The organism is Silvimonas amylolytica, assembly GCF_014645555.1.
Taxonomy (GTDB): Bacteria; Pseudomonadota; Gammaproteobacteria; order Burkholderiales; family Chitinibacteraceae; genus Silvimonas; species Silvimonas amylolytica.
Genome location: NZ_BMLY01000001.1, coordinates 1130197 through 1181416 on the forward strand (window position 1 = coordinate 1130197; position 51220 = coordinate 1181416).

Genomic DNA, 51220 nt, shown 5'->3' on the forward strand with positions numbered 1-51220 from the left:
CCTTCTCCACAAGAGACTGATCTGTAAGGAAATTTGCTTTCATCCCAGTTTTACGACTCGTCTCTCACGCCAGTCCTTACCATCAATCGCCCTCGTTTCCGGCCTTGAGCACCCCTGAAAATCAACAGCTCACTGCATATATAGATAAGGCCGGACGGCGTCCGGCCTTATCTATATATGCATACAAGCCATTCAAACCTCCCCTGAGCGCCTAAGCATCCAGTGTCCAGCGCTTCAGGATGTCATATCGCCCCTCACCCACCTGGCTATGCACCAGTGCAAAGTCTGTGACCAACCAGGAGATGGCATCGACCACACGAGCGGGTGGCCTCTTGCGGTCATACAGCATGGTGACGTGGGGGTTCACTGAGGACGCACTAAATTTGACTCCGACCCGACGCAACTCCATTGCGAGCAAAGTCGACAACCTCGTCGCCCCCGCCCTGCCCGCCCCTGCGATTAACACATAGGGCCACCGACCGCCCCTGCCATTGAAATTGGCCGTGTGATCAAGACTGATCATAAAAGGATTCATCTGGATGCGGTTACCAATGTATATCCCCGCATCCAGATATAAACGCGGCACAACCTCCCCAGGAAAAACCAGCAACGGGGCAATCGACATATGCAAGCGCTCCAGCGCGATGAAGTATCCGGCAAGAGCATGAACATGACTCTCGTGTACAGCCAGTTCATAGATGCGTTGAATCGCTGCCGCACTTGGGAAGATCGCGAAGAAAAGGTTGCCGACGGGGCGGCCACCAAAACCACCACGCTTTGAGGCGTTCTCTGACAACGGAGGATCAGGAGGTCGCATATGACCACCTCCAGACAAGCTCACCAGAAAGGATTCCTGCCCTTCAAACAAATCAGTTGGCCCGCGATCCATATGAGCACCCATCAACTTCAATGTGGAAGTTCGATACTAGTCTCTCGGCATTCCGGAAAAACAAAAACCCTGCCCTCCCAGACAGAGTTTCCGATAAATGGTGAACGATCGTTCTATTTGAGCGAATTCACATGCGCCACAAACTGCGCCATAGCGATCAAGGTTCCTTCCTGCCAACCCGATTCCTTATTCTGTTTGAAGTCGCCCTCATTCCGGTGCAACGCGGTAAACACATAGCGCGTTCCGGTCCCGGAAGCTTGCAAGGTCACGATGGCGGTGATCGGCACGTCATCAAACACAGCCGGCCGGTAACCAGGAAACAGCATGGAGGTCCAGACGAGGCGCTCCATAGGCCTGACTTCAATAAAGCAGCCAAGATTTGGAAACTCCTTACCGTCCCCGGTTGCGATGTCGATACTGAACATGCCACCTGGCCGAACATCCATTTCGCACTTTGAGACCGCTCCCCACGCCTTGGGCATGTACCACTGTTTGAGATGTTCCGGTTTGGTTAGTACTTCCCAGACCAGTTGCACGGGTGCATCGATATGGCGTTCGAGCACGAAATCAGTTGCGGGGTTGATCGCGAAGACCTTGTTCATGAATCTGACTCCTTTGCCTTGAGTTGTAGAACGTAAGCGTCAAATCGATCGAACCTGGACTCCCATACCCGGCGGCGCTCGGTCAGCCAGTCCTCCGCCACCTTCAATTGCTCTGGAGCTATTTCATACGTCCGTACTCGCCCCTGCTTGGTTGAGGTGACAAGGCGACTGCGTTCAAGCACCGACAGGTGTTGCACGAATGAGGGCAACTTCATATCAAAGGGTGCAGCCAGTTCGCTGACTGTGGCGGGCCCGCCGGATAGTTGCTCAAGGATTTGCCGCCGCGTTGAACTGGATAGCGCAAGAAAGACGTCATCAGCGACAGCAGATTGCAACATGTGGGCACCTTTGATTCCGGGATGATCGATAGAAGATCATCCTGGCTGCCACCAATACTTAGGTCAATACCTAAGTATTAAATGATCGACCAACGGCATGGCGGACCTCGGCCAGAAAAGCAAAAAGCCCGTCTTTAAACGGGCTTTTTGCTTTGGCTACTTCTTAATGTCTGGCGGCAAACAAACCTGCTGACAGATCATTCCCACTCAATCGTTGCTGGCGGCTTGCCAGACACATCATAAACAACGCGGTTAATACCACGGACTTCGTTAATGATGCGGTTGGAGACCTTGCCCAGCAGGTCGTACGGCAGTTCAGCCCACTTGGCGGTCATGAAGTCGCTGGTCTGTACGGCGCGCAGTGCTACGACATATTCATAAGTACGGCCATCGCCCATCACACCGACAGACTTCACCGGCAAAAAGACGGCAAAAGCTTGCGAGGTTTTGTCGTACCAATCTGCGGCGCGCAGTTCATCAATAAAGATGGCATCGGCACGGCGCAACAAGTCGCAATAGTCGCGCTTGACTTCACCCAGCACGCGCACACCCAAACCCGGGCCCGGGAACGGATGACGATAGACCATCTCGTGTGGCAAGCCCAGCGCCACGCCCAGTTCGCGGACTTCGTCCTTGAACAGTTCGCGCAGCGGTTCCAGCAGTTTGAGGTTCAGCGTTTCCGGCAGGCCGCCCACGTTGTGGTGGCTCTTGATCGTGTGCGCTTTCTTGGTCTTGGCGCCGGCGGATTCGATGACGTCCGGGTAGATGGTACCTTGGGCCAGCCATTTTGCTTTCGGCAGCTTGGCAGCTTCGGCCTGGAAGACTTCAACGAATTCACGGCCAATGATCTTGCGCTTGGCTTCAGGGTCTGACACGCCGGCCAGATGACCCATGAACTGTTCGGTGGCATCCACGTGAATGACTTTCACGCCAAGATGCTTGTTGAAGATATTCATGACTTGCTCGCCTTCATTCAGGCGCAGCAGACCGTTATCAACAAACACGCAGGTCAGGCGATCACCGATCGCGCGATGGATCAACGCAGCGGCAACAGAGGAGTCCACACCGCCGGACAAGCCCAGGATGACTTCTTCATCGCCAACCTGTTCACGAATCTTTTCAACAGCCTGGTCCACATAGTTGGGCATGGTCCAGGACGGTTTGGCGTTACAGATTTCCAGCACGAAGCGATTGATCATGTCGCGACCCTTGATGGTATGGGTCACTTCCGGGTGGAACTGCACGCCGTAGAAGCCGCGGGTTTCGTCGGCCATGGCGGCGATCGGGCAGGACGGGTTTTCTGCGATAACACTGAACCCTTCCGGCAGTGCGGTGACCTTGTCACCGTGACTCATCCATACATCCAGCAGGCCATGGCCTTGCTCGTTGTCGCGGTCTTGCAGATCACGGAACAGCTTGCTGTGATTGCGGGCACGGATTTCGGCGTAACCGAATTCACGCACGTGGCCGCCATCGACCTTGCCCCCCAGGCTTTGCGCCATCCACTGCATGCCGTAGCAAATGCCCAACACGGGCACGCCCAGTTCGAACAGGGCCGGATCAGCCTGATAGTCGCTTTCGTATACCGAGTTGGGGCCGCCCGACAGGATGATGCCGGTGGGCTTGAAGTCGCGGATAAAGTCGATCGACACGTCGAACGAATGCAGTTCGCTGTAGACGTGCGCTTCACGCACACGGCGGGCGATCAGCTGGGTGACTTGGGAGCCGAAATCGAGAATCAGGATTTTGTCCATGACGCGCCTTTGGTAAGCCCTGGAAAGCCGGGCGGGAAAAAGCCAGCTATTTTAGCGTGTTACCGCGTTTCCCGCGAGTGCCGTTACGCCGCTCGACTGGGCCCACGCCAGGACAGCGTCAAGTACGGGCAAACCACGCTCTGCCAGAGGGTGATTCAGGATTGCCACGACGACCAGCATGCGACCGTCATCTGCGCGCACAAACCCCGCTGCTGCTCGCACATTCTTGAGCGTACCCGTCTTGATGTGCGCCTCGCCGGCAACCCCGCTGTCTTTCAAGCGCTTTTTCATGGTGCCATCCACTGCAGCAATGGGAAGCGACGAGATAAATTCCGGTGCATAAGGGCTTTGCCCTGCCCATTGCAGCAATTGCGCCATGTGACGCGCGGAGATTTGCTCTTCACGTGACAAACCAGAGCCGTTTTCCAGCACCAGCTCGTTCCAGCTGGCTCCTCGGCGTGAGAGCCAGGTCTGGATAGTCCGTGCCGCAGACTGGATATCATCTTCACCTGGTTGGCGATAACGTGCGCCCAGCGTGAGAAACAACTGCCTCGCCATCAAGTTGTTACTGTACTTGTTGATGTCGCGAATATTGCTGGCCAGATCGGAGGACTGAGACTGGGCCAGGCGCACGGCCTGCGTCGGCACTTCACCGGTGCGAATACCTCCGGTGATCTCACCCCCCGTTTGCTGCCAGAGATAACGGGCCAGGCTGCCCGTGTAGGTCACGGCATCCAGATAAGACTGGTATTTATCGATGGCACAATCAGCAGGCAATGCGCCACTGACTTTGACCCGCACCGCACTACCCGCACCACTGGCGACAAACGAGAGATTGCCACTGGCGCAAGGCGCTGTCGGTACGGTCTTGATGGCACTGTCGAGCGTCAACTCTGGCAGCGGCGGATCAACATTGACGCGCGCACCACTCATGTCATTGACGACATGAAAACGGAAAGCATGGAAATTGACGAGCAAGCTGTCCGGCCCGACCAGGTAGGCACGGGCTGGATCATTACCGTCGTCGGCAAAACTGGTTTTGGCAGGAATACTCAGAAAACTGCGATCCAGCACGATGTCGCCATTGATGCGTTTGATGCCCGCAGCACGCACATCCCGCAGCAGCATCCACAAGCGTTCCATGGTCAGTTTGGGATCACCCGAGCCTTTAATATATAGATTGCCACGCAGTACGCCATCACTCACCGTGCCGTCACTATATATATCTGTAGTCCAGGCAAACGCCGGGCCAAGCATGTCGAGCGCGGCAAATGTAGTCACCAACTTCATGGTTGATGCCGGGTTGGCTGGCACATCGGCATTCCAGAAATCGCCAGTCCCTTGCTCCAGTGGCAACACCACCAGAGATAACGCAGATGCGGGTAGGTGCGCCGTATTCATGGCAGCAGCAACAGGCGCAGGGAGCGGCGTGGCCGCGCTGGCGGCCCCCATAGTGAGCGCCAGACACAGTACGCCCAGCAACCGGGCAGGTTTAAAGCGGGAAAGCAGCATGGCGGAGGGTATTCCTGGCAGAAAAACAACGGCCCGATTGTGCCCGTGCATCTGAAGCCTTGCCAGTACCTGCCGCAGGCAAATCTGGCGCTTGCGGATTCACGCAGATTCAGCACAACGGCAGTTAGACGCCGGGATGACGTGCCTGCCAGGCTTTCAGCTCACTGCGGTATTTGTGCAGCGCTTCGTTGTAAATATCAAAAATACAGGGTTCACACCCGTTGCCGCAGCATTCTTCCAGAGCCGGTTCGTACGGCGGTTCCGGCATGGGATCTGTGGGGTCTTTCAATTCGTCTTGCGACATAACCGCTTATCAATCCAATCAACAAAAAAGGGTTCAAAACCAGAAGTGAATCCCCATTATCCATCCGACCGGACGTTGTGTGGGTTTTAAGGCGCCGTCACCGCCAGGCTTGCGGAAGAGACTTGCCGGATTCAAGCCATCGACGGCGCTGTGAGCGTATGTAAAAACGCTATAAAAATCGTGCAAAAACGTCAATGGACGCCAGGGTTTTTCGTATAATCCGACCAAACCGTCAGGCCGCCTTGTTGCCACAAGCCGGGGTGGGCTAAAACGGTTCAGCCATTTCATGTTTTTCCGTACAGGAACCGGTATACCCTCCATGGATATTTCGCAGCTATTGCAACCCGAAGACATCGTGCTGGATCTGAATGTGTCCAGCAAAGCCAGACTGTTTGAAGAGATTGGTCGCCGTTTGCAGCAAACGCACAATCTGTCTGTCGATCTGGTCGTCAAAAGCCTGCATGACAGGGAAAAACTGGGTTCAACAGCATTAGGTCTGGGCATGGCGCTCCCGCATGCACGCATCAAGGGCCTGAACGAAGCCATTGCCGTATTCGTGCGGACCGAACTGGCGTTGCCGTTTGATGCCCCCGACGGCAAGCCGGTATCCAACATCCTGGCGCTGATCGTGCCCGAACGGGCTACCCAGGCACATCTGGAAATTCTGGCCGCCATTGCGCAACTCTTTAGCGATCAGGATTTCCGCAACAAACTGCGCACCTGTGCCACCCCACAGGAAGTGCACCAGTTGTTTGCCGCCAACGCCACCGCCTGAGGAGAGCAGACATGATCAGCTCACTGCTTGGTGCTGGCGACAAAGCCAACATCCTTGCTGAAGCCCTGCCCTACATCCAGAGCTTTCATAACAAGATTTTCGTGATCAAGTATGGCGGCAACGCCATGACTGATGATGCCCTCAAAGCCGGGTTTGCCCGCGATATCGCCCTGCTGCAACTGGTGGGCATGAAGCCCGTCATCGTGCACGGCGGTGGCCCGCAAATCAGTGGGTTGCTTGAGAAAATGGGCGTAAAGAGCGAATTCCGCCGCGGTATGCGCGTGACGGACGCCCAGACGCTGGAAGCCGTGGAAATGGCCACCGGCAAGCTCAACCAGGAAATCGTCGGTTTGATCAACCGCAGTGGCGGCAAGGCCGTAGGCCTGAATGGTCAGGACGGGTATTTTATTCAGGCGCGCAAAATGCTGTTGCCGCCCGAGCCTGGTGATAGTGGCCCGGTTGATATTGGTGCTGTCGGCGAAATCGAGAAAATCGATACCGAACTCATCAGCTTGCTGCAGACCCGAAATTTCGTGCCCGTAATCATGCCCATTGGCGTGGGCGTGGACGGTCAGGCATACAACATCAACGCGGACCTCGTGGCCGGAACACTGGCCCGCGCGCTCAATGCCGAAAAGCTGATCCTGATGACCAACACCTCTGGCGTTCTGGACCGCAACGGCAAGCTGATTGCGGGTGTCACGCTGGCGGATGTCGATGCCTTGATTGCGGATGGCACCATCTCCGGCGGCATGCTGCCCAAGATTGGCTCGGCACTGGATGCCGTGCGAACAGGTGTGAAGTCTGCGCATATCATTGATGGCCGGGTACCCAACGCCTTGTTGCTGGAGCTACTGACCAGCGAAGGCATCGGTACACTGATCCGCGGCAACGAAGGCCCACACTTTTTGACCGATACACAGCGTTATTTCCACACCGAATAAACGCCGCAGTACAACAAATACAAAGGCGTATCCCGCCGGCCTTTTCCTGACGCCGGATGGATACGCCTTTTCCGTTGCAGCCACGCTGTTCTGATAGAATCGCGCCATGACTTATCAAGTACTCGCCCGTAAGTGGCGCCCTCGCACATTTGCCCAACTGGTAGGCCAGGAACACGTCATCAAGGCGTTGTCCAACGCCTTTGCCACTGGCCGTCTGCATCATGCCTGGCTCCTGACCGGCACGCGCGGCGTGGGCAAGACCACGATTGCGCGGATCATGGCCAAATCGCTCAATTGCGAGACTGGCGTGACCGCCGAACCGTGCGGGGTGTGCAGTGCCTGTACACAGATCGATGCGGGTCGCTTTGTCGATCTGCTGGAAATCGATGCCGCATCCAACACTGGTATCGACAACATTCGTGAAGTGCTCGATAACGCCCAATACGCGCCGACCAGTGGCCGTTTCAAGGTCTACATCATCGATGAAGTGCACATGCTCTCCAAGAGTGCCTTCAATGCGATGCTCAAAACCCTGGAAGAACCACCGGGCCACGTCAAATTCATTCTGGCCACAACCGATCCGCAAAAAGTCCCGATCACGGTCTTGAGCCGCTGTCTGCAATTCTCTTTGCGCCAGATGACGCCCCAACAGGTTGCCGGTCATCTGAACAACGTATTGCAGGCCGAACAGATCCGTTTCGAACCCGCCTCGCTCAGTTTGTTGGGCCACGCGGCCAATGGCTCAATGCGCGACGCGCTAAGCTTGCTGGATCAAGCCATTGCCTACGGCTCCGGCGAAGTGCGCGAGGAAGGCGTACGTGCCATGCTGGGCGCGGTGGATCAAGGTTATTTGTTCGATATCTTGCGAGCACTGGTCGCCCACGACGGTGCAGCGATGATGGCAGCGGCAGATTCAATCTCGGCGCGCGGTTTGTCGTATGAATCTGCGTTGCATGAACTGGCACACGTGCTACACCAGATTGCCTTGGCACAAGTCGTGCCGGGCGCCCTGGCCGATGATCTACCGCTGCGCGCGGACATCCTGGCCATGGCTCAAGCCTTGCCGGCTGAAGAAACCCAGTTGTACTACCAGATTGCCATTCATGGTCGTCGTGATCTGGCACTGGCCCCGGATGAATACGCCGGCTTTTCGATGACCCTGATGCGGATGCTGGCCTTTGCGCCCACCACGGCGGCCGACAATCTGCCAGTGTTGAACAGCACGCCCGGCGCACGCCCGGCACCGGCCCTTGCTCCGCCAGCCACCGCATCCGGCGTCGTCGAGGCCCCACGCACGGCCATGCCCTCCGTTGCAGTGCCCGCGCCGGCGGCAGCACCCGCTCCGGCCCCTGCCGTGGTAACCGAACCCGCGCCATGGGAAGCCGCGCCCGTTGTAGCGCAAGAAGCCATCGTGCCGCCAGCGCAAGCGCACAATGTCAGCGATGACATGCCCGAGCCCGATGAGTACCTTGAACCGATTTCAGAACCAGAGTTCGAATCCTCGCCACAGGCGACATTTGAAGCGGAGGCCGCACCGCAGCAGCCACCAGGCACTGACGAGACATCCGCTGATGCGAAAGCGATCAGCCTGGCCAGCTTTAATGGCGACTGGCACGGTCTGGTGGTTGATCTGCGCATGGGCGCCGCCGGCATGCTGGCGGCGCAAGCAGAACTGGTGTCCTGGGATAACGCTCACTTCAAACTGCGAGTCTCGGATAGCAACCGTGCAGTGGCAACACGAGACTTCCAGGACAAACTGCGTGAACTTCTGGGCAAGCACTTTGGTCAGCCCGTGCAGGTTACGGCCGAACTGATTGAAGCCGCTGTAGAACACACGCCCGCCGCCATCATGCAGCGGGCACGCGAAAAACGACAGGATGAGGCCGAACAAGCCATCCAGAACGACCCATTCGTGCAAAGCATGGTGCAGGAATTCGGTGCCATCGTCATGCCAGGAACGATCCACCCGGTGGGTTGATTTGCAACCGGGACAAGATTGATTTGTATTGATGCTGGCGCATTCTGGCCGGCGTTGTAGTTAACAAGGAGCAGAACAATGTTCAACAAAGGTGGCTTGGGCGGCTTGATGAAGCAAGCCCAGCAAATGCAGGAAAACATGCAAAAGGCGCAAGAAGCGCTGGGCCAGGTCGAAGTCGAAGGCCAGGCAGGCGCTGGCATGGTCAAGGTGATCATGACCTGCCATCACGCCGTCAAACGGGTCAGCATTGATGACTCGCTGTTGCAAGACGACAAGGAAATGCTGGAAGACCTGATCGCCGCTGCGCTGAACGACGCTGTGCGCAAGGTAGAAACCACCACGCAGGAAAAGATGTCTGGCTTTACCGCTGGTCTGAACCTGCCGCCAGGCTTCAAGATGCCGTTCTAACTGGACGAAACGGGGTGAACCGGCGCGCGGCCTCAAGGTAGCGTGCCGATTCACCCCTTTTTTCATTCTGGCATGCATTCGTTGACGTCATGAGCACACCCTCCTCTTTACAGCATCTGATCGACTCCTTGCGTGTTCTGCCAGGCGTGGGTCCCAAATCGGCCAGCCGCATGGCCTATCACCTGCTGCAACGCGATCAAGCCGGTGCAGGTGAACTGGCGCACGCCATCATGACCGCGCTGGCGACGCTCAGGCATTGCCAGTTGTGCAATACATTTGCCGAGTCGGACATCTGCGAGATCTGCGCCGACGAAAACCGCACGCACGAACAACTGTGTGTGGTCGAAATGCCGACCGATCTTTTGATGGTGGAACAGACCCTGGCCTACCACGGGCTTTACTTTGTATTGATGGGTCGCCTGAGCCCGCTCGATGGCATCGGCCCCAAAGACATTGCCTTTAGCCGGTTACTGGAACGCGCCAGCGATGGCATCGTCAAAGAAGTGATTCTCTCAACCAATTTCACGGTCGAAGGTGAGGCCACAGCGCACTACCTGGCCGAAATGCTGCGTGCCCGTGGCCTGACGGTTAGCCGTATCGCCCGAGGTCTTCCGGTCGGGGGCGAGCTGGAACACGCTGACCCGAGCACGCTGGCACAGGCGCTGGTCGAACGCCGTACCCTCACTGGCTAACCGGCCACTCCCCTACCCCGTCCGTTTCAGACCCACAAAAGAAAGGCCCCACCATAAAGTGGGGCCAAGTCGCTGCTCCTGCGGAAGAAGCTTGAACCGTCGCGGCCGGATCACCCGGCCGCGTACTGCGTGGATCGATGATTATTCGATACGCAGTTGGGTCTTCGGATCGAAGAACACAACTTTGCTCATGTCCAGCGCCAGGCGCATGACTTCGCCCGGGCCCTTGGCATCACGCGGATGTACGCGAGCAGTCACGTCCTTACCATTGATACGGGTGAAGATCATGGTGTCCGGGCCAGTCGGCTCGGTCAGCATCACCTTGCAACCCAGGGCCATTTCGTCGCCGTGCGCGACATCCAGTTGTTCCGGACGAACACCCATGATGACTTCCTGGCCAACGCGCTTGGCAAACTTGGCGCCATCTTTCAGCGGCACAAAGCGGGCATCGCTTTCGCTGGTCAGGCTCACGCCGACCTGGCCATTTTGCTCAGCCAGATGACATTCAATGAAGTTCATCGACGGCGAACCAATGAAGCTGGCCACAAACATGTTGGATGGGCGCTCGTAGATATCTTGCGGGCTGCCGAACTGTTGAATCACGCCATCTTTCATCACAGCGATGCGATCACCCAGCGTCATGGCCTCGATCTGGTCATGGGTCACGTAGACGATGGTGGTCTTCAGGCGATGATGCAGCTGCTTGATTTCAGTCCGCATTTCAACGCGCAGCTTGGCATCCAGGTTGGACAACGGCTCGTCAAACAGGAACAGGATCGGGTCACGGGCCAGTGCGCGGCCCATGGCCACACGCTGACGCTGACCGCCGGACAGTTGACCCGGCTTGCGATCAAGCAGGTGATCCATCTGCAGCATCTTGGCGACGCGGTTGATCACTTCCTCTTGCTCTTTCTTCGGAACACCACGTGTTTCCAGACCAAACGCAATGTTCTGACGCACGTTCATGGTGGGGTACAGGGCGTAGCTCTGGAACACCATGGCAATGTCGCGGTCTTTCGGTGCCACGTCGTTCACGACGCGACCACCAATGTTCACTTCGCCGGAAGTCGGGCTTTCCAGACCAGCGATGATGTTCATCAGCGTGGACTTGCCGCAACCGGACGGGCCAACCAGGATCAGGAACTGGCCGTCATCGATCTCGATATCGATGCCTTTCAGGATATGCGTGTCGCCAAAGCTTTTGGTTACGTTCTTGATGGCAAGTGCGCCCATCTTTTTCTCCATTTCTGAGTTCGGGTACCGGGCTACTTCACGGCAGCCAGCTTGTTTCGTTCAAGCCGGCCCCGCGTTATGTCAGGTAGCAATACCGGTGTGTGTTTCTGGCCTTGGGATTAGCCCTTGACCGCGCCAGCGGAAAGACCGCGCACAAAATATTTACCTGCAGCCACGTACACAAAGATGGTCGGCAGCGCGGCGATAATCGCAGCAGCCATATCAACGTTGTATTCCTTGACCGTGGTCGACGTGTTGGCCAGGTTGTTCAGACCGACGGTAATCGGTTGCGAACCACCGGCAGAGAACACCAGACCGAACAGGAAGTCGTTCCAGATCTGGGTGAATTGCCAGATCAGCGTCACCATCAAGATAGGAATCGACATCGGCAGTACGATGCGCCAGAAGATACGCCAGAAACCGGCGCCATCCAGACGTGCTGCGTTGATCAGTTCATCCGGGATACCGACGTAGAAGTTACGGAAGAACAGTGTTGTGGAGGCAATACCGCAGACCACGTGTACAAACACCAGACCCGTCGTGGACGAAGCAATGCCCATCCAGCCTTCAGTCATCGCCATCGGCAACAGCAGTACCTGGAACGGGATGTACAAACCATACATCAGCATGGCGAACACCAGTTCAGAACCAGGAAAACGCCACTTGGACAGGATGTAGCCGTTGATCGCGCCCATGCTGGTCGAGATCAACACCGCCGGGACAACCAGGCGAACCGAGTTCCAGAAGAATGGCGCCAGACCGGTACATTCCACACCAGTACACGCACTGCTCCAGGCCTTGGACCAGGCGGCAAACGTGATATGCATCGGGAACGACAGCAGGTTACCGCCACGGATCTCGTCCATGCTCTTCACCGAGGTCGTCAGCATGACGTACAACGGCAAGAGATAGTAGACCGCGAAGTAAATCAGAACCGCGTAAACAATAAAGCGGGACAGGTTATTCTTAGGCATTGCGACCTCTGCGCAGTTCGGAATACAGGTAAGGCACAATCACTGCAGACACGGTCAACAGCATCATCATGGCGCTGGCAGAACCCAGGCCCATTTCACCACGGGTAAACGCCATGGCATACATGTAGGTTGCCGGCAGATCAGACGAGAAGCCAGGGCCACCGCCAGTCAATGCAACCACAAGGTCAAAGCTCTTGATGGCAATGTGCGCCAGAATCATCAGCGTCGAGAAGAACACCGGGCGCATGGCCGGCAGAATGATCTTCCAGTAAATACGCGGCAAGGTTGCACCGTCGATCTGGGCCGCTTTGATGATCGAATCATCAATACCGCGCAAACCCGCCAGGAACAGGGCCATTACGAAACCAGACGACTGCCAGATACCGGCAATCACCACGGTATAAATCGACATATCAGGATTAACCAGCCAGTCAAACTGGAAGCTGGTCCAGCCCCAGTCGTGCATCATCTTTTCCAGACCAAGACCTGGGTTCAACATCCACTTCCAGGCGGTACCAGTCACGATGAACGACAGTGCCATCGGGTACAGATAAATGGTTCGCAACGCGCCTTCGGCACGAATTTTCTGGTCAAGCAAAATGGCCAGCAGAACGCCGACGACCATGCTCACACCAATAAACAGAAAACCGAATTTGAAAAGGTTCTCGACCGCAACCCACCAACGATCATTGCCGCTGTCAAGGAGGCGCGCGTACTGGGAAAAACCAACCCAAGTGTAGTTGGGCAGCAAACGCGATGCGGTAAACGACAGATAACCATTCCAGGCGACGAAACCATAAATGAATATCAGCGAAAGCAAGAACGACGGGGCAAGCACAAGCCGCGGAAGCCAGCGTTCCGCAAAGCCATACTGAGCTGGCCGGGTCGACTGAATCATGACAAATCTCCGATGAACAGATGAGGGTAAAACAGGTGAAGCCCCTCCCTCCCCGGGGCCGGAGAAGGAGGGTTACTACAGATACAACTTAGAACTACCGAATATGCTGATTAACCAGACAAACCGGCTCTTGCGAACCGGCCTTGCCTATTAGTTAACCTTGGCAGCAGCAGCCAGCTTGGCAGCGGCTTGCTGAGCGGTCATGTTGTCGTCGTTCCAGAACTGGGAGATGACGTCATACATGGCGCCTTGGGTAGCGGAGTGCATTGCCATGCCGTGTGCGAAGGACGGAACCAGCGTGCCAGCCTTGTTGTCGGCTTCGAAGTCCTTGGCCGATTGCTTGCCGCAATCGTCAAACTTGGACATGTCGGCACCCAGACGAACCGGGATGGAACCCTTGTTCAGGTTGAACACTTGCTGGAATTCCGGCGAAACGATGGTTTCTGCCAGATCGTCCTGACCCTTGATGGCATCGGCGTTCTTCAGCTTGAAGAAGATGAAGCTGTCGATGTTGAAGGTGTAGGACTTGGCAGTACCCGGAGCGGCTACACACAGGAAGTCTTTGCCCGGGACCTTGCCAGCAGCCAGGAATTCACCCTTGGCCCAGTCACCCATGAACTGCATACCAGCCTTGCCATTGATAACCATGGCAGTAGCCAGGTTCCAGTCGCGGCCAGCGGCGTTCTTGTCGGTGTACGGCTTGATCTTCTTGTAGATTTCAAGCGACTTGATCATGGTCGGGCTCTTCAGGGTAGCCTGGTCCAGATCAACGAAAGCCTTCTTGAAGAACGGTGCGCCACCAGTGCCCAGAACCACGGTTTCGAACACGGTTGCATCTTGCCACGGCTGACCACCGTAAGCGACCGGCTGAATGCCAGCCTTTTGCAGGGCGTCAGCAGTCTTGAAGAACTCGTCCCAAGTTGTCGGAACCTTGGCATTGGCCTTCTTCAGCAGATCCGGGTTGATCCACAGCCAGTTCACGCGGTGAACGTTAACCGGAGCGGCAACATAGTGACCTTGATACTTCATCACGTTTTGCACAACCGGCGGCAGAATCTTGTTCCAGCCGTTCTTGTTGGCAACATCGTCGATGTTAGCCAGAACGCCTTGATCGCCCCACTCTTGAATAGCCGGGCCCTTCACTTGAGCTGCTGCCGGCGGGTTACCCGACACCACACGCGTCTTCAGCGCGGTCATGGCGTTGTCACCTGCACCACCAGCAACTGCAAAATCCTTCCACTTGTCGCCCTTGGCTTCGAGCATCTTCTTCAGCTCGCCAGCGGCCTTTGCTTCACCGCCGGAAGTCCACCAGTGCAGCACTTCCACCTCAGCCGCATTGGCAGCGCATGCAACGGACAGAGCCGCCGCGCAGAGCGTCATACGCAAAGTTTTCATTTTCTTCGGTCTCCTAGGCTACGGGCAGCCCCATGGCAACCCGCGTAGAGGAATTTATTGGGGGGATGGTTTGACCGAAATCAGGTGAACTCCTGACCAGGGCAGATATGTAGGGCAATCACCTTAGTTTTTCGCTTAAAACCGCGTGAATACTGGCTTTTCACGCATTTTGCGATGCGCAAATGAAACAGTTTGCGCAACCTTTCCTGGCAGAAAGCTCAACCCCATTTGGCGAATTTCATCATCCCGGAAAAAAGTGACCGTCGGCGCCGGTTTGTCCGACGACCGCTATCGTGCCAGGAAAATTTGATATATCAAATGGCCTCAATAAAAAAAGGGCGACCGAAGTCGCCCTTTTATCAAACCAGACAAGTCAGACAGGAATTAGAAACCAGTCCAGGTACCGACCAGGACACGCGCGCCATTGTCGGTGCCGCTGGAAGCGACGCCATCAAGCTGCCAGGTTGCTGCAGCAAATGGGCGGACATCCGCATCCTTGAACTTCATGTAGCGAGCCTGCAGGTAGGCAGAAGTGTTCTTGGACATGGTGTATGTGTACTGACCAAAGAACTGGTTTGCGTTCGCATTGTTGAACTTCTGACCGTCGACCTTGCTGTTCACAATATCTTGCCAACCCAGCGCCAGTTGGCTCTTGTCCCAGGCATATGCACCCGCGAGCAGGAACTGATCGTTCTCTACCTTGCCTGCACCAAAGCCGAGCGAGTTATTGGTATCACTCCACTTGTTATGCTTGTAACCACCGCGGACGGTAAAGCCAGTGCGCGCAATATCCCAGTTAGCCTGAACGAAGTAGAACTCTTGCTTTGCGCCCGTATCACCGCCGGAACTGAAAGCGTCATCCTGGTTCAGTGCGGCAAGGCCCTTTTGTTGCTGATAGCCACCAGCCAGATTCAGCCCCTGGTCTTTGTTGTTGTAAGTCGCGATCGCATCCACGGCCCAAGTCTGACCTTGCGAAGTCCTTGTGCCGAGGTCATAAGCCACTTGCGCACCAAAACCATTAAAGTTGGGTGTCGAGTAAGCCAGCGCTTCCTTAAACCACACAGCGTTTGCACCGTAGTCTTCCCACAGATTACCGGCGCCCCACTGGAATTGATCCAGAGCCAGATACGATGGTGCAAACACACGACCGGAACGGAAAGTACCCCAGTCGCCAGTCAGACCGATATACGCCTCACGGGAGCCCCAGGAAGCTGTGGCCGGTGTCGCAACCTTTTGCGACACACGCCAGATCAGCTTGTTGCCGTTATCAAGTTTGTCGGAACCATCAAAATTCAGCATCAGATCGGTTTCGTTACCCAGGGCAGAGCTGCTGCTGCCATCATCTTTCTGAGAAGAGGCCTGGTGGGTACGGGCATAAATATCCATTTCAGCGTAACCACTGATGGACACGTCGGCCATGGCCGGAGCAGCAAATGCGGAAGCAACCGCAGCAGCAATCAGAGCACGATAGAACATTGTTTTCTCCTGTAATCGGCTAATAAAAGGGGAGCAAATCAGCCAGGCGCTTTTTTTGTGCAGCACGTATTTGGCTTGCTGATTGGCCCGCAGATTACGGGCAGCACTTTTGCAGGAACAATGCGAAAAAAAACCGGCCAACGATTCGTTGCCGGTTTTAAAAACAAAAAACAATCAAATAAATTCAATCACTTAAAAATAAATTCTCAAATTAACCCAATCCATCACATCATATGAAGTGCAACTAAAAGGCAATAAAAAAGGGCGACTTGCGTCGCCCTTTTTCAAGCTTTAAATCGGGGGTAGTCCCAGATTAGAAGCCAGTCCAGGTACCGATCAGGAATTCGGTAGCGTTGTCCTTGCTGGAAGCCATACCCAGGTTTTGCCAGGTCAGACCAGCCGGAACCTTGCCTTCGTCGTTCAGCTTCAGATAGCGGATACGAGCGTAGGTTTCAGTTTGCTTGGACAGTTGGTAGTGCAGCGCAACGTTGAACTGGTTAGCCTTGTTGTCGTTGCTGTCTTTGATTTCGGTGTCACCAACATGCAGACCCAGACGATCGTTGAACTGATACTTGATCAGGCCGTGGTACAGATCGGTGTGGACGTTGCCGGTGGTTTGCGAGGTTTCGAAGTTTTGACGAGTGTAGTCAAACGACAAGGTCAGCGGACCGAACGGGTAACGGATACCAGTGAACAGTACGGAGTCAGTACCGTCCGGGTTAGCCGATTGACCCGGGTAGGTGATCACGCCAGTGACCGGATCAGTGGTCTTCACGCCGTCGTCACCACGGATGGCCAGGTAGGACAGGTCGAAGTGACCGCCAGTACCAAAGTCAACACCGCCGCCAACTTCGTAGCTTTGGCTGTGGTTGCCGCTGGAGTAGCCGCTCGGCAGAGCATAGGAAGCAACCAGGGTAGCCGGACCGAAGGTGATGCTACCTTGGATGGCGTTGTCCCAGAAGGCTTGACCGCTGATACCGTAATCTTCACCAACGTTACCCGAACCGTCGGTCAGGTACGGCCAGTCGTGGCGCAGGTATTGGTCCATGAACACACGGCCGCCCTTAACGGACCAGCTGTCACCTGCAACACCGATGAAGGCTTCACGACCGCCCCACTTTTGTTGACCCAGGGAGTAGATACCGCCGCCCGGCTTTTGCGACACGCGCCAGATGGTGGACAGGCCATTGTCCCACTTGTCCTTGCCATCAAACGAAACCATCAAATCGCTTTCAACACCGTAGCGGGCGGTATCGCCGTTGCCACCGGTAGTTGCATTGTTGGTACGAGCGATCAAGTCCATTTCGGCGTAACCGCTGATGGTTACATCCGCAAATGCCACCGGGGCAGCAACAGCAGCAGTAACCGCAGCAGCAATCAGAGCACGCTTAAACATTTATAGGTCTCCTAGTTTGGAAGTTGGTTTTTCACCAGCTTGAGTAACAGCGAGGCACCGGCACGAACGATGACGTGAACCTTGCTTCGGGGAAAGCATAAGTGAATTTATTTATGCGACGCAAACCGTATCCGCCCGCGTTCTAGGAATTGTCTTATAAGTACAACAATTGAGTTTGCAAGCCAGGCATGCATACCAGTCAAGCCCAATACCACCCCTTTTGCATTCCTTGACGAAAGACAAACAAGGCATTGATAAGAAAAGAATTATCAACGTATTTATGACATCAGGAAGCGAGCTTGAACCAGACCACTTGAGACCCCACAAAGGCTTACAACACCTTGTCACCCAGCTCAAAACATGTTGCTGTCATGCTACAAGCGGCCCTGATGGGGCCAGATACAAGCCCGACATAGAGCTGCATCCTCATGCTGCTTCGGCCCTCGGCGGCGTATCGATATGTCTAACTTGCACCGCCACCACATCGGGGACAAAAGTCTTATCAGGAGAAATACAAGCGCGATGAGACGGCAAAAAATGGGTCTGAGTTGCCATCACCGCATCACGACAACAGGAATATCCAGATATCTATATATGTATCTATATGCCGATCGGGCGAGTTCGATACAAAAACAAAAAGGCGACCCGCAGGTCGCCTTTTTCATGATGCCATAATGCCGCTCGTTTACTTGGCAGCGATATGGGCGATCAGGTCCAGTACTTTATGGGAGTAGCCCGTTTCGTTGTCGTACCACGCCACGAGCTTCACAAAGTTGTCGTTCAGCGAGATACCGGCCTTGGCGTCGAACACAGAAGTGCAGGTCTCGCCATTGAAGTCGGTGGAAACCACGTCGTCTTCTGTATAACCCACGATACCCTTCAACTCACCAATCGCCGCAGCCTTCATGACCGCGCAGATTTCCTTGTAGGTTGCCGGTTTGGCCAGACGCGCAGTCAGGTCAACCACGGAAACGTTCGGCGTTGGCACGCGGAAAGACATACCTGTAATCTTGCCGTTCAGCTCCGGAATCACCTTGCCAACAGCCTTGGCAGCGCCAGTGGACGACGGGATGATGTTTTGCGAAGCACCGCGGCCGCCGCGCCAGTCTTTATGAGACGGGCCGTCAACGGTCTTCTGGGTAGCGGTCGTGGCGTGTACGGTGGTCATCAGGGCTTCAACGATACCGAAGTTGTCGTTGATTACCTTGGCCAGCGGAGCCAGACAATTAGTGGTGCAAGAAGCGTTGGAGACGATTTCCTGTCCAGCGTAGGACTTGTGGTTCACACCCATAACGAACATCGGGGTGTCATCTTTGGACGGGCCGGTCATCACGACCTTTTTGGCACCAGCCTGGATGTGCTTGCGGGCGGTTTCATCAGTCAGGAACAGGCCGGTGGCTTCAGCAACGACTTCAACGCCAGCTTCGTCCCACTTCAGATTTGCCGGATCTCTTTCGGCGGTCACGCGGATAGTCTTGCCATTGACGACCAAATGGCCATCCTTGACTTCCACGGTGCCATTAAAGCGGCCGTGGGTGGAATCGTACTTCAGCATGTAAGCCATGTACTCGGCGTCCAGCAGATCGTTAATCGCCACGATCTCGATGTCGGAACGTTCCTGTGCTGCACGGAAAGCGATGCGCCCGATACGGCCAAAGCCGTTGATACCTACTTTGATAGTCATATATTCCACCAACTATTTGATTTGTTAACAAAACAAACAGGCCGGACACCGGTCTTGCCCGGTTTGTCCAACCTGCCCTGCCAGGAATTCTTGCGTCATATGTATAGGCCCGCGTCGCAAATACAACCTCAGGTTGTAAATACGGCCACTATTACCGGCTCAGCCCAATATAGCCGCAAGTGTATGACAGTTACACGCAGACGGCACAGCACCGGATCAAGGACCCGGTGCTGTGCCGTTCATTGCCAGTGTTACTTACTTGCGAAACGCAGCGGCTTCGCGTGCCAGCGCGGTGATCGCATCCCAGTCACCAGCGGCGACCTTGTCTTTCGGCGCCAGCCAGGAACCACCTACGCAACCCACGTTGGGCAGTGCCAGCAGTTTGGGCGCACTTTCCGGTGTCACGCCACCAGTCGGACAGAACAGGGCCTGCGGCAACGGGCTGCCAAGTGCTTTGAGCATGCCGTAAGAACCTGCTTGTTCAGCCGGGAAGAGCTTGAGCGCATCAAAACCCATTTCCAGTGCAGCAATGGCTTCAGACGGGGTCATGACACCCGGCAGCAGCGGCATGTCGGCAGCACGGGCAGCGGCGGCCAGCGTTTCGGTCAGACCCGGGGTCACCGCGAACTTGGCGCCCGCGCCTTTGGCCTGAGCAAACTGCTCCGGACGTACAACCGTACCCACACCGACGATTGCATCGGGCACTGCCTCGGCAATCAGGCGGATGGATTCGAGCGCGGCTTCAGTGCGCAGAGTCACCTCCAGCACACGAATACCACCTGCGACCAACGCTTTTGCCAGCGGCACAGCGTGTTCGGTCTTCTCGATAATCAGCACCGGCATCACCGGGCAGGAACGCATGATTTCACGAATTTGCATGATCCTGACTTTCTTATAAGTGTTGCTTGTTTAAGCACCTTAACGCGCAGCTGCCATTCCCGAAAAACCGGCACGACGGGATGAAGCCCGGCGGTTGCGCCCCCGACTACCCTGACCAGGCGGCTCTTAGTGAGCCAGCCCGAGCGAGAGAGCCCCCTCTTCCGCGCCGGTGGCAGCCTGACGGAAAGAAGCAAACAGTTCACGCCCCATACCATGCTGATGGGCGGACAAATCAGCCTCGGCACGCTCACGCGCAGCCCAGACCTGTGAATCAACTTTGGCCTGCAGGATGCCGGCTTCTGCATCAAGACGAATGATGTCCCCGTCACGCAACTTGGACAGCGGGCCACCCGCCAGCGCTTCCGGGGTGATATGAATCGCAGATGGCACCTTGCCCGATGCGCCAGACATACGACCGTCAGTTACCAACGCCACCTTGAAGCCGCGATCCTGCAAGACACCCAGCACCGGCGTGAGCTTGTGCAGTTCTGGCATGCCCATGGCACGCGGGCCCTGGAAGCGCAGCACAACGATGACGTCCTTTTCCATTTCACCACGCTGGAAAGCCTCCAGCACTTCATCCTGGTCGTGGAATACCATGGCCGGCGCTTCAACCAGACGATGTTCCGGCTTGACGGCAGAAATCTTGATCACGGAGCGCCCCAGATTGCCATCAAGCAAACGCAGACCACCATCAACACTGAACGGCTTTTCGATACGACGCAGCACCGTTTCATCAGCCGATTCGGCATCGGCATCGCGCCAAACCAGTTCACCATCAATCAGGAATGGCTCTTTGGCATAACGGCTCAGGCCAAAGCCCATGATCGTGTGAACATCTTCATGCAGAAAGCCACCCTTGATCAGCTCACGTGTCAGGAATGGCATACCACCGGCAGCATGAAACTGGTTTACATCAGAAGTGCCGTTGGGATAGATCTTGGCAATCAGCGGCACCACAGCGGAGAGATCATCAAAATCGCTCCAGTCGATGATGATGCCGGCGGCGCGCGCGGCAGCAGTCAGGTGCATGGTGTGATTGGTCGAACCACCGGTCGCCAGCAAGCCAACGATGCCGTTGACGATGACTTTTTCGTCAACCAGACGACCCACCGGGATGTATTCATCACCAACGTTGGTAATCTGCGCAGCGCGGCGGCCAGCAGCAGCGGTCAGTGCATCACGCAGCGGGGTGTTGGGGTGCACAAATGCAGCGCCAGGCAGATGCAGACCCATGATTTCCATGAGCATCTGGTTAGAGTTGGCCGTGCCGTAGAAGGTACAAGTGCCGGCACCATGATAAGACTGTTCCTCAGAACTCAGTAGTGCCTCGCGATCACACTTGCCTTCGGCAAACAACTGGCGAACTTTGGCTTTTTCACTGTTGGCGATGCCTGAGGTCATAGGGCCGGCCGGCACAAAGACAGCAGGAAGATGACCGAACTGCAAAACACCAATCAGCAGCCCTGGCACAATCTTGTCACAAACACCCAGCAAAGTGACGGCATCAAACACGTTATGAGACAGCGCCACCGCGGTAGACATGGCGATCACGTCGCGACTGAACAGCGACAGTTCCATCCCCGGCTGGCCTTGCGTCACGCCATCACACATCGCCGGGGTGCCGCCCGCAAACTGTGCAGTAGCACCGACTTCGAGCGCGGCTTTCTTGATGATGGCCGGGTAGGTTTCAAGCGGCTGATGTGCGGACAACATGTCGTTATATGACGACACAATGGCCACATTGGGGCGGCGCATCTCGCGCAGCATGATTTTGTCTTTTTCCGGAGAGGCGGCCCAGGCGTGTGCAAGGTTGGTACAGGCCAGGCCCTTGCGTAGCGGCTCTTTGCTGGCGGCAGCATCCAGACGGGCCAGATAACGCTCGCGGGACTCGCGGCTCCGTTCAACAATACGCCGGGTTACTTCGGCGAGCCGAGGGTGCACTGGACTGACAGCTGGCATTGCAGGACTCCGGAAATGGGGAACGCCATGGACCTGGTATAACAATCCAGGCCGGACTGAAATAGTTGCCGAGGCGTAGTTTTACTACAATCACCCCTCAGCGGCAACCGCCAATATGACACAAATTGGTGCTGCTGCACCGCAGCATAAGCCAGTTCAGGCGCGCCCTTACCCCCTTGACATGGCGAGATTTCAGGGCTTCATCGCGGGTCTTGAGATACCGTTTGCGCGGGCCTTTGGGCGTGTAGTAAGATTACAAAGCATTTCCTATGGCCGCGCTGGTAATTTTCAGCATAGATGAACAGAACGCGCCCCGGAAAGTCGCAATTAACGGCAGCATGAATCAGCTTTGGTGCAACGGTGTGCCGACATCAACTGAGCATGGCTGCCGTGTCTGTTTCGCCGTGCCAGGCGCACACCAAGGATTCTGGTTTCAGAAAACAGCTCTGTCTGTTTACAGCAACGGGAGGCCTTCATGCCTTCCGCATAAAAGGAAAGGAACGCCCGATATGACCCCTAATGATGCTTTCGACATGGTGCTGTTCGGCGGCACCGGCGATCTGGTAATGCGCAAGCTGCTGCCGGCCCTGTACCACCAGCACCGTGATGGCAACCTGCCCAAAGCCGGCCGCATTATCTGTCTGGGCCGCAGCGCCGCAGATACCGCCGCTTACCTCGACAAGGCACATGGCCTCGCCAAGGGTTATCTGGGTAGCGACTACGAAGCCAAGGTCTGGGACGAATTCGCCAGCCGCATCCACTTTCTGCGCGTGGATGCGAACAACGCCGATGACTACAAACTGCTGGCCGACACACTGAATGAAGAACAAGGCCGTTCGCGCGTGTTCTATCTCTCCACAGCGCCTGACTTGTTTGCAGGTATTTCTGAGAACCTCGCCAAGGTTGACCTGAACAAGGGCAATTCCCGCGTTGTGCTGGAAAAGCCGCTCGGCCACGACCTGGATTCCTCTAACGAGATCAATGACGCCGTCGCCCGCTTCTTCACCGAACAACAGATTTACCGTATCGACCATTATCTGGGCAAAGAGCCGGTACTGAACCTGATCGCGCTGCGCTTTGCCAATACGCTGCTGGAACCGTTGTGGCGTCGTGAATGGATTCGTGACGTACAAATCACTGTGACTGAGCAAGTTGGCGTGGAAACCCGTGCTGACTTCTATGACAAGACCGGCGCACTGCGCGACATGATCCAGAACCACCTGGTGCAATTGCTGACCATCGTGGCAATGGAACCGCCGGCCTCCATGGATGGCGACGCCGTTCGTGACGAAAAACTCAAGGTCCTGCGCGCCCTCAAGCCGCTGTCGCCTGAAGATGTTCACACCAAGGTTGTCCGTGGTCAGTACCGTGCGGGTGCCATCAATGGCAAGCCGGTTCCGGGCTACCAGGATGAGCCGGGTGTGCCGGCAGGTTCCAACTGCGAAACCTTCGTGGCGCTGAAGGCTGAAATCCAGACCTGGCGCTGGGCCGGCGTGCCGTTCTTCTTGCGTACCGGCAAACGTCTGCAAGATCGTCTGGCGGAAATCGTGATCAACTTCCGCGAAACCCCGACCTCCATCTTCGGCCGCACGCATACTCCGAACCGCCTGGTGATCCGTCTGCAGCCGGATGAATCCGTGCGCCTGTATCTGCTGGCCAAGGAGCCGGGCAACCAGGTACGTCTGCGCCCGGTTCATCTGGATCTGGACTTCAAAGAGACCTTCAAGACCCGTTCGCCGGAAGCCTACGAGCGCCTGTTGATGGACGTGATCCGTGGCGATCTGTCGCTGTTCGTACGTCGCGACGAACAACGCGCAGCATGGCGCTGGGTTGAGCCGATTCTGGATTCCTGGGAAAACAGCGCTGAGGCACCGAAGCCGTACAACGCTGGTAGCTGGGGTCCGGCCGCTGCATCCGCCCTGCTTTCGCGTGATGGCGTGGCCTGGCACGAAGAGTCTTGATTCGCGGTTGGTTTCATAATAGCCGCACTGCCGGTAACCAGGCCCACGCCCGGTTACCGGTTGCCGTATCTGGCATCTGTATTTTGTGCAGTGCAACGTGCAAACGTTATCTGCCCATCAGCAATAAACAAAGGAACAACAATGTCCCTGCAGTGGCATGAATTCGCCAGCAAAGATGAACTGGATCAAGGTCTCGCAGCAGATATCGCCAAGGCGCTGAATGCCGCAGTCGCAGCGCGTGGCAAGGCATCGCTGGCCGTTTCTGGTGGCCGTACGCCGGCCGGCATGTTCAAGGCGTTGAGCGAATCCGCCGTGGACTTCAGCAAAGTCTGGATTACCCTCGTCGATGAACGCTGGGTGCCGGTTGATCACGCTGACAGCAACGAGCGCACCGTGCGCCAGAATCTGCTGCAAGGCAATGCCGCCGCCGCACACTTTGTTTCGCCTGTTTCTACTGCGGCGACCCCGCATGAAGGCCAGCCGGAAATCGAAGCGCGTTTTGCCGCACTGCCTGCACCGTTTGATGTGTTGATCCTTGGCATGGGCGATGACGGCCATACCGCGTCGTTGTTCCCGAACGCGGTGGAACTGGAAGCTGCATGTGCCTCGACGGATCTCGTCGCGGCAGTGACACCGCCGGTTGCACCCCATAAGCGGATCACACTGACGCTGCCAACCATCGCCAAAGCCCGTGAAGTCATCGTTCATATCACCGGCGAAGGCAAAAAGTCCTTGTTGCAAACCGCTTTGACGGAAGACAAACCCGTCACGGCACAGTATCCGATCCGGCGTGTGCTGGATGCGGTAACCGGCCAGAAACTGGTTTACTGGACGGCCTGACCGGCCACTTTCCGATATGGGGCCTGTAACAGGGCCCCGTATCCATAATCGGCGGTGGTGTTACCCAAAAGGCAACCCATAGCCCTACAAAGAGATGGAGTGAGACGCCTATGCTCGAACGCATCAAAACGATGATCGACAGCTTGTCCCGGTCGGAACGCAAAGTAGCCGAACTGGTGCTGGCCCAACCCAATCTGGTAGCGAATGCGCCTATTGCGCAAATTGCGGACCTCGCGGACGTATCGCAACCAACGGTCATCCGTTTTTGCCGTTCGCTCAACTGCTCGGGCCTGCAGGATTTCAAGCTGCGCCTCACCCGTAGCCTGGTGTCGGGCGTGCCATATGTGCACTCCATGGTGTCGGCAGATGACTCGGCGCACGATCTGGCCAAGAAGCTGTTTGACAACAACATCTCGCACCTTTTGCGCTGCCGTAACGAACTCGATACCGAAGCACTGGAAAAAGCCATCAAGGTGCTTTCCAACACGCACAAGATCGAAGTCTGGGGTCAGGGCCAGTCTGGCGCCGTGGCCATCGACGCACAAAACAAATTTTTCCGCCTCGGTGTACCCACCGTGGCTTATACCGATCCGCACATGCACGGTATGAGCGCCTCCATGCTCAAGCCGGGCGATGCTGTCGTGGCGGTATCCAACTCGGGTCGTACACTGGACATGATCCGCTCGGTCGAGATCGCCCGTGACGCGGGTGCCGATGTCATTGGCATCACGCATTCCAAGTCGCCGCTGGCAAAACGCTGCTCTCTTTGCCTTTATGCCGACACAATGGAAGATCCTGACCTATACACTCCTATGATTACCCGGATCGTGCATCTGGTGATCATCGACGTGCTGGCCGTCGGCGTTGCGCTCAAGCGCGGCCCGGAGCTGATCGACCAGTTGGAAAAGATGAAGCGCAACATGAAAGAAAAACGTGTGCGCGGCCACGATCACTGATGCATGAATACGCTGTCGCAACCGGGGTGCCAACCGGGTGCGACAGCGACAGAATCGACTCTTGCAGTACTAGTCGTACCCACTAGCGCCTAGCGTGTAAAACAGGTCTTCAACACAGAGTCCGCCACCCTCAAGGCAAGCGGACGTGAAGCCACAGGAAGAAAGGAAATACGATGTCCAAGCTGACCAGCTCGCCCGCCTGGCTTGCCCTCGCGGAACACTCCAAGGAAGTCGCGCCGCTGCACATGCGTGACTTGTTCCACAACGATCCTCAGCGTTTTGAGAAATTCTCGCTGGAATCGGGTGGTCTGTTTTTCGATTACTCCAAGAACCGCATCACCGAAAAGACCATGGAGCTCTTGCTGAATCTGGCGCGCGAGTCCGGTCTGCAAAAGCGTATTGAGCGCATGTTCTCGGGCGAGAAGATCAACGTCACCGAAGATCGCGCCGTGCTGCACATTGCCCTGCGCAACCTCGACAAGAACCCGATCATGGTCGATGGCGAAGACGTCATGCCCAAGGTCAATGCGGTCAAGGAGAAGATGTTCAAATTCTCCGACGAGATCCGTTCTGGCGAGCGTGTCGGTTACACCGGCAAGGCCTTCACGGACATCGTGAACATCGGTATCGGTGGTTCGGACCTCGGCCCGGTCATGGTCTGTAATGCGCTCAAGGACTTCGGTCATCAGCGTCTGACCATGCACTTTGTGTCGACTGTTGACGGCGACCAGGTGATGTCCACGCTGAAAAAGCTGAACCCGGAAACCACCCTCTTCATCATTGCTTCCAAGACCTTCACCACCCAGGAAACCATCACTAATGCCCGCACTGCGCGCAAGTGGTTCCTGGATCGCGTCGGCAACGAAGCACATATCGCCAAGCATTTCGTGGCGGTGTCGACCAATGCCAAGTCGGTCGCCGAGTTCGGCATTGATACCGACAATATGTTCGAATTCTGGGACTGGGTCGGCGGCCGTTACAGCTTGTGGTCGGCCATCGGTCTGCCGATTGCCATTTACCTGGGCAAGCACGACTACCAGGATTTGCTCCATGGCGCGTACACCATGGACGAACACTTCAAGAACAAACCATTCGAACAGAACCTGCCTGTCATCATGGGTATGCTGGGCGTGTGGTACATCAACTTCTTTGGCGCTGCCACGCACCTGATCTCGCCGTACAACCAGTCGCTGCACCGCTTCCCGGCGTACCTGCAACAACTGGACATGGAATCGAACGGCAAGACGGTTGATCTGAATGGCCAGCGCGTTGATTACTCGACAGGCCCGGTGGTTTGGGGTGATGCCGGTATCAATGGCCAGCACGCTTACTATCAGATGCTGCATCAGGGTTCACAAATGGTGCCGATCGACTTTATCGCTTCGGTTGAGCACCCGGAAATTCCGGAACCGCATAGCACCATCCTGATGGCTAACTTCTTCGCACAGACAGAAGCGTTCATGCGCGGCAAGAACGAGACCGAAGTCCGTGCGGAACTGACCAAGGCCGGCATCACGGGTGAAGCCCAGGATGCGCTGACCCCGCACAAGATCTTTGAAGGCAACCGTCCGACCAACTCCATCCTGATCCAGCGCCTGACGCCACGTCGTCTGGGCGCGCTGATTGCGCTCTATGAGCACAAGATCATGGTGCAAGGCACGGTCTGGAATATCAACTCCTACGACCAGTGGGGTGTGGAACTGGGCAAGCAACTGGCCAAAGCCATTGAGGGTGAATTGACCACCCCGGGCCTGACCAGCACCCACGACGCATCCACCAACGGTCTCATCAACTACTACAAGCGCAACAACCCGCGCTAAGCAGTAGCACAGCGGCGCTTACGCCTCATGGCGCGGGCGTCGCTACATCAGTTCAGGAACGGCCGAGACGACCCTGCCAGCGAGGCATGCGAAGCGCAGGCAGTACACCTTGTACGACGAGCGAGCATAACAAAGCTGGCGGGGTCGTATCGGTTGTTCCAACCACCATAACTACACCGCACTGCGGAAAATGTGGAATCGCCCGACCACGAGTCAGGCGACGCACCGGACTGGATACGTAAACCCGGGCAGCATTAACTACATCCATCAAAAGGTATGGCAATGGCAGAGCAGATTCATGACCAGGACCCTCAAGAGACCCGTGAGTGGCTGGATGCGCTGGATGGCGTGCTTGAGAACGAAGGTGCCGAACGCGCGCACTATCTTGTAGAAAAACTCATCGGGCACGCCCGTGAGGACGGTGTCAACATCCCGTACACCGCCACCACCGCGTACATCAACACGATCCCGGTTCAACTGGAAGCCCGCAGCCCGGGCAACCACACCTACGAAGAGCGCATTCGCTCTTATACCCGCTGGAACGCAGCGGCCATGGTGGTTCGCGCCAACAAGATCAATGGCGATCTGGGCGGCCACATTACCTCTTTCGCTTCCGCCGCCACGTTGTACGACGTGGGCTGGAACCATTTCTGGCACGCAGCCAGTGACAATCACGGTGGTGACCTTGTGTACTTCCAGGGTCACAGTGCGCCAGGCATGTACTCACGCGCCTTCCTGGAAGGCCGTATTTCTGAAGAACAACTGTTGAAGTTCCGTCAGGAAGTGGATGGTGGTGGCCTCTCCAGCTACCCACACCCATGGCTGATGCCGAACTTCTGGCAATTCCCGACCGTATCGATGGGTCTGGGTCCGCTGATGGCCATTTACCAGGCGCGCTTCATGAAGTACCTGGACGATCGCGGTTTCAAGCAAAACGGCGATCGCAAAGTATGGTGCTTCTGCGGCGACGGTGAAATGGACGAACCGGAATCGCTGGGTGCCATCTCGCTGGCTGGCCGTGAAAAGCTGGACAACCTGATCTTCGTGATCAACTGCAACCTGCAGCGTCTGGATGGTCCGGTACGCGGCAACGGCAAGATCATCCAGGAACTGGAAGGCGACTTCCGTGGTTCAGGCTGGAATGTGATCAAAGTGGTCTGGGGTTCGGGCTGGGATGCACTGCTCGCCAAAGACAAGAAAGGCCTGCTGCAAAAACGCATGATGGAAGTGGTCGATGGCGAGTACCAGACCTACAAGTCCAAGGATGGCGCGTACGTGCGCAAGCACTTCTTCGGTGCGTATCCGGAACTGCTGGACATGGTTTCCAACATGTCCGACGACGACATCTGGCGTCTGACCCGTGGCGGGAATGATCCGCACAAGGTCTACGCGGCATACAAGGCTGCATCCGAGCACAAGAATCAACCTACCCTGTTGCTGGTGAAAACCGTCAAGGGTTACGGCATGGGTGCTGCGGGTGAATCGCAGAACGTGGCGCACCAGACCAAAAAGCTCTCCCCGGATGACCTGTTGCATCTGCGTGACCGCTTCCGTATTCCGCTGACCGATGAAGAAGCGCGTTCTGCCACCTTCTACAAGCCGGCCGCTGATGCGCCGGAACTGAAGTACATGCACGAGCGCCGTTCCGAACTGGGTGGTTATCTGCCATCGCGCAACCCGGTGAATGAGTCGCTGGAAGTGCCCGCACTGGACACCTTCAAAGCCCTGCTGGAAAGCTCCGGCGAGCGTGAAATGTCCACCACCATGGCCTTCGTGCGTATCCTCACCGCGCTGGTCAAAGACAAGAACATTGGCAAGCGCGTCGTGCCGATCGTGCCGGACGAATCCCGCACCTTTGGTATGGAAGGCATGTTCCGCCAATTGGGTATCTGGAGCCATGTTGGCCAGTTGTATGAGCCACAAGATGCCGACCAGTTGATGTTCTACAAGGAATCGACCACAGGTCAGATCCTCCAGGAAGGCATCAACGAAGCCGGCGCCATGGCGGACTGGATCGCCGCGGCCACCGCTTACGCCAACCATGGTGTAACGATGATCCCGTTCTACATCTATTACTCGATGTTCGGCTTCCAGCGTGTTGGCGATCTGGCCTGGGCTGCGGGCGATTTGCGCGCCCGTGGTTTCCTGGTTGGCGGCACCTCTGGCCGTACCACGCTGAACGGCGAAGGCCTGCAACATCAGGACGGTCACGGTCACCAGTTTGCCGAGTTCATCCCCAACTGCGTGTCTTACGATCCGACCTTTGCTTATGAGCTGGCAGTCATCGTCCACCACGGCATGAAGCGGATGTACCAGGATCAGGAAAACATCTATTACTACCTGTCGGTGATGAACGAAAACTACGCCCACCCGGCCATGCCGGAAGGTGCGGAAGAAGGCATCATCAAGGGTCTGTACAAGTTCCGTCCGGCCGCTGCCAAGGGCGACCTGCATGTACAACTGATGGGTTCGGGCACGATCTTCCGTGAAGTGATCGCCGCTGCAGAACTGTTGAAGAACGATTTTGGTGTTGAGTCCGATATCTGGTCCGCCCCGAGCTTCAACGAACTGCGTCGCGACGGCATGGCTGCAGCACGCTACAACATGCTGCACCCGACCGAACCGTCCCGCGAAGCCTACGTGACCACCTGCCTGAAGGACGCCGAAGGCCCGACCATCGTCGCGACCGACTACAAGCGCAGCTACGCCGACCAGATTCGTGAATACGTACCTGGCCGCTACGTGGTACTGGGCACCGACGGCTTTGGCCGTTCGGACAGCCGTCAGCAACTGCGCAAGTTCTTCGAAGTGGACCGCTACCACGTCGCCGTTGCTGCCCTCAAGGCCCTGGCCGACGAAGGCAAGCTGCCACTGACCAAGGTGGCCGAAGCGATCGCCAAGTACGGCATCGAAGTGGATCGTCCGGCGCCCTGGACGGTGTAATGAAAACGTGAGGCGTGAGGTGTGCAGGATGAGGCGTCAAACCATCCTGTACACCGCGCGCTTGAGCTGAAGCGGGGCTGATCCTCCGCTTCTCTCCCCTCACCCCTCACAGGATTCATCTCATGATCGAATTGAAGATTCCGGATATCGGCGGCCACGATGGCGTTGATGTCATTGAAGTGATGGTCAAACCGGGCGACGTGGTCGAGAAAGAACAGTCCCTGATTACCCTTGAAACCGACAAGGCCACAATGGAAGTACCGGCGACGGACGCCGGCGTGGTCAAGGAAGTAAAGGTCAAGGTTGGCGACAAGGTCTCTGAAGGCGATGTCATCGTCCTGATCGAAGCCAGCGGCGCTGCCGCACCGGCACCAGCACCGGCTGCTGCCGCACCAGCTCCTGCACCTCAAGCTGCTCCGGCCCCGGCGCCTGCCGCAGCGCCTGCAGCCGCGCAAAGCATTGAAGTGCATGTGCCGGATATCGGTAACTTCGACGCCGTTGAAATCATTGAAGTGAACGTCAAGGTTGGCGATACCGTCGCCGTTGATGATTCGCTGATCACGCTCGAATCCGACAAGGCCAGTATGGAAGTGCCCTCTACCGCAGCTGGCGTAGTGGAAAGCATTGCCGTGAAGGTTGGCGAGAAAGTCGGTCAGGGCGCGTTGATCCTGACCATCAAAGGTTCTGGCGCTGCTGCCTCCGCCGCACCGGCTCCGGCCCCTGCTGCGACCGCTCCTGCACCCGCACCGCAAGCTGCGCCTGCACCGACCCCCGCCGCTGCAGCCCCTGCACCTGCGCCCGCGGCATCGGCCAGCGTCAAGTTTGACGAAGAAGGTTTCCGCAAAGCCCATGCCAGTCCTTCGGTGCGCTCGTTTGCGCGTGAGCTGGGTGTGGATTTGTCCAGGGTGAAGGGCACGGGTCCCAAGGGCCGTATCCTGCACGAAGACGTGCGTGGCTTTATCAAGAACGTACTGTCTGGCGCAGTGGCCGCGCCGGTTGCCGCTGCTGCTGCAGGCGGTTCGGGTGTAGGTCTGGACTTGCTGCCATGGCCGAAGGTGGATTTCGCCAAATTTGGCCCGATCGAAACCAAACCGCTGTCACGCATCCAGAAAATTTCTGGCGCCAACCTCAGCCGCAACTGGGTGATGATTCCTCACGTCACGTTCAATGACGAAGCCGATATCACCGAGCTGGAAGAATTCCGCAAGACCGTGGGCAAGGAATGGGAAAAGAGTGGTCTGAAGATTTCGCCGCTGGCTTTCATCATCAAGGCAGCGGCTGAAGCACTCAAGGCATTCCCCAACTTCAACAGCAGTCTGGATGGTGACAACCTGGTACTCAAACAGTACTACCACATCGGTTTTGCGGCAGATACGCCGAACGGTCTGGTTGTGCCGGTGATCAAGGATGCCGACAAGAAGGGTCTGAAACAGATTGCCCAGGAACTGACCGAACTCTCTGGTCTGGCCCGTGAAGGCAAACTCAAGCCCACCGACATGCAAGGCGCGACGTTCACCATTTCAAGTCTGGGTGGCATTGGCGGCACCAGCTTTACGCCGATTATCAATGCGCCGGAAGTGGCGATCCTGGGTGTCTGCAAGAGCCAGATCAAGCCGGTATGGAATGGCAAGGAGTTTGAACCGCGCCTGATGTGCCCGCTGTCGCTGTCGTTTGATCACCGTGTGATTGATGGTGCCGCCGCTGCACGCTTTACCGTGCATCTGGGCAAGCTGCTGGCCGATATCCGTCGCCTGATCTTGTAATGCATGAGGTGTGAGGTGCGCGGCGCGCGGTGAAAACCTGCGCCCCACCTCATCCGGGTTGTGGGGTTTCGCGCCCCCTCCTCTCCTCACCCCTCACTGGGAGTCCCCATGAGCACTGTAGAAATCAAAGTTCCCGATATTGGCGGTCATGAGAACGTCGATATCATTGAAGTCTTTGTCAAAGCCGGTGACGTGATCGAGAAAGAACAATCGCTGATCACGCTGGAAACCGACAAGGCCACCATGGAAGTGCCATCGACCCATGCGGGCAAGGTGGTTTCGGTTGCCGTCAAAGTTGGCGACAAAATCTCTGAAGGCGGCGTTGTGCTGACGCTGGAAACCGCGGGTGCCAGTGCTGCTGCCCCCGCCCCGGCGCCGACGCCTGCTGCCGCAGCGCCCTCGCCACAAATGGCCTCCTCGGCCTCCCAGCCCGCTGCGGCTGCCCAACCGGCGCTGATCGCCGGTGATGTAGTCGAGTGCGATGTCCTGGTGCTGGGCGCAGGCCCTGGTGGTTATACCGGTGCGTTCCGCGCTGCTGATCTGGGCAAGAACGTGGTACTGGTCGAGCGTTACTCGTCGCTCGGCGGTGTATGTCTGAACGTGGGTTGCATTCCCTCCAAGGCACTGTTGCACGTCGCCAAGGTCCTGACCGATGCCGAAGAAATGCGTGAACACGGCATTGATTTTGGCGCACCGAAGATCGACATCGACAAGCTGCGTGGCTTCAAGGATGGCGTCGTCAGCCGTCTGACCAAGGGTCTGTCCGGCCTGGCCAAGCAACGCAAGGTGAGCGTACTGACGGGTGAAGGCCAGTTTACCGGCCCGTATACGCTGAACGTGACTGCAGCCGATGGCACAGTGAAAACCGTGCGTTTCAAGAACGCCATCATCGCTGCAGGCTCAACCGCGCTGAAGATTCCGGGTTACCCATACGACGATCCGCGTGTCATTACCTCGACGGGTGCGCTCAAGCTTGAAGGCATCCCCAAAAAGATGCTCGTAGTGGGTGGCGGTATTATCGGTCTGGAAATGGCCTGCGTGTATGGCGCGCTAGGTACTGAAATCAGCGTCGTGGAACTGGGCGACGGCCTGATTCCGGGCGCTGACCGTGACGTGGTGAAGGTGCTGACTGATCGCATCGGCAAGCGCTACAAGGTCATGGTTCGCACCAAGGTCTCGCATGTAGAAGCCACGGCCGAAGGCCTGCGCTGCACGTTTGAAGGCGATTGGGCACCCAAAGAACCGCAAACCTACGACAAGGTACTGGTCGCTGTCGGCCGTCGCCCCAATGGCAAGCTGATTGGCGCGGAAAACGCAGGCGTCAATATCGACGAACGTGGTTTCATTCCAGTCGATAACCAATGCCGCACCAACGTGCCGCACATCTTTGCCATTGGCGATATCGTTGGCAACCCGATGCTGGCCCACAAAGCCACGCACGAAGCCAAGTGCGCCGCTGAAGTCATCGCTGGTGAAAAGAGCTATCTGGACTACCGCGCGATTCCGTCCATTGCGTATACCGATCCGGAAGTGGCCTGGATGGGTCTGACCGAAACCGAAGCCAAAGCCAAGGGCATTGCCTATGAAAAGGCCGTGTTCCCGTGGGCTGCGTCTGGCCGTGCACTGGGCAATGGCCGCGATGACGGTCTGACCAAAATTCTGTTTGACCCGGAAAGCCACCAGATCCTCGGTGCCGCCATTGTCGGCGTGAACGCGGGCGAATTGCTGGGTGAAGCGGTGCTGGCCTATGAAATGGGTGCGGATATCAGCGACATTACCGGTACCGTCCACGCGCACCCGACGCTGTCGGAAACCGTGGCCATGGCGGCGGAAATCGCCCATGGCTCGATCACCGATCTGTATATCCCCAAGCGCAAGAAGTAAGCGCGAGGTGGATCTACACAAAAACGCCCCGGTTTTGCCGGGGCGTTTTGTTTTAGTCCGCTCACACACATCAAAACACTTTATAGATCCGGCCGGTTTGCGGACCCTCGATGCTGCGTACATAAGCCTGTGCAACCACGGCTCCGGGCTGTGGGATGAACCCCGGAAAGAACGGGCCAAATACGTCTTGCGATTCTGTCAGCATGGTCGGGCTGACTACGTTGATGCGAAACGCGCCCGATGCATCCACGGCAACAGCACGGGCAAAACCCTCTACAGCGGCATTCACCGTGGTCGCGTTGAAACCCTGGGCAATGGGTTCATCAGCCACAATCCCGCTGGTCAACGTGATTGAGCCACCACGGCGTAGATAATGCTGGCCGATCAGTGCTACGTTCACTTGTCCCATCAGCTTGCTATCGATCCCTTTGCGAAACTGCTCCGGCGTGGTTTCGCTCAGGGGGCCGAAATGCAGATTGCCACTGGTAACCACAATGGCATCGACCTGCCCTATCCGCTCAAACAACGCCCGTACGCTGTCTTCGCTGGCGATATCGACCCGCTCACTGCCATTGGAATGCCCCACGCGCAATACCTGATGACGGTCTTCCAGCGCCGCTACGACCGCTTTGCCAACAGTACCTGTCGCGCCAATCACCACGATTTTCATGTCTTGCTCCACGTTGTATGAAAGCTTCATTGTGGTTAGCAACCCTTTCCGGATAAACCGATAGACGCTTCGTTCTTTTCAAACCCTGAGTTGGCAATTGGCATCGTTCAGACACCACACATGACATAGCACCAATCATTCCAAAAAACCGGGTTAATATGCCTGTTCCTCGCAACGGATTGCATCATGGCGCTTGTTTCCAAACTCCCCGATGTCGGTACGACCATCTTCACGGTCATGAGTCAGCTTGCTGCTGAGCACCACGCCATCAATCTCTCTCAGGGTTTTCCGGATTTCCCCTGCGCGCCCGAAATGTTGCAGGGCGTGTATCAGGCCATGCTGGCTAACCACAATCAGTACGCGCCCATGGCGGGGTTGCCGGCGCTGCGGCAGGCTCTGGCGGCCAAGCTGCAGCAAAGCCGGGATATCGTTGTGGACGCAGAGACTGAAATCACGATCACCGCCGGCGCGACACAGGCGTTGTTCACCGCCATCGCCACCGTACTGCATGCAGGTGATGAGGCCATCATTCTTGATCCGTCTTACGACAGCTACGCCCCCGCCATCCGTGCACAGGGCGCGGTGCCCGTGCGTATCAGCTTGAGTGCACCAGCGTTTGCGGTGGATTGGGATCAGGTCAGCCAAGCTGTCACACCGCGCACGCGGCTGATTATCGTTAACAACCCCAATAACCCGGCAACCAGCGTGTTCACCTGCAGTGATCTGGATGCGCTCTCGGCAATCGCAGACCGCCATGACCTGATCGTGCTGGCTGATGAGGTCTACGAACATCTGGTTTATGACGGGGTGGAACACCAAAGCGTACTGGCGCATCCCGCACTACGGGCACGCAGCTTTGCGGTGTACTCGTTCGGCAAAACCTTCCACGCTACTGGCTGGAAAGTGGGATATTGCGTCGCGCCTCCCGCATTGACAGCAGAGTTTCGCAAGCTGCATCAGTTTCTGGTGTTTTCAGTCAACACCCCCACGCAACACGCGCTGGCGCAGTACCTGGCGACCCCGGCGCACTGGCAACTGCTTCCCGAGTTCTACCAGGCCAAACGTGATCTGTTGGCAACAGGTTTGCAGCAAGCCGGGTTTACGCTCAAACCCAGCCAAAGTACGTATTTCCAGTTGGCAGATTACCGCCAGATCAAGCCGGATTTGTCTGAGATAGAGTTCGCGCGCTGGCTAACGGTGACGCACGGCGTTGCCAGCATTCCGGTATCGGCGTTTTATGGCGACGGGCGCGATCACAAGCTGGTGCGCTTTTGTTTTGCCAAGCAGGAAACCACGCTGGACGCCGCACTGACGCGGCTCTCCGCCCTCACCAGAACCTAGGCGGATTCCGCCACCGGCACCGGATTGCGGCGGGCAGCAAACAAGCGGTAAATGGTGATGATGTTGAGCGTGGCGGACGTCGTCTCAAGCATGACGCCGCCAATTGAACCCGACAAAAAAGCATTACCCAACCACAGCAGCGTGCTGCACAAGATCAGCAAACGCATGGGGATGCCTTTGAACAGGAAGACCGCAACCGTACCCAGCGTGCCACCGAGAATCGGCACAATGCTGTGCCAGCCACTGGCAACGTACAACCCCAGACCAATGTTGAGCGCCACAAACACAGCGGCCAGCCAGGGCGACTGACTACGCATGGAAGTCAGCATGCGCACACTGGAAATACCGGCGCTGGTCATCGCGGCCGGGTTGCCCAGCAAAGCAAAATGGATGGCGTAGGTCGCGGACTGCAAGGTCATCAACAGCTTGAAGCGTTGATCTTTTTTTTGCAGAAAACCGGCAATGGAAAAAGCAAAAACCAGATAACCCAGGCATTGCGCCAGCGAAAACACAGCCAAAACCGCTACTCCACGCAAACAGGCCAACTCGGGCGAGTGGCCGGACAAAAGAGGCTTATCCTACGCGCTTGTGCCCGCTTCGTGGCAGTCGCCGCTGGGCGGCATGATATATATCATTAATTTCAACGCTTTACGGGCGGTTGATTACAGCAAGCACCCGCTTTGGCCTGCAATGTATCGGCTAGATTGCGATCCAGATTGCCAAACCAGGCCGCACGCAGACGGTTCCACCAGCCGCCATGACTGAGCCCTGTCCGGGCCAGTATCGCGCCGTAATGCACTGCGCGAACATCATAAGTTACCGCAATATATTTGCCGGAAACCACGGCGTCACTCACGCCCGGTGCACTGCGCAGTAAAGTTAGCTGTGCATCCGCTAGTGGACTTATGAGGTGTACGTTGCGTGTGACCTGCCAAAGCGGTTGATTCATGGCACCCTCCTCAGCTTTTCAGTTTGCGGACCACGTCCATCAACTCAGCAATCGCGTCTTCGCCCTTGCCTGCGCCAATGGCCTTCGCCACACAGCCATTGGCATGGTTTTCCAGCAATTGCATGGCCACGCCGTCAAGCGCAGCGCGAATAGCGCCGAGTTGAGTCAGGATGTCCACACAATAGCGGTCTTCATCCACCATACGGGCAATGCCACGCACTTGCCCTTCAATACGGTTCAACCGGCTGACCAGGCGTTTTTTGTCTGGCTGTACTGCTGACTTGCCATCCGCCTCCGGCACATCATGACAATGCGGAGCCTGCAGGTCAGACGAGGTCATAGCCTGCATCCTCAATGGCTGTCTTGAAGGCGTCCAGGTTGGTCATGGCCGGATCGAACTCCACCTGTGCACTTGCAGTATCCAGGTTCACCGCCGCACTTTGCACACCCTCAATATTCTTGAGTACGCGGCTGACCGTACTGGCACAACCGGAGCAGCTCATTCCGTTGATTTTGAGCGTTGTGGTTTGCATGATTGAAACTCCTTTACGGTTGAGAAGCGCGCGTTGCCTGCCAGCGTCGCAGCATCAATGCATTACTGACGACCGACACCGAACTGAGCGCCATGGCAGCGCCCGCAATAGCCGGATTCAGCAAGCCGAACATGGCCAGCGGGATACCCAGCGTGTTGTAGACAAAAGCAAAAAACAGGTTCTGCCGGATCTTGCGTAATGTCGCACGGGCCAGCGCCACAGAGTGAGCCACCGCCATCAGATCGTTGCGCATCAGTGTGATATCGGCGGTTTCAATGGCCACGTTACTTCCCGCGCCCATGGCATAACTGACGTCGGCCAGCGCCAGCGCGGGTGCATCGTTCACGCCATCCCCGACCATGGCGACACGTTTGTTGTGAGCGCCAAGGGTTCGGATCACCTGCGCCTTGTCCGCTGGCAGTACCTCGGCATGGACCGTCTTGATACCGGTCTCCTGCGCCACCCAATGAGCCGCAGTCTGGTTATCTCCGGTCAGCATGATGACGTTGATACCTTGTGCCTGCAGTGCGGCCACAGCGGCACGGGAAGTGGCACGCACGGTATCGGCCAGCGCCACAAGGCCAATCAATTTTTGATCACGGCCAATGCCAATCAGCGTTTCATCCGGCCGGGCGGGGATCATGTCTTCATCCACGTCGCCCGCCCAGTCCACGCGTCCCACCCGCAATGTGCTGCCATCTGGCAGCGCACCTACGACACCCTGGCCAGCAATCACGGCAAAACCAGTCACATCCAGCAATGGGAGTTGGCGTTTCGCAGCTTCATCCAGCAGTGCTTTCGCCAGCGGATGTTCGCTGCCTGCCTCCAGACTGGCCGCCCATTGCACCAGGGTATGCGCATCGACCTCTTCGGTCAGCGCTCGCACCGAGCGCACGCCCGGCTTGCCTTCAGTCAGCGTACCGGTCTTATCGACGACCAACGTGTCAAGATGCGCGGCATGTTCCAGTGCAGCAGCGTTGCGGAACAACAGACCCAGATGCGCCCCGCGGCCTACGCCAACCATCACCGCCGAGGGAGTTGCCAGGCCCAGCGCGCATGGGCATGCAATCACCAGCACCGCCACGGCGTTAAGCATGGCTGGTGTAAAACCGGCCAACCACCAGGTCACCACGAAAGTACCCAATGCGATCAACAGAACCACCGGCACAAACACAGCGGCAATCTGGTCTGCCAGTCGCTGGATCGGGGCTTTGGAACCCTGCGCCGCCGCGACCAGACGAACGATCTCGGCCAGTTGCGTATGCTGGCCCACGCCTGTGGCGCGGATGCGCAGCATGCCATCGTGATTGCGGGTAGCAGCAAAAACCAGCGATCCGGCAGATTTGGGTACGGGCACACTTTCTCCCGTCAGCATGCTTTCATCGACCACTGCTTCGCCACTGATGACTTCGCCATCCACAGGGACGGCATCACCATGCCGCACGATGACGATCTCGCCCGCTTTCAATTGATCTACCGGCACTTCAAGCAGCATGCCCCCGCGCTCCACCCGGGCATCACGCGGTTGCAATTGCATTAGTTCACTCATGGCTTGGGATGCCCTGTGCTTGGCACGTGCTTCAAGCCACTTCCCCAGACACACCAGTGTGATGACCACCGCACTGGCTTCAAAATAGACGGGCAGGTCGTCACGGCCCTGCAAGACCACGACGGTACTAAAGAGCCAGGCGACAGTTGTACCCAGGGCCACCAGCACATCCATATTGGCACCACCGCCCTTTACGGTATGCCAGGCGCCGCGGTAAAAACGCCAGCCAAAACCAGACTGCACCAGCGTGGCCAGCAGCATTTGCCACATACGCGGCACCATCAGCGCATGCCAGCCTGCAGTCATGGCCAACATTTCCCATAGCAACGGTGCGGTGAGTAACGCTGGCGCCAGCCAACTCCAGATCGGCGTGTCGCTGGGGCGGCTGTTCTGTCCTGCTTCTGGTTTGATTTCATGCGCATCGTAGCCCGCTTTGCGGACCGCCTGGATCATGATGTCAGTCGTGTTGACCCCGGCGGGTTGCTCGATCAGCGCAGTTTCAGTCGCAAAGTTCACCGTTGCAGTCACACCGGGCAGTCGGTTCAAAACTTTCTCAATCCGGGCCGCGCACGCCGCACAGGTCATGCCTTCCAGACCCAGTTGGGTCTGCGCCGGCTTGACGTCGTAACCAGCTTTACGAATCGCGGCGATCACGCCCGGGACATCTTTACCATCTGCCAGCGATACCCTTGCCGTTTCGGTCGCCAGGTTGACCTGAGCGCTCACACCCTCCAGCCGGCCGAGCACTTTCTCGATCCGGCCAGCACAAGCGGCGCATGTCATGCCACTGATGGGGAGTGAAACATCCATGATCGCCTCTCAGCCTTATACCTATAGGGGGTATATTATGCCGCAAGGGGGTGTCTGTAAACCGGAATGCCAATATTTCACACCTTGCTTTACCCATACCTCGGTGGGGTATACATTAGCGCATCTCCCCCGGGTGTATGCACGATGTGGCGCATGCTATTACTGACGTTCTGCCTGCTGGTATCCGGCTTTGCACCGGCCCAGACTCACGTCGTACCCGCCCACACCATGTCCAGGCTTGTGGTTCAAAGTACAGACCATTGCACTCACTGTGATGATGCGGCGCCAGTTGCTACACCTGAACATCACGCGCCAGTCAGCCCTTGTTGCGACAATACCTTTTGCACCATGACACCTGGCGCACTGGTCACACAGCCGCTCGCGGCACCCCAGTTGTCTGGCACCGCAGTGCGCCAGACCGCACTCACATCCATGTTGACCGACTGGCAGATTGCACCGCCATTACCCCCGCCCCGTACTCCTGCCTGAACCCCGAATCCATTCGCTGTATTTAATTGATTTGCCCGCACATGCAAACCCGCATGGGCAGGTTCAGTTTGCCGGCCGCATGGCAGCCGGTGAAAAGGAGTCATCATGTCTTCGTTGAAAAAAAACTTTCTGATGCTGGTACTCGTCAGTGCCACTGCTTTGGCGCAAGCGGGCACCGCAATCACCCTGTATAAAAACGCGGGGTGTAGCTGCTGCGAAGCCTATATTGCGTATCTGAAAACGGCCGGGTTTACCGTCAAGGCAGAAAATGCCGATGATATGGGCGCTATCCGCCAACGTTATGGCTCAGCCAACGCAGCCAGTTGCCATACCATGCGCATAGCCGGCTATACCGTAGAGGGCCATGTGCCGGTTGCAGCCATCAAGCAATTGTTGCAAAAGAAACCCGCCATTACAGGAATTAGTGTGCCGGGCATGCCCGCCAACTCGCCGGGTATGGGCGAGGAAAAACCAGGGACGTTGCCCGTCTATGCACTCAAAACTGCCAATGGCCAGCCAGCGACCGAATTTGGCCGTTTTTGATCCAGCCTGGTTTGACCAGGTTCAGTCATAAACCCTCGACGGGGCAGGATCTTGCCTGCCCCTATGGAGTAAAAGAATGGATCGTCGAAGCTTTTTGCGGTTTGGAAGCCTTGCCGTTGGCACACTGGCACTGGCTCCGCGCACTTGGGCTGCAGAAGACCCTCATGCCGGGCACATGACCATGGCAACGACCGAAACACCTCCACTGCTTCCAGTGGGTGACTTACCCACCGGCCGTGCCCTGCCGGCTTTGCAAAAACTGAAAAACCAGTCCAACCCGGCCGGCCAGTTCCAGGCCACATTGACCGCCGCACCACGTACCGTACAGTTCAAGCCCGGGCTCGATACCGTCGTATGGGCCTACAACGGCCAGACGCCAGGCCCGCTGATCGAGATCTACGAAGGTGACGTGCTGGAAATTCGCCTGGTCAATCAGCTTGCCCAGCCCACAACCATCCACTGGCATGGCCTGCCGGTCCCGCCATCACAAGACGGCAACCCGGGCGATGAGGTCGCACCAGGTGCAGAGCGCACCTACCGTTTTGCCTTGCCGGCTGGCAGCGCGGGCACTTACTGGTATCACCCGCATCCACACGGTCATACTGCCGAACAAGCGTTCATGGGTCTGGCCGGCCCGTTGATTGTCCGTTCACGCCTTGATCCGCTAGCGGGCATGCCAGAACAACATCTGGTGTTCTCTGACCTCAAGCTGGGTGCCGATGGCAAGGTGGTCGGCAACAACGATATGGACTGGATGAACGGGCGTGAAGGCCAGTTTGTGCTGGTCAATGGCGCACTGCAGCCTGTCATCACCGCGGATGGCATGCAGCGCTGGCGACTGTGGAATATGTGTAACGCGCGCTATCTCAATCTATCGCTGGGCGGCCAGCCATTCCGCCTGGTGGGTACCGATGGTGGTCTGCTGGAGCACGCTCGCGCCATTACGCAATTATTGCTGGCACCCGGTGAACGGGCAGAGATCGTGGTCATGGGCAACAGTGAGGTTAGCCTGCAAGCGCTCGCGTATGATCGCGGAATGATGGGAGATGCCCCGCCCCCTCAAACCCTGACCCTGGCCAAAGTCACCTTGAGCGGGGGCGCCACCCGCCCTATCCCCTCTCATTTGCGGCAGATTACGCCGCTCAGCCCCGGCGGTGCCCAGAAACGCGTGGTTTTCAGTGAGCAAATGAACATGGCTGGCGGCGTGCACAGCATGACCCCGCTGGTAAACGGCAAGAGCTATGACATGAATCGCGTCGACCTGGTCAGCCAGCGCGGCGTCGTGGAGGCATGGTCACTGGTCAATGACTCTGACATGGATCACCCGTTCCACTTGCATGGCACACAATTCCAGATCGCGAGCCGAACGCGCAATGGTCAGACCGTGCCGGAGCCTTTCCTTGCCTGGCGCGATACCATCAATCTGCGGCCCAATGAAACAGTCGTGATCCACGTAGTACAACCGCAAGCCGGGCCACGCATGTTCCATTGCCACATTCTGGAACATGAAGACCGCGGCATGATGGGGATCTTGAGCGTGGTGTAGCCCCAAGCGTCATCGCCAGAAAAACCGGTCAATATGCCGGTTTTTCTGTGTGTAGCCAGCCTTGAGCGGATGCGGCCAGGCCGTGCGTTTGCTAAACTTGCGGCATTTGCAAATCAGCGAGTCGTAACCCGTGGCCCAATATGTGATGTCCATGCTCCGCGTGAGCAAAATCGTTCCGCCCAAGCGTCAGATCATCAAGGATATTTCGCTCAGCTTCTTTCCTGGCGCCAAGATCGGCCTGCTGGGTCTGAATGGCGCCGGTAAGTCCACCGTGCTGCGCATCATGGCCAATGTGGACAAAGAATACGACGGCGAGGTGCAACACCTGGCTGGCGTGAAGATCGGTTACCTGGAGCAGGAACCGAAGCTGGACGCCGAAAAAACCGTGCGCGAAGAAGTGGAAAGCGGCATGGGTGAAGTCATGGATGCGCAGAAGCGTCTGGAAGAAGTCTACGCCGCCTACGCGGAACCCGATGCCGACTTTGACGCGCTGGCCGAAGAACAAGGCCGTCTGGAAGCCATCATTTCTGCTGGCGCTGGCGACAACACCGCCCTGCAACTGGAACTGGCCGCCGACGCGCTGCGCCTGCCACCATGGGATGCCAAAATCGGCAACCTCTCTGGCGGTGAAAAGCGCCGCGTCGCTTTGTGCAAGTTACTGCTGTCCAAGCCAGACATGCTGCTGCTGGACGAACCGACCAACCACCTGGATGCAGAATCGGTTGAATGGCTAGAACAATTCCTGGTGCGCTTCCCAGGTACCGTCGTCGCGGTGACGCACGATCGCTATTTCCTTGATAACGCGGCCGAGTGGATTCTGGAACTGGACCGTGGCCACGGTATTCCCTGGAAGGGCAATTACTCCAGTTGGCTGGAGCAAAAGGAAGAGCGCCTGAAGCAGGAAGAATCCACGGAATCGGCTCGCCAGAAAGCGCTGAACAAAGAACTGGAATGGGTCCGTCAGAACCCCAAGGGGCGTCAGGCCAAGTCCAAGGCGCGGATTGCCCGCTTTGAAGAACTCTCCAGCTTTGAGCACCAGAAACGCAACGAAACCCAGGAAATCTTCATCCCGGTCGCCGAACGTCTGGGCGATAAGGTCATCGAATTCAAGGGTGTGTCCAAGGGCTTTGGCGATCGCCTGTTGATCGACAATCTGAGCTTTGCCGCTCCGGCCGGCGCCATCGTCGGCATTATCGGCCCGAACGGCGCGGGTAAATCCACGCTGTTCAAGATGATCGCCGGCAAAGAAGCCCCGGATACGGGCGATGTCGAGATCGGTCAGACCGTGCAAATGGCCTTTGTCGAGCAATCGCGTGAAGGTCTGGAAGCCGAGAAGACCGTGTTTGAAGACGTCTCTGGCGGTCTGGAAAACATCCAGGTCGGCAAATTTGAAATGTCCAGCCGCGCGTATCTGGGCCGGTTCAACTTCAAGGGTGGCGATCAGCAGAAGAAAGTCGGCATGCTCTCCGGTGGTGAGCGTGGCCGCCTGCATCTGGCCAAGACGCTACTGAAGGGTGGCAACGTGTTGCTGCTGGATGAACCGTCCAACGATCTGGACGTGGAAACCCTGCGGGCACTGGAAGACGCCCTGCTGGAGTTTGCCGGCACCGTGTTCGTGATCAGCCATGATCGCTGGTTCCTGGACCGGATTGCCACGCACATTCTGGCCGCTGAAGGTGACAGCCAGTGGACGTTCTTCGACGGTAACTATCAGGAATACGAAGCCGACAAGAAGAAGCGTCTGGGCGAAGAAGGTGCCAAGCCCAAGCGTATCCGCTACAAGCCAGTGACGCGTTAAGCGCGACAAACAAAACCCTGCCGGCTGCGTTGTGCTTTGTTTGCCGCGCTATCCGCCAGGGTCATGCCCATAAAAACGGGAAGCGATGCTTCCCGTTTTTTTATTACGGCGTACCTTCTGGCCCCTCGGACACTACGACGGCAACGCACGTGCTATCGTGACGCCCGTTTGTGATTCACCCTGATGCGCCATGCCCGCCCTGCCCCACAAAAAGCTCTACCACATCTCCACCCTGGAAAACCTGGACACCTGGGCCCGCTACAAGCAGGCCATGTGCATGGATTGCCAGTCCACCTGTTGCACCATGCCGGTGGAGGTCAAGCTACCGGACCTGGTCCGCATGGGGGTGGTCGATCCGTTTGAGGCGGAGCACGAAGCCCCCAAAAACGTGGCCAAGCGACTGGAAAAAGCGCGGATCATCCAGCACTTCAATTTCAAGACCAGCGTGTTCACGCTGGCGCAGCGGGCCAATGGCGAGTGCACGTATCTGGATGCACAAACACGCCTTTGTACCATTTACGATCAGCGTCCCAATACCTGTCGCAACCACCCCAAGATTGGCCCCAAGCCGGGTTTTTGCGCTTATCGCAACCGTTGAGGCTGCTGCGGCGGCATTTCTCATATTTGTCATGGAGCGTTCATAGAATGACGCATCGCTGGCGACCGCCGGCCTGTCCGAGTACTGGATGCGCATTTTATGTCCCTGACGGTTCCTTTTCCCAATCCGGTTCGTGACTGGATCATCAGCAATCTGCAACGCGGCTGCGCGGCGCCAGATGTCGTCCGTGAACTGACCAACAACAATGTGGCCGAAGAATTGGCCAGTGCCATGGTCAGCACCGTCATGCAGGCGCTGATTGCAGGTTCACCACTTCCTGACGGCCAGTTATTGATGGCGCCACCAGCCTACCTGGCCGATCCATGCCGTTTGCCAGCCAGCCCGGTTGTGGCTTGTGGCGATCGTGAAATCCGGATTCTGTCGCGTATGAGCAGGCCAACAGCCGCGGTACTGGGCAATGTGGTCAGCGCGCGTGAAGCAGAGCAGCTGATTGAACTGGCCGCACCGCGTCTGCGCCCCTCCACCGTGGTTGATCCTGCCACCGGTATGGATGTGGTCGCGGATCATCGCAGCAGCGAGGGTATGTTTTTCCGGCTGATGGAAACCCCATTGCTGGAGAAACTGGACAGACGCCTGGCCATGCTGACCGGTTTGCCAGTCGAAAACGGTGAAGGTTTCCAGATTCTGCATTACCGCACCGGTGCGGGCAGCGCGCCACATTATGACTACCTGACACCCAACAATATCGCCAATGCAGAATCGGTTACCCGCAGCGGGCAGCGCATTATCACGATTGTGATCTATCTGAACGATGTCATGGCAGGGGGCGAAACGGTGTTCCCGGATACGGGCTGGGCCATTACACCCCAATTGGGTAATGCCATTTATTTCGAGTACGGCAATCGCGAAGGCCAGACTGATCCTGCATCGCTCCACGCCAGTTCGCCTGTACTCAAGGGCGAGAAATGGGTGGCGACGAAATGGATACGGGAGCGGCGCTTTATCTCGCGCTAGCCAGGTTGCATAGCCAGAAAAAAGCCGCCCATTCGGGCGGCTTTTTTATCAGGCCTGGATCAAGCATTACAACAGGTCTACGGACTTCCAGCCTTTGTCGGTCAGCGTAAACACTTCTTTCAGCTGCATCTGGCGGTCTCCCTCCACCACACGCGCCAGCATCGGGAACACACGTGCCATCGCCGGGTCTTTGGCCCAGGGAGCGGCTTCGACCTTATAGGTGTAAGTCACGGCCGTCGTTGGGTGGCCATGTTCATCATGCGGTGGCTCCCAGCCGACAATCTGGTTCAGCGTCAGCGTGGCAGCACACAGATCACCATGACGCGTGGCCTTGCTGCCGTCGGGCCGGGCATAGGTAAAATCTTGCTTGAGATAGTACTTCTGCCCTTCCGGTGTCAGTGAATACTGGTGGGTTGAGACCACCTCAGACTTCCCAGGGCTGTTGTAGCGGATCATGACGTCTTTCTCAGCGACAACACCCAGTTGTTGCAGTACCGGTAGTTGCACGGCATCCCGCTCGGCCGTAGCCGCCTGGTTGGGGGTGATATTGATGGGCCACTCGGTTTTATCGAGACAGAAATGACCCTTCTCGGCCAGGTACTGGTTCATGCCTGTGGTAAATACTTCAGCGGACGGTTTTTCTGCGGGTTTGCTGCACGCACTCAATGCCAGTGCCGCGCAGGCGGTCAGGCTCAGTGTCTGGATCAGTTTTTTCATGGCGGGACTTGTTCAGGTTCAGTCAAAAACAGGCGATGGCTCCGTACGCAGAACCATCGCCAGATCATGGATTAATCAACGCAGGTACCGTGCGCTGGCGGGTTCGCCGGCGCCTGATAACCATCCGTTAACGTATTCAGGAAGCAAATCAGGTCAGACATCTGCGCCTCTGTCATTGGCGGTGTTGCGCCTGGCGCACGACTATCCAGGGGCATTTGCGGGTCGATATTGCCCACATAAGCAGCCGGCAGATCGTTGAACTTCTGTACTGTACCGCCCGTATATTGCGTGGTGATCAAACCGTACGTGGGGAAACTGGCGTCCGGTGTGGCCTTGGGTGTGCCGCCCACAGTCGGGTACCAGATCTCCGGGTTGGTATCACGCGTGTTGTAGAAGTGAACCAGTTGGTACAGCGAATGAATCACGCCGTTGTGGAAGAATGCGCCGCGCAAAGACACATTGCGCAGTGTCGGCGCCTTGAACAGGCCGCAGAAGCTGTTGGCGGCACCCGGGGAGGCCGGCAGGTGATCTGTACGCGCCGGACCGCACACGCCCATGTCGTAATACGCAGCATTCTGGTTGGCAGGGATGTCCATGTTGCGCGGCACACTGATGGTCTCATAAGAGAAATCAGTAAATAGCGCCGAGCTCCCATTCAGACCTGCGCCTTGATAGTGGCAAGAAGCGCAATTGCCCGAATTGGCATCGGTGAATACCGTTAAGCCGCGCAATTCCGCCGCCGTCATGTTGCCGCCAATCTTGTTGGCCACGTACAAGTCGAATTTGCTGGAGAACGGGTGGAAGCTCTGGTCTTCCATCTGGTACGCCTGCAAGGCGGCCTGGATATTGGCGAAGGCTTTGGTGGTGTCGTTGAAAGCATCGCTACCAAATGCTTGCAGGAACAACGGCGCATAGGCAGCGGCCTTGACCTTGGCGACGACATCCGCCGGCGAGGCATTGGCCATTTCGTTGGCCGACAACAACGGAATACTGCTTTGATCCGCCAGCGTGGGCGAGCGGCCATCCCAGGTGAAACCGCCACCAGGACCCGGCACGCTCACGCCATCCGGGTTGTCCAGCAGGTCGGCGTAGGCCGGGGTGAATTCTTTGTAGCGCAACGATGGTACGGCGCGCGTACCAGGTTGCAGCATATCGGTGCCACCCAGTTGCACAGCCAGATTATTGGGTGCCGCATACGCAAAATTGGGGTCGTGACATGTGGCGCAGGACATCTTGCCCGAGCCAGACAACGTAGCATCAAAGAACAGTTTGTGACCCACCTGGGCAGACAGACTCAGCGGTGCCGAGGCGGTCGCGGCGCTGGGCGCAGAGGTCGGCGTCGCAGTCGGCGCGCTGGTCGTGGTGTTGCTGTCGCTACTTCCCCCGCCGCATGCGGCAAGAACCAGTGGCAACAGGCAAACGGCAATACGGATGAAATGCTGCATTTGACAAGTCTCCCTCACAGAAGCGGTGCTTCTGTACGGCTGCAGAAATGGCAGAAGCACCCGCTTCTGCCATCCCATGGTGACCCCGCCTTGATGGCGCGACCGGATCACCCTTTCTTCTTTTTTTAAGCGCCTTACTTCACTGCCCAGACACCCTTCTGCGTCGTATCCGGACCCACTTGCGGAGTCAGGGTTTGCGTATCAGAGGACTGGATCTGCGTGTAGGTCTTCGGAATCACGTAGGCGTGGTTCATCGGACGGACCGCATCGAAGTGGGTATCGGCACTGCTTTGGTATTCCGGCAGGTTCAGGATGTTCTGCGCAATGAACTTCTCGGTGTACTTCGAGCGGTTCATATACGTAGAGTCATCGGTCGGATCAGCCAGCTGGAACATGTCTTGCAGCGTGCGCACAAAGGAGAAGTGGCTATAGGCATCGCTGTCAGACACTTGCTTGGGTGCGCCAGCCTGGTTGGTGATCACCGCGAAGATGGATTCGCCGTGGCCATGGTTGCCGAAGTTGTAGTTGTGGATCGACGTATCCTGGGCGAATTGACCATTGGAACCCTTCACCAGCGGGTTGGTATTGGTCGAAGCAGCAGCACCCGAAGAACCCGGCACCCAGCCGCAACATGCGTTGTGACCCGTGGTGGCAGTGCCTTCGTCAAACATCAACACAATCGCTACACGCTTCTGGCGGTTAGCCCACAGCGGAGAAGCCTGGATTTTCTTGACCAGGTAATCCACGTAGTTGTCGCCACGGGTAATGATGTTGTTGCCCGAAGCGCAATCGCTGGCTGTTGCTGTGCCGCCGCCCGACAAGGTGCCTGTCACGGTAATGCTGTGCATGTCGTCACACTGGTCAGGCATCAGGAAGTTGATCTGACCCACGTCGCCGCTTTGCAGATCGGTACTGAACTGGTCAACGTTATAGCCGGTTGGCACGGTGTACTTGCTGCCCGAGACCAGCGCGGCATCCCACTGACCGCCACCCAGTGTACGGTTGCTGAACTTCCACTCTGGTGCGCTACGCACGTTCTGGTAGGCCATACCCGGATGGTGCTTGGTCTTGTACAGACCGGCCGGCATGGGCAGTGTCAGGGTGGAATTACCAATGGCGGTGGTGTTGTTGCCCAGTGTGCCCGGCGGGTAGACGTGGTCGGCAGCGGTGACAGCAGTGTCGGCGATACTATCGGTCCGGAAATCCTGGCCCGGGTTCATCGACTCGCTGTAGGTACGCCAGCGCAGACCCTTGCTGCTCAACGCGGTAAACAGGTTGGCGCGGCCTACGATGTTGTGGTTGATCCCGGCAGCCTGGGTACAGGTCGTGGTGAATGGCGAGTTGGCCAGACCTGGCTGGGTATTGTCCGGCACCGGCAGATCCTGCACGGCATTGGCACCGGTCGCATCACAGTTCCACTGGCTGTCATCGGTAATACCCCAGTCATCGGCACCGCCCAGCGCCGTGTAGTTCGGCTCACTGGGGTTGCTGGTGGCGTAGTAGCTGGTGAACTGGTTGTTGGCTTGCAGGTAACCATTGATCTTGGGCGCGTATTGCGAGCCCAGGATGGTAGTGGTGCCCTTGTTTTCCAGCATCACGATAAACACGCTGTCGTAACGCGGAATACCTTCCACGTTAAATGCAGCTTGTTGGGCTTGCAGGAAGGTGATCGGCTGACGCGGATCGGTCTTCTGCGTGTTGGTGGCGGTACTCACGGCCAGGCTGGCGAGTTCCGGATCACCGCCCGGCACGGCCAGGGCATCCGGGTAAAGTTCTTTGTTATCGAATTTCTTGGTGGCGTAGACGTAGCGGTTGTTCAACGCGTTGGCTTCAGCGAGGGCCAGCGATTGAGCCGTGCCCGTCAACGCAGTCAGATCACCCAGGACCTGAGCACTGGTCACGCCAACGCGAGAAGCCAGATTGCCCTTCTCAGTCTGGTAATCCGTGCTGTTGTCTTCCACCATGCGTTGTACTTCGCTGGACATGGGGCTAACGACGACAAGACCGGCGGTTTGCTGCTCAGTCACCTGGGCCAGAGAGGCGCGCAGGATTTCGTGAGCGGTTACCGCAGAACCATTGGCCGTATTGGTTGCACTGGTGCTGATGTCGGCAATGATCGGGCCCAGGGCCGAGGCGGTCAGCGTGAACTTGCCATTCGCATCCGTCGTAACCGGGTTTTCGCTGGATTCACAAATACCGTCGTTGTTACTGTCAACACAGACGGTCGCACCCTTGAAGTAGCCGGCGGCCAGGGTTGGATTACCGGTGCTGCCCGGCGTGTAGGCCGTGCTGTTGACGACGCCGCTAATTTTGACTTGCGAGTTAGGGGCCGAGGTTGAGGTTCCTGAATCGCCACCACCACAACCGGCCAACATACAGGCCGCCGCAATGGCTGTCAGCGATGTCGTGAAACCAACGTATTGAAGGTTTGCCACATCTTTCTCCCGAATGGGTTTGTTGTTGACCAGCAAAGTCCGGAGCAAACCAGATCTGCCAGTCCCGAAAAACCCCGCTATCCTGGGAGGTAAAAATGAAAAGGATGTGACGCTACACGTGGTTACAGCGGTAAGAAAAATATATTTTTTTACGTCAACCTAACGCCTTCCGAATGCGTTTCTCTAAGTTTTTTCTAAGGTTGGTCAGCGCAATTCAGGCAAACTGGCAAGTAGGTGAAAGCCGCTTGGCAAGGCCGAGAGAAATACAAAAATTGCTGATGAATCAGTCAATTGAATTGAATATCGAGAAGAAAAACTGGTACAGCGCGCGTTTTCCGGGTGACGCAGTGCAAAAACGACATCCATCATCGAGCGTTGAGGCTGATCAAGGCCGTCCTGTTTGCGCCAGATACATTGCGACAATCAAGAATGGGAAAATAGACGTGGGACGAGGAACAAGCAGAAATGAAAACGGCCACCCGAGTCCGGGTGGCCGTTTACATTTGGTGGAGCTAAGCGGGATCGAACCGCTGACCTCTTGCATGCCATGCAAGCGCTCTCC

The 51220-nt window shown here is 57.0% G+C and carries 45 protein-coding genes; 20 read left to right on the plus strand and 25 right to left on the minus strand.

The features are described from left to right. Positions 1–211 precede the first annotated feature (211 nt). The 6 genes from IEX44_RS04920 to IEX44_RS04945 all read right to left on the minus strand — a co-directional run bounded on the left by IEX44_RS04920 (position 212) and on the right by IEX44_RS04945 (position 5399). A complete protein-coding gene (locus tag IEX44_RS04920; RefSeq protein WP_188689645.1) occupies positions 212–889 on the minus strand; it encodes a 2'-5' RNA ligase family protein in 678 nt (225 codons plus the stop codon). A 113-nt stretch (positions 890–1002) separates the two neighbouring features. After that, positions 1003–1491, minus strand: coding sequence for an SRPBCC domain-containing protein (locus IEX44_RS04925; RefSeq protein ID WP_188689648.1), 489 nt, complete (start codon positions 1489–1491; stop codon positions 1003–1005). Then, on the minus strand, positions 1488–1829 hold the full coding sequence (locus IEX44_RS04930; RefSeq protein WP_188689652.1) for an ArsR/SmtB family transcription factor: 342 nt from the start codon (positions 1827–1829) through the stop codon (positions 1488–1490). The genes IEX44_RS04925 and IEX44_RS04930 overlap by 4 nt, the downstream gene beginning before the upstream one ends. 197 nt (positions 1830–2026) lie before the next feature. Further along, a complete protein-coding gene (gene guaA / locus IEX44_RS04935; RefSeq protein WP_188689655.1) occupies positions 2027–3583 on the minus strand; it encodes a glutamine-hydrolyzing GMP synthase in 1557 nt (518 codons plus the stop codon). A gap of 51 nt (positions 3584–3634) precedes the next feature. Then, entirely contained in the window at positions 3635–5095 is a 1461-nt protein-coding gene (gene dacB / locus IEX44_RS04940) for a D-alanyl-D-alanine carboxypeptidase/D-alanyl-D-alanine endopeptidase (protein ID WP_188689658.1), read from the minus strand. A gap of 124 nt (positions 5096–5219) precedes the next feature. Beyond that, positions 5220–5399, minus strand: a complete 180-nt coding sequence (locus IEX44_RS04945) for an oxidoreductase-like domain-containing protein (protein WP_188689661.1) — start codon at positions 5397–5399, stop codon at positions 5220–5222. Between the two features lie 319 nt (positions 5400–5718). Here IEX44_RS04945 and IEX44_RS04950 point away from each other — a divergent pair, with 319 nt between their 5' ends. The 5 genes from IEX44_RS04950 to recR all read left to right on the plus strand — a co-directional run bounded on the left by IEX44_RS04950 (position 5719) and on the right by recR (position 10196). Then, a complete protein-coding gene (locus IEX44_RS04950) occupies positions 5719–6174 on the plus strand; it encodes a PTS sugar transporter subunit IIA (RefSeq protein ID WP_188689664.1) in 456 nt (151 codons plus the stop codon). 11 nt (positions 6175–6185) lie between these two features. Then, positions 6186–7118 (plus strand): acetylglutamate kinase, encoded by a 933-nt coding sequence (gene argB, locus IEX44_RS04955; protein ID WP_188689667.1) that lies wholly within the window; start codon positions 6186–6188, stop codon positions 7116–7118. A 106-nt stretch (positions 7119–7224) separates the two neighbouring features. After that, the gene (dnaX, locus tag IEX44_RS04960; RefSeq protein ID WP_188689669.1) at positions 7225–9096 is read left to right on the plus strand and encodes a DNA polymerase III subunit gamma/tau; all 1872 of its coding nucleotides are present in this window, start codon (positions 7225–7227) and stop codon (positions 9094–9096) included. Positions 9097–9174: 78 nt separating this feature from the next. Next, complete coding sequence (locus IEX44_RS04965; protein ID WP_188689672.1) at positions 9175–9504, plus strand: YbaB/EbfC family nucleoid-associated protein; 330 nt, start codon at positions 9175–9177, stop codon at positions 9502–9504. Between the two features lie 89 nt (positions 9505–9593). Beyond that, positions 9594–10196 (plus strand): recombination mediator RecR, encoded by a 603-nt coding sequence (gene recR, locus IEX44_RS04970; protein WP_188689676.1) that lies wholly within the window; start codon positions 9594–9596, stop codon positions 10194–10196. Between the two features lie 141 nt (positions 10197–10337). On the opposite strand, the gene IEX44_RS04975 is transcribed toward recR, so the two are convergent. From IEX44_RS04975 to IEX44_RS04995, 5 genes are all read right to left on the minus strand, one after another. Continuing rightward, positions 10338–11429: an ABC transporter ATP-binding protein gene (locus tag IEX44_RS04975; RefSeq protein WP_188689679.1), complete on the minus strand. Its 1092-nt coding sequence runs from the start codon at positions 11427–11429 to the stop codon at positions 10338–10340. 119 nt (positions 11430–11548) lie between these two features. Further along, a complete protein-coding gene (locus IEX44_RS04980) occupies positions 11549–12403 on the minus strand; it encodes a carbohydrate ABC transporter permease (RefSeq protein ID WP_188689684.1) in 855 nt (284 codons plus the stop codon). After that, on the minus strand, positions 12396–13301 hold the full coding sequence (locus tag IEX44_RS04985) for a carbohydrate ABC transporter permease (protein ID WP_188689687.1): 906 nt from the start codon (positions 13299–13301) through the stop codon (positions 12396–12398). Before IEX44_RS04985 ends, IEX44_RS04980 begins: the two co-directional genes overlap by 8 nt. 150 nt (positions 13302–13451) lie before the next feature. After that, positions 13452–14696, minus strand: coding sequence for an ABC transporter substrate-binding protein (locus IEX44_RS04990; RefSeq protein ID WP_188689690.1), 1245 nt, complete (start codon positions 14694–14696; stop codon positions 13452–13454). Between the two features lie 384 nt (positions 14697–15080). Beyond that, positions 15081–16172: a porin gene (locus IEX44_RS04995; RefSeq protein WP_188689693.1), complete on the minus strand. Its 1092-nt coding sequence runs from the start codon at positions 16170–16172 to the stop codon at positions 15081–15083. A gap of 57 nt (positions 16173–16229) precedes the next feature. Between IEX44_RS04995 and IEX44_RS05000 the strand changes: the two genes are divergently transcribed. Continuing rightward, positions 16230–16409: a hypothetical protein gene (locus IEX44_RS05000; RefSeq protein WP_188689697.1), complete on the plus strand. Its 180-nt coding sequence runs from the start codon at positions 16230–16232 to the stop codon at positions 16407–16409. A gap of 76 nt (positions 16410–16485) precedes the next feature. Here IEX44_RS05000 and IEX44_RS05005 read toward each other — a convergent pair whose 3' ends face one another. The 4 genes from IEX44_RS05005 to edd all read right to left on the minus strand — a co-directional run bounded on the left by IEX44_RS05005 (position 16486) and on the right by edd (position 22093). Then, a complete protein-coding gene (locus IEX44_RS05005; protein ID WP_188689699.1) occupies positions 16486–17568 on the minus strand; it encodes a porin in 1083 nt (360 codons plus the stop codon). Between the two features lie 685 nt (positions 17569–18253). After that, complete coding sequence (gene gapA, locus IEX44_RS05010; RefSeq protein ID WP_184102193.1) at positions 18254–19252, minus strand: glyceraldehyde-3-phosphate dehydrogenase; 999 nt, start codon at positions 19250–19252, stop codon at positions 18254–18256. 255 nt (positions 19253–19507) lie between these two features. Then, positions 19508–20131, minus strand: a complete 624-nt coding sequence (locus IEX44_RS05015; RefSeq protein WP_188689702.1) for a bifunctional 4-hydroxy-2-oxoglutarate aldolase/2-dehydro-3-deoxy-phosphogluconate aldolase — start codon at positions 20129–20131, stop codon at positions 19508–19510. A 126-nt stretch (positions 20132–20257) separates the two neighbouring features. Beyond that, entirely contained in the window at positions 20258–22093 is a 1836-nt protein-coding gene (edd, locus tag IEX44_RS05020) for a phosphogluconate dehydratase (RefSeq protein ID WP_188689704.1), read from the minus strand. 509 nt (positions 22094–22602) lie between these two features. Here edd and zwf point away from each other — a divergent pair. The 7 genes from zwf to lpdA all read left to right on the plus strand — a co-directional run bounded on the left by zwf (position 22603) and on the right by lpdA (position 34260). Next, positions 22603–24054, plus strand: a complete 1452-nt coding sequence (gene zwf, locus IEX44_RS05025) for a glucose-6-phosphate dehydrogenase (protein WP_188689706.1) — start codon at positions 22603–22605, stop codon at positions 24052–24054. A 141-nt stretch (positions 24055–24195) separates the two neighbouring features. Beyond that, on the plus strand, positions 24196–24894 hold the full coding sequence (pgl, locus tag IEX44_RS05030) for a 6-phosphogluconolactonase (protein WP_188689709.1): 699 nt from the start codon (positions 24196–24198) through the stop codon (positions 24892–24894). A gap of 110 nt (positions 24895–25004) precedes the next feature. After that, positions 25005–25850 (plus strand): transcriptional regulator HexR, encoded by an 846-nt coding sequence (gene hexR / locus IEX44_RS05035; RefSeq protein ID WP_184102198.1) that lies wholly within the window; start codon positions 25005–25007, stop codon positions 25848–25850. Positions 25851–26023: 173 nt separating this feature from the next. Further along, complete coding sequence (gene pgi / locus IEX44_RS05040) at positions 26024–27670, plus strand: glucose-6-phosphate isomerase (protein WP_188689712.1); 1647 nt, start codon at positions 26024–26026, stop codon at positions 27668–27670. Between the two features lie 282 nt (positions 27671–27952). After that, entirely contained in the window at positions 27953–30613 is a 2661-nt protein-coding gene (gene aceE / locus IEX44_RS05045) for a pyruvate dehydrogenase (acetyl-transferring), homodimeric type (protein ID WP_188689715.1), read from the plus strand. Positions 30614–30735: 122 nt separating this feature from the next. Continuing rightward, positions 30736–32376 (plus strand): dihydrolipoyllysine-residue acetyltransferase, encoded by a 1641-nt coding sequence (gene aceF, locus IEX44_RS05050; protein WP_229678756.1) that lies wholly within the window; start codon positions 30736–30738, stop codon positions 32374–32376. Positions 32377–32484: 108 nt separating this feature from the next. After that, a complete protein-coding gene (gene lpdA, locus IEX44_RS05055) occupies positions 32485–34260 on the plus strand; it encodes a dihydrolipoyl dehydrogenase (protein WP_188689718.1) in 1776 nt (591 codons plus the stop codon). Positions 34261–34330: 70 nt separating this feature from the next. On the opposite strand, the gene IEX44_RS05060 is transcribed toward lpdA, so the two are convergent. Beyond that, positions 34331–34960, minus strand: a complete 630-nt coding sequence (locus IEX44_RS05060; protein ID WP_229678757.1) for a short chain dehydrogenase — start codon at positions 34958–34960, stop codon at positions 34331–34333. A gap of 156 nt (positions 34961–35116) precedes the next feature. Between IEX44_RS05060 and IEX44_RS05065 the strand changes: the two genes are divergently transcribed. Continuing rightward, positions 35117–36271: a methionine aminotransferase gene (locus IEX44_RS05065; RefSeq protein WP_188689721.1), complete on the plus strand. Its 1155-nt coding sequence runs from the start codon at positions 35117–35119 to the stop codon at positions 36269–36271. Here IEX44_RS05065 and IEX44_RS05070 read toward each other — a convergent pair. From IEX44_RS05070 to IEX44_RS21155, 6 genes are all read right to left on the minus strand, one after another. Further along, complete coding sequence (locus IEX44_RS05070) at positions 36268–36783, minus strand: YgjV family protein (RefSeq protein ID WP_229678792.1); 516 nt, start codon at positions 36781–36783, stop codon at positions 36268–36270. The two genes, IEX44_RS05065 and IEX44_RS05070, sit on opposite strands and share 4 nt — an antisense overlap. A 128-nt stretch (positions 36784–36911) precedes the next feature. Next, complete coding sequence (locus tag IEX44_RS05075) at positions 36912–37220, minus strand: hypothetical protein (protein ID WP_188689726.1); 309 nt, start codon at positions 37218–37220, stop codon at positions 36912–36914. 10 nt (positions 37221–37230) lie between these two features. Continuing rightward, positions 37231–37560 carry a metal-sensitive transcriptional regulator gene (locus IEX44_RS05080; protein ID WP_229678758.1) on the minus strand — a complete coding sequence of 110 codons (330 nt, stop codon included), beginning with the start codon at positions 37558–37560 and terminating at the stop codon, positions 37231–37233. Continuing rightward, positions 37547–37753: a heavy-metal-associated domain-containing protein gene (locus IEX44_RS05085; protein ID WP_188689734.1), complete on the minus strand. Its 207-nt coding sequence runs from the start codon at positions 37751–37753 to the stop codon at positions 37547–37549. The genes IEX44_RS05080 and IEX44_RS05085 overlap by 14 nt, the downstream gene beginning before the upstream one ends. 13 nt (positions 37754–37766) lie before the next feature. After that, positions 37767–40112 (minus strand): heavy metal translocating P-type ATPase, encoded by a 2346-nt coding sequence (locus tag IEX44_RS05090; RefSeq protein ID WP_188689736.1) that lies wholly within the window; start codon positions 40110–40112, stop codon positions 37767–37769. A gap of 305 nt (positions 40113–40417) precedes the next feature. Further along, positions 40418–40546 carry a hypothetical protein gene (locus IEX44_RS21155; protein ID WP_268238862.1) on the minus strand — a complete coding sequence of 43 codons (129 nt, stop codon included), beginning with the start codon at positions 40544–40546 and terminating at the stop codon, positions 40418–40420. A 160-nt stretch (positions 40547–40706) separates the two neighbouring features. Here IEX44_RS21155 and IEX44_RS05095 point away from each other — a divergent pair, with 160 nt between their 5' ends. The 5 genes from IEX44_RS05095 (at position 40707) to IEX44_RS05115 (ending at position 46061) form a co-directional block, all read left to right on the plus strand. Continuing rightward, positions 40707–41144: a DUF411 domain-containing protein gene (locus IEX44_RS05095; RefSeq protein WP_188689739.1), complete on the plus strand. Its 438-nt coding sequence runs from the start codon at positions 40707–40709 to the stop codon at positions 41142–41144. Between the two features lie 76 nt (positions 41145–41220). Then, positions 41221–42690: a multicopper oxidase family protein gene (locus tag IEX44_RS05100; protein ID WP_188689742.1), complete on the plus strand. Its 1470-nt coding sequence runs from the start codon at positions 41221–41223 to the stop codon at positions 42688–42690. A 145-nt stretch (positions 42691–42835) separates the two neighbouring features. Further along, entirely contained in the window at positions 42836–44488 is a 1653-nt protein-coding gene (gene ettA / locus IEX44_RS05105) for an energy-dependent translational throttle protein EttA (protein WP_188689745.1), read from the plus strand. A gap of 190 nt (positions 44489–44678) precedes the next feature. Continuing rightward, positions 44679–45086, plus strand: coding sequence for a YkgJ family cysteine cluster protein (locus IEX44_RS05110; protein ID WP_188689748.1), 408 nt, complete (start codon positions 44679–44681; stop codon positions 45084–45086). A gap of 99 nt (positions 45087–45185) precedes the next feature. Then, a complete protein-coding gene (locus IEX44_RS05115; RefSeq protein WP_188689750.1) occupies positions 45186–46061 on the plus strand; it encodes a 2OG-Fe(II) oxygenase in 876 nt (291 codons plus the stop codon). A 66-nt stretch (positions 46062–46127) separates the two neighbouring features. On the opposite strand, the gene IEX44_RS05120 is transcribed toward IEX44_RS05115, so the two are convergent. From IEX44_RS05120 to IEX44_RS05130, 3 genes are all read right to left on the minus strand, one after another. Continuing rightward, a complete protein-coding gene (locus IEX44_RS05120) occupies positions 46128–46778 on the minus strand; it encodes an SEN1982 family lipoprotein (protein ID WP_188689753.1) in 651 nt (216 codons plus the stop codon). A gap of 71 nt (positions 46779–46849) precedes the next feature. Next, a complete protein-coding gene (locus tag IEX44_RS05125) occupies positions 46850–48223 on the minus strand; it encodes a cytochrome-c peroxidase (protein ID WP_188689755.1) in 1374 nt (457 codons plus the stop codon). Between the two features lie 134 nt (positions 48224–48357). Beyond that, positions 48358–50658, minus strand: a complete 2301-nt coding sequence (locus IEX44_RS05130) for a hypothetical protein (RefSeq protein ID WP_229678760.1) — start codon at positions 50656–50658, stop codon at positions 48358–48360. Between the two features lie 173 nt (positions 50659–50831). On the opposite strand from IEX44_RS05130, the gene IEX44_RS20895 reads away from it, so the two are divergent. Beyond that, positions 50832–51220, plus strand: a 389-nt coding sequence (locus IEX44_RS20895; RefSeq protein WP_229678761.1) for a hypothetical protein, incomplete at its 3' end; no start/stop codon positions are given.

Coding starts and splice junctions, on each gene's coding strand:
- IEX44_RS04920 (WP_188689645.1), bottom strand. CDS start 889: ATGGATCGCGGGCCAACTGATTTGTTTGAAGGGCAGGAATCCTTTCTG.
- IEX44_RS04925 (WP_188689648.1), bottom strand. CDS start 1,491: ATGAACAAGGTCTTCGCGATCAACCCCGCAACTGATTTCGTGCTCGAA.
- IEX44_RS04930 (WP_188689652.1), bottom strand. CDS start 1,829: ATGTTGCAATCTGCTGTCGCTGATGACGTCTTTCTTGCGCTATCCAGT.
- guaA (WP_188689655.1), bottom strand. CDS start 3,583: ATGGACAAAATCCTGATTCTCGATTTCGGCTCCCAAGTCACCCAGCTG.
- dacB (WP_188689658.1), bottom strand. CDS start 5,095: ATGCTGCTTTCCCGCTTTAAACCTGCCCGGTTGCTGGGCGTACTGTGT.
- IEX44_RS04945 (WP_188689661.1), bottom strand. CDS start 5,399: ATGTCGCAAGACGAATTGAAAGACCCCACAGATCCCATGCCGGAACCG.
- IEX44_RS04950 (WP_188689664.1), top strand. CDS start 5,719: ATGGATATTTCGCAGCTATTGCAACCCGAAGACATCGTGCTGGATCTG.
- argB (WP_188689667.1), top strand. CDS start 6,186: ATGATCAGCTCACTGCTTGGTGCTGGCGACAAAGCCAACATCCTTGCT.
- dnaX (WP_188689669.1), top strand. CDS start 7,225: ATGACTTATCAAGTACTCGCCCGTAAGTGGCGCCCTCGCACATTTGCC.
- IEX44_RS04965 (WP_188689672.1), top strand. CDS start 9,175: ATGTTCAACAAAGGTGGCTTGGGCGGCTTGATGAAGCAAGCCCAGCAA.
- recR (WP_188689676.1), top strand. CDS start 9,594: ATGAGCACACCCTCCTCTTTACAGCATCTGATCGACTCCTTGCGTGTT.
- IEX44_RS04975 (WP_188689679.1), bottom strand. CDS start 11,429: ATGGGCGCACTTGCCATCAAGAACGTAACCAAAAGCTTTGGCGACACG.
- IEX44_RS04980 (WP_188689684.1), bottom strand. CDS start 12,403: ATGCCTAAGAATAACCTGTCCCGCTTTATTGTTTACGCGGTTCTGATT.
- IEX44_RS04985 (WP_188689687.1), bottom strand. CDS start 13,301: ATGATTCAGTCGACCCGGCCAGCTCAGTATGGCTTTGCGGAACGCTGG.
- IEX44_RS04990 (WP_188689690.1), bottom strand. CDS start 14,696: ATGAAAACTTTGCGTATGACGCTCTGCGCGGCGGCTCTGTCCGTTGCA.
- IEX44_RS04995 (WP_188689693.1), bottom strand. CDS start 16,172: ATGTTCTATCGTGCTCTGATTGCTGCTGCGGTTGCTTCCGCATTTGCT.
- IEX44_RS05005 (WP_188689699.1), bottom strand. CDS start 17,568: ATGTTTAAGCGTGCTCTGATTGCTGCTGCGGTTACTGCTGCTGTTGCT.
- gapA (WP_184102193.1), bottom strand. CDS start 19,252: ATGACTATCAAAGTAGGTATCAACGGCTTTGGCCGTATCGGGCGCATC.
- IEX44_RS05015 (WP_188689702.1), bottom strand. CDS start 20,131: ATGCAAATTCGTGAAATCATGCGTTCCTGCCCGGTGATGCCGGTGCTG.
- edd (WP_188689704.1), bottom strand. CDS start 22,093: ATGCCAGCTGTCAGTCCAGTGCACCCTCGGCTCGCCGAAGTAACCCGG.
- zwf (WP_188689706.1), top strand. CDS start 22,603: ATGACCCCTAATGATGCTTTCGACATGGTGCTGTTCGGCGGCACCGGC.
- pgl (WP_188689709.1), top strand. CDS start 24,196: ATGTCCCTGCAGTGGCATGAATTCGCCAGCAAAGATGAACTGGATCAA.
- hexR (WP_184102198.1), top strand. CDS start 25,005: ATGCTCGAACGCATCAAAACGATGATCGACAGCTTGTCCCGGTCGGAA.
- pgi (WP_188689712.1), top strand. CDS start 26,024: ATGTCCAAGCTGACCAGCTCGCCCGCCTGGCTTGCCCTCGCGGAACAC.
- aceE (WP_188689715.1), top strand. CDS start 27,953: ATGGCAGAGCAGATTCATGACCAGGACCCTCAAGAGACCCGTGAGTGG.
- aceF (WP_229678756.1), top strand. CDS start 30,736: ATGATCGAATTGAAGATTCCGGATATCGGCGGCCACGATGGCGTTGAT.
- lpdA (WP_188689718.1), top strand. CDS start 32,485: ATGAGCACTGTAGAAATCAAAGTTCCCGATATTGGCGGTCATGAGAAC.
- IEX44_RS05060 (WP_229678757.1), bottom strand. CDS start 34,960: ATGAAGCTTTCATACAACGTGGAGCAAGACATGAAAATCGTGGTGATT.
- IEX44_RS05065 (WP_188689721.1), top strand. CDS start 35,117: ATGGCGCTTGTTTCCAAACTCCCCGATGTCGGTACGACCATCTTCACG.
- IEX44_RS05075 (WP_188689726.1), bottom strand. CDS start 37,220: ATGAATCAACCGCTTTGGCAGGTCACACGCAACGTACACCTCATAAGT.
- IEX44_RS05080 (WP_229678758.1), bottom strand. CDS start 37,560: ATGACCTCGTCTGACCTGCAGGCTCCGCATTGTCATGATGTGCCGGAG.
- IEX44_RS05085 (WP_188689734.1), bottom strand. CDS start 37,753: ATGCAAACCACAACGCTCAAAATCAACGGAATGAGCTGCTCCGGTTGT.
- IEX44_RS05090 (WP_188689736.1), bottom strand. CDS start 40,112: ATGGATGTTTCACTCCCCATCAGTGGCATGACATGCGCCGCTTGTGCT.
- IEX44_RS21155 (WP_268238862.1), bottom strand. CDS start 40,546: ATGGATGTGAGTGCGGTCTGGCGCACTGCGGTGCCAGACAACTGGGGT.
- IEX44_RS05095 (WP_188689739.1), top strand. CDS start 40,707: ATGTCTTCGTTGAAAAAAAACTTTCTGATGCTGGTACTCGTCAGTGCC.
- IEX44_RS05100 (WP_188689742.1), top strand. CDS start 41,221: ATGGATCGTCGAAGCTTTTTGCGGTTTGGAAGCCTTGCCGTTGGCACA.
- ettA (WP_188689745.1), top strand. CDS start 42,836: ATGTCCATGCTCCGCGTGAGCAAAATCGTTCCGCCCAAGCGTCAGATC.
- IEX44_RS05110 (WP_188689748.1), top strand. CDS start 44,679: ATGCCCGCCCTGCCCCACAAAAAGCTCTACCACATCTCCACCCTGGAA.
- IEX44_RS05115 (WP_188689750.1), top strand. CDS start 45,186: ATGTCCCTGACGGTTCCTTTTCCCAATCCGGTTCGTGACTGGATCATC.
- IEX44_RS05120 (WP_188689753.1), bottom strand. CDS start 46,778: ATGAAAAAACTGATCCAGACACTGAGCCTGACCGCCTGCGCGGCACTG.
- IEX44_RS05125 (WP_188689755.1), bottom strand. CDS start 48,223: ATGCAGCATTTCATCCGTATTGCCGTTTGCCTGTTGCCACTGGTTCTT.